We start from the raw sequence: 57172 nt of genomic DNA on the forward strand, positions 1-57172 counted from the left end.
GCGCAAAGAAGTAGACACAGGGAACTAGTGCGGCGAAGTAATACCTGCTAGCAAAGGTCTATTAAAATTAATGGCTCGTTAATTTAGACCACCGTTTCGCTGAACTATAATCGAATGTCCACGCGGATATTCTTGGAGTAGATTTCCTGGGCGTAAACAAGGGTGTCCTGTGGAGCTTGCTTGACTTCAATGGCCAAGTAGCAAAGCAGCGGGAACGTGGCCGTAAAGCGTCCCTCCGCATCCGTCGTCAGCGTATCGTGCCGGTACCCGTTGTAGCTGTCGTTGTCCCCGCCCCGGTAATAGGCTGTTTCCAAATACAGCACGGCACCCTTCACCGGCTGCTGGGTTCGCCGGTCGGTCACGGTGCCGACGAGTCGGGCGTTTTCCACATCGTGGGGCCGGCACCCGACCAACGCAAGCAGAAACAAGGTCCATTTTAGGCGCATACGGGTGGAAGTCAAAGGCAGCAGCTGGGCACAAGCTAAAATCACCCTCCCTTTACTAAACAAAGCAGTTTTACTTTCGGACCGTTTAAATGAACTGGGCCGACGAGCAGTTAAGTGGTGGGCCAACTCGTCAGTAAGAATGAGGCGTCCGCTCCTATTCGGATAAAGTGGTCGTCATCCAGTCGAAATAGCATATGGACCGGGCCAAGGCCAAGTTCCAGCATCCACGAGTCGTTATCAAAGTCGTCCGGCTCTTTGAACCCTATTTCTTGAATGCTGGTGGGTAGCGGCATCCCTTCGCTGACCTGAAAATGAGTCACGTGTTCAAACACCACGGCCAGATGGGAAGGGTCGGCCTTTTTCATCCACGCAGCCGTCCGTTTTGCAAAGTGGAGGTAGCCGCGGGCTCCGTCGCGCAGGGCGCTCACGAGTTCGTAGTTATTATGCAAATCGAAATAGCCGCCACCACTTTGTAGCGCAATCATCTGGTCAAGGGTGTAGGCTAACGTCATCGTGCGCAAAGAAACCCTCGGTTTCCTAAACTACTAGCCGGGGCGCAGAATAAGCGGCTAACAAGCGACTGCAGCACCTGGTGAGTTTAAAAAACTCGTCGAGCAATCAACGTTCACGAAACGCAAAAAGTAGATGCGTTTCGTAAACGCGGTAGCCTCCCAGAAATACCCGTTTTTAGCGGGTAATTTCGGGCATGCGAGTTGCCCTCTACGCCCGTGTATCAACGGCCGACAAAGACCAGAACCCCGAGAACCAGCTGGTGCTGCTGCGCCGCGAGGCGGAGCGGGCTGGTGATACGATTATAAAGGAGTACGTCGACGAGAAGTCGGGGGGCAGCTCGAACCGCAAGGCCTTCCAGGAACTGATGCGCGATGCTGGCAAGCGGCGCTTCGACCTGGTGCGCGTGTTTGCGCTGGACCGCTTCAGCAGCGAGGGCATCGAGAAGGTGTTTGAGCACACGGCCGCACTGGAGCAGGCCGGGGTCCAATTCTGGAGCTACTGCGAGCCGCAGCTCAACACGACCGGCCCTGTGGCCAGCCTCTTCAAAGCCATCATCTCCTGGGCTGCCGACTACCGCAACCAGCGCCACTCGGAGAACGTGCGGTTGGGCCAGGCCCGCAAGCGCGCGGAGGTTGCCGCGGCGGGGGAGGAGTACCAGCACGGCTGCCGGCCCACCGATGTCGACATTGTGGCGAAAGTAAAGCGTCTCGGTGCCGAGGCCCTCAGCCAGCGGAAGATTTCGGAGGCCACGGCGTATCGGTCGGCACGGTCAACCGCTACCTGAGGGCGTAGTTTTTTTATGAACGAATGTCCTTAGCGATAATTTTGGTGTAAAACCCTTTGAAGTGATTCATCATCATTTCAATAAAGCGTCCATTCAGGACACCATAAGTTCCTGGCTCAAGAGTAGAGCCCTTTACTACTTTATAGTAAAGGATTAGCTCATTGGGGTTTTTGGACGGTTGAACTTCAAGGTAGCCACCTTTATTCCACCGGCCTTTTGCTGTAGCGTGGAGAAAGCCCGTTCCTGTGTTGAACTGCCAAGTTTTTATGTTTTTGGCATTGATTTCGTTCTTTATCATCGCCATAAGGCGAACACTTGTTATGCCGTCGGTTGTAATGTAAACTGCCATAGCGATGGGCTTGGAAAGTGTAGACTGACACGGAAACTGACACGGAAAAATAAAAAAGGCCCTCAGCGTGCTGCCGAGGGCCTTTTATGTGGTCGCATAAGGAGTCGAACCTTAAACCTTCTGATTCGTAGTCAGATGCTCTATCCAATTGAGCTATGCAACCCTTTTCCCGTGTTGGGAGCACAAAGGTAAGAGCAAAAAAAGCTGCTACACAAGTTGAGCGTGCTTTTTTAGTGAAGAAAAATGCGCTCTCGGCAGCAAGTGGCTAATAATCAGTCGGAGATTTTTTGAGGCTTTCGGCAGCACCTTTGCTTAGGGCACGTTTCAGAGCTTGATTGAATAGGTAATAGATGCCGAAAAACGAGGCGACTACCAATAGCAGCAGTAGCAGTTTGCCAGTGGTGCCAGTACCAGGGTCTTTCAGTAGCGTGAACACATCTTTGGCTTTGGTACCGAGCCAGTAGAAAAAGAGGCTTCGGGGCAGCATGCCGGCGATGGAAGCCAGCAGGAAGGGCCAGCGACGCACCCGCATGATGGCCAGCACAAAGGTCATGAGCGCGAAGGGCGTGACGGGCGATACACGGGTGAGGAAAATCAGTTGCCAGCTGTCCGTTTTCAGCTCTTTCATTACGGCATCGGCTTTGGGGAAGTGGCTGAGGAAGGCCAGCATCTTGCCATGGTCGAGGGTGGTGGCAATCTGGTAGCCGACCAGCGCGGCGAGTGCATAGGCCACCACCATGCCCGGAAAACCGCTCCAGCCGAGGTAAAAGCCAGTTATGAGCACCACGGCTGTCGTATTTACCAGAGAGAAGGCCATTGCCACGCCCACAATGACGAAGTAGAGCAGGCTTTGGGCAGTGGTGAGGTTTTCGAGAAACTCTTGGTTGCGGTAGAGCACGAACGTGAGCGATGAGCTGCCCAGCAACGGCACCGCCACCAACAACACCATAGACAGCAGGGTGGAGAGATTCTTTCGGAAAAGCTCACGCAAAACTTGCAGCATACAATTAGAACGAAGCCCAACCATAAGGCAGCAGCGCTTCGCCCTGCAAGTACGGTGAAAAGTGCGGTCAGGCCGAAAATGCAGGTACTCGGGCTTCTTGGTGAGGGGGATTGGGTATTTGATGTTGAGCGTGGGGTAGGTAACAGCAACCGCAGGGGTTTCGCTAAAACCCAACCCCGTCGATGCTATGGGTAGTTAGTTGTCTTCAACCGCCCATTTCCGATTAAAAGCCGACCTTTGCTCTCGGCCCGCGCGGCCCTCAACTCTTACAGCCCACCCATGAAATTCGCCACCAAAGCCATTCACGCCGGCGTGCACCCGGACCCCGCCACGGGGGCCATTATGACGCCCATTTACCAGACCTCAACCTACGTGCAAACCTCGCCCGGTAAGAACCAGGGCTTTGAGTACTCGCGCACGCACAACCCTACCCGCTCGCAGCTGCAAGCCGCCGTGGCCGCCCTCGATAATGGCAAGCACGGCATCGCCTTTGCGTCCGGCATGGCCGCCATCGACTGCGTGATGAAGCTGCTGAAACCCGGCGACGAGGTGATTTCGACCAATGACCTCTACGGTGGCAGCTACCGCCTGTTTACGAAAGTATACGAGCCGTTTGGCATCAAATTCCACTTTGTGCCCATGCACGACATGGAAGCCGTGCGTGCCGTGGTAAGTGAGAAAACAAAGCTGATTTGGGTGGAAACGCCGACCAACCCGCTGCTCAACATCATCGACATCGCGGCCGCCGCCGCCGTGGCCAAGGAAGCTGGGGCCTTGCTGGCCGTCGACAACACGTTCAGCACGCCTTACCTGCAAACGCCGATGGACCTGGGGGCCGACATCGTGATGTATTCGCTTACGAAGTACATGGCTGGCCATTCTGATACCGTGATGGGCGCCCTTGTGGTGAACGATGACAGCCTGCACGAGCGCCTGAGCTTCTATCAGAACGCCTGCGGCGGCACCCCAGGTCCCCAGGACTGCTTCCTGGTGCTGCGCGGTCTCAAAACGCTGCACATCCGCATGCAGCGCCATTGTGAAAACGGCCGCGCCGTGGCTGAATACCTGCGCCACCATCCCAAAGTGGAGAAGGTGTACTGGCCCGGCTTTGAAAACCACCCCAACCACAGCGTGGCGGCTAAGCAGATGCGCGACTTTGGCGGCATGATTTCCTTCGTGCTCAAAGGCGACCGCCAGGAAGATGCCATTGCTGTGTTGGAGAAGTTCCAGTACTTCACCCTGGCCGAAAGCCTAGGCGGCGTGGAAAGCCTTTCGGGCCACCCGGCTACCATGACGCACGCCAGCATCCCGGCCGAGCAGCGCCGCAAGTCTGGCCTTAGCGACTCGCTCATCCGCCTGAGTGTGGGTATTGAGGATGCCGAAGACTTGATTGCAGATTTGGCGCAGGCCATCGGCTAGCTTTCGGAAGTAGAATATAGAACGTCATGCGATGCTTGGTAAGCTCCGCATGACGTTCTTTTTTAACCCTTTCCAGAAATATGCCACCGTTTTCCGTTCCCATCGAAACCCTGCCGCTCTTCTCGGTGCTGGACAAAAAGCTGTTGGAGCTGCTCCGTTCTCTCACGCCCGCCGACTGGGCGCGTCCCACCCTGGCCCGCCAATGGACGGTGAAGGACATTGCCGCACATCTGCTCGACGGCAACCTGCGCACGCTTTCGATGCTGCGCGACGGGTATTTTGGTGAAGAGCCCAACGACTTCAGCTACGCTGGCATGGTGGCCTACCTCAACGGCCTGAATGCCGACTGGGTGCGGGCCGCGCGTCGCCTCAGCCCGGCCGTGCTGGTGGAGTTGCTGGCAGCATCGGGGGCTGAGTACACGGCCTATCTGAATACGCTCGACCCGTGGGCAACGGCTGCGTTTTCAGTGGCATGGGCCGGCGAAAGCGAGTCGCTGAACTGGTTCCACATTGCCCGCGACTACACCGAGAAGTGGCACCATCAGCAACAAATCCGTGAAGCCGTGGACCAGACCGAAGCGCTAATGACGCCCGAGCTATTCCGGCCCCTTATTGAAACTTTCATGCGCGGCCTGCCGCACGCTTACCGGGAGGTAGCAGCGCCCGCTGGTACCCGTGTGCAAGTCACCATCGGGCCGGAACTGGGTGGCACCTGGCAGCTGGAACGTAGCAGCAAAGGCTGGCAACTGGCCGAGAGCTTGCAGGCGGTGGCCGCAGCCACGGTCACGCTAGCACCGGACCATGCCTGGAAGCTGTTCACCAAAGCGCTGAGTGCAGCCGAAACCCGGCAGCTGGCACAGGTGGGTGGTAATGAACAACTCATCGCGCCATTCTTCGGCCTGGTGGCGGTGATGGCGTAAGGCTGCGGCAGCACCATGCCTGAAAAATCCGGCAAGAATTGCCTGGCGTACCTACGGCAGTTTTTCGCCGAATTATTGCCGCCATGCGCTTGCTTTCATTGTTGTTTTCGTTCCTGCTCATGTTGGGTGGGGGCTGTGCCGGGCCGCTGCCAATCGGCACTACGGCTGCTTCCGCTCGTTCGACTGGCTCAATGCCAATGGGCAATGAAACAGCGTATTTGGCGCTGGGTGATTCCTACACCATTGGGGAGGGCGTGAGCGAGGCGGAACGCTGGCCAGTGCAGCTGGCGGCCCTGGCACGACAGCAGGGGATAGGGGTGAAAGCGCCTGATATCATTGCCCGCACTGGCTGGACTACTTCTGAGCTGCAAACCGCCATTGCAGCCGCCAATAAGCCTGCTACCTACGGCCTGGTTTCGCTGCTGATTGGTGTGAACAATCAGTACCGGGGCCAATCGGTGGTGCGGTACCGCACCGAGTTTCGGGAACTGCTGCGTACGGCGGTGGGCTTGGCCAATGGACGCGCCAACCGGGTTTTCGTACTCTCAATTCCGGATTGGGGGCAGTCGCCGTTTGCCCGGAAGCAGCGACAGGACCCGGCCCAAATCGGGCTGGAAATTGATGGGTTTAATACCGTGGCGCAGGATGAGTGCCAGCGGGCAGGTGTGGCCTACGTCAACATCACGCCCCAGACCCGGGCAACTGCCGGCGGCGCCAATCAGTTTGCGCACGATGGCTTGCATTATTCTGGCCCGCAAATGCACCAATGGGCCCAATTGGCATTGCCCGTGATACGCGGATTGCTCAACTGATACTTGCTCACAGTAGCGCCTTAGAGAAGCGCTGGGCACCATCCGATTCGGTTTATGCTGCTCGATGGAGATAGAAGGTATCTGCCAGTATGTAACCGGCAGAAAATGAGCGGGAATTGCGTTGATGATGTATAAAAAAAGAATTAATTATTAACCCTGCTTTCTAAAACGCGGTTAAAGGACCGATTCTGTTTTAATTCTGTTTTTTACGAGCCGTCTTTGAGTCGGTGTATGAGGTATGACGAGTAGTACTGTTTTCCGGCCGTGGAAAAGGCTGGCACCATTAGCCGCATTAGCGGGCTTGGTGGGTTGTGAAATGATTGAGTTCAGTCCAAACGACCACCGCGTTCCGGAAGAATTCACCAACCTCACCGAGAAAAACCTAGCCAAGCTGGCGGCCCGGCCCCTGCCCGCTGGCGATACCCTACGCTTCATTTTTACCGGCGACTCGCAGCAGTTTTACGACGAGGCCGAAGACCTGGTGACCAGTGTGAACAAGCTGCCAGGTATCTCCCTATTAGTGCTGGCCGGCGACATTGCCGACTTCGGCCTGGCCCGCGAAATGAAATGGGTGGATGAAAAGCTGCGCCGCCTGACGGTGCCCTACGTCACCGTTATCGGCAACCACGACCTAGTGGGCAATGGCCAGCCGACGTATCAACACATTTTTGGGGCCCTCAACTACTCCTTTGTGTACGGCGACACCAAATTCATAATGGTAGACACCAACGGCCGCGAATACAACTTCAACGGCACGGCTCCCGATATGCCCTGGCTGCGTTCGCAGCTTACCAGCCTCAACGGCGCGCGTCGCCAGGTGGTGGTTTGCCACGTGCCGCCGACCAATGAAGACTTCGACCCTGCGCTGCGCGCGCCCTATGTGCAGGCCCTACGCGAAGCGCCCAACCTGGTGTTTGAAATGAATGGCCACAACCATTCCTACACCATCGGCCAGCCTTACAATGATGGCGTTACCTACGTCAATTCCGATGCGTTTTCGGAGCGCCACTACATGATAGTCACCGTGTGGGGCGATAAACAGTTCCGTATCAAACGCGTCGCTTTCTAATGAAAAAGCTATTACTCCCCGTTCTGCTGCTGGCTTCGTTGGCCTCACAAGCTGCCACCCCGCCCGATACTTCTGCCGCCAAACCAGCGGCTGGCACCCAGCCTGAGCGCCCCTGGTACCGGCCCAAGCACTTGGCCCTGCAAACCGGCGGCGGCTTGGGTATGGTAGCTGCTGGTGCTGGCTACGAATTTTCAAAAGACCGGCTTGAAACCGACATCCTTATCGGCTACGTGCCCAAGCACTATGCTGGCTCCACGCTCAGTCTGGCCTCGCTGAAGTTTATGTATTCGCCTTTCCGGCTGCCGGTGGGCGAGAAGTTTCAGGTGGTGCCTATCACGGTAGGCGCGTATTTTAGCTATACCCACGGCACCATCAACGACGAGTTGAAGGGGCAATATTCGAGTGACTATTACTGGTTCTCGACTGATACGCGCTATGGTCCGCTACTGGGCAGCCGCGTCACGTTTCTGGCCCCGCCCGTTGCGGCTACTGGTCAGCCGCGCAAAATATCGGTATACTACGAATTGGGTAGCAACGATTTGTACCTGGCCAGCTACCTCAACAACCGCAACGGTGGCCTGGGCTTCGGCCAATTGCTGACGTTGGCGCTGGGCGTGAAAGCTGATTTTTAATCAATAGGTCAGTCGTCGGTAAGAAATCTGATGGAATAACGGAAAACCGACAGCTTCTATGAGCTGTCGGTTTTTTTGTGTTACAAAGTCGCTGACTGCGGCGAGACAAGTTTGATAGTATGGAGCGGTAATAAGCAAAATATCCGGACCGCCCGTGCGTCTTGCGCTAACGCAGATGCTATCCAAGGTGTCGCTCAACCAGATTCCATGCAAGTTCAGGCCCGCTACGACGGCAAAGTCTATCACAACACCCTGCCCACATCGGTCAGCCCGCCCTCGGGCTACGGCGCACTGCTGAAACGCTACTTGTTCGACAGAGCCGAACGCGAGCCCAAAGCGCCGCTTGGCCCTTTCCGGGCTGATGCCGCTGCACTGGCCGCTCCCGTACCCGCCGATGCGTTGCGGGTTACCTGGCTAGGCCACAGCACCACCCTTATTGAAATAGATGGCCGACGCTTCCTCACCGACCCGGTTTGGAGTGAGCGGGCCTCGCCCTCTCAACTGGTGGGCCCGAAGCGGTTTTTCGCCCCGCCATTGCCCCTGGACAAACTGCCTAAACTGGATGCTGTCATCCTCTCGCACGACCATTACGACCACCTCGACTCAGCGGCCATTCGCTGGCTGGGCAAAACCGGCGTACCGTTTTTCTGCCCGCTGGGCGTGGGCGCTCACCTGCGCCGCTGGGGTGTGCCCGCCGCCAATATTACCGAGCGCAACTGGTGGCAAACCGTTGAATTAGCGCCTGATTTCACGTTGGTTGCCACACCCGCCCGTCACTTCTCCGGCCGCGGCCTCACCCGTAACGACACCTTGTGGGCCTCGTGGTGCCTGCTGGGACCGCAACACAAAGTTTTCTTCGGTGGCGATTCCGGCCCCTTTGATGAAGGCTTCCGACAAATTGGAGCCGCCTACGGCCCTTTCGATTTGGTGATGCTGGAGATTGGTGCTTCCGACCCGGAGTGGGCCAACATCCACCTCGGCCCCGACAATGCCCTGGCCGCGCACCAGTTACTGGGTGGCGGCCCATTGCTACCGTTGCATTGGGGCACGTTCAACCTGGCGTTTCATGCCTGGCGGCAGCCCGTGCAACGCCTTCTGGAAGCGGCTGCGCCCGACGTGCAATTGCTGCTGCCCGCGCCCGGCCAGCGCGTAGATGTGGCAAACGGCCCACTCAATTCGCAGTGGTGGGAGCGCTAGGGCTGGCTCATACCGGCATTATCAAAAGAGGCCGCCCCGATTATGGGGCGGCCTCTTTTGATTAAATAACAATGCAAACTACTAGCGGCCGCTGTACGACAAACGAGCCACCTGACTACCATTCTGATTGCGAGCGAAGTAAAGCCCTGCCACCACGCCCGACGCCGGCTGCCACACCACGCTGCCATCGGCTGCTGTGGTGAGTTGGGCCACCGTGCGGCCCAATGCATCCACAATGGTCACCGGCTGGCGGCCAGGTTCCGTAAGTTGAAATCGAACGTCATGTTGGAAGGGGGCCGGATGCGGTGCCTGCGCCAGCAACTGCCGCACCCGCGTAGCCAGCACCTGCTGCGTAACCACAATAGGCAGCGTAATAACAGCGACCCCAGCGGCCGGGCATGCATCATCAAAAGCTGTGACGGTGAGGGGGTAGCGCCCCAACGGAAAAGCAGCGGGCACCTGCCACGTCAATTGGCCCTGCCCGCCGCCCATGTCCTGGAAGACGGCCCTGGATACTACGCCCGCCGTGCTGCTGGTGAGCGTAAGGGTCTGACCCGCATCGGCGTCGGTGGCCGTGAGGGCGAGTGAGAGCATTTGGCCAGGATTGACAGAAATCGGCTGGCCCATCAGTTGGGTGCCAGGACTGCCCGTGCGGACCACGCGGGTAAATGTTGGTGTCTGATTGGTGCCCGTCGAAACGATGTAGTTCATGTCGCGGGCGATGCTGCCGATTAGCTGCCAGGTGCCGTTTAGTCGTCGGTATTCGCTCACCCGCACCGCCATGGCATAAAGTCCTTGTTGGACGGGCCCGGCTATGGTAAGTAGTTCGCCAGAAGCAGCATTTATCTGGAAATGAGGAGCAATAGCACCCATAGTTGAGAAGCCGCAGGAAGCTGCTGCTGTGGGTTGAGCAAGTGGCTGCACCAATTGATAAACCAGCGAGTCGCCTTCGATATCAAATGCACTGGCGCTGTAGCGCTGGGGCTGGGTGCTGGTAAGCTGAATGATGCGGGCGGTGGTGAAACGCGGCGAGGAATTGATGATGCCGTTGGTATTATCGAGTTCTGCCTTTAAGAATACTGTCAGCATATCTGACTGTGCAACGTTTATAATTCCCCTTTGCCGGTTAGATAGATTGATGCTGAGAGTCCAGTGAGCTGGTGATAGAGATACCTGACCTTCCAAGACATCTACTGCATACCTTAGGCCGGTAGTAGCACAGCCGGTGGAAACGGGCGTGGTGCTAGTGCGCATCAGGGTAGTAGTAAAGCTGCCAAACAATGTATTACCACACTCTTCTTTACCACAGGTTAATACGGTGGAAGGTTCATCAATTGCAGAGCTGAGGTCCCGAAACAGGCGCGCCACTACGTGGTACCGATTAGGATTGGCTGGTGTGCCGATATACTCGTACGTTAGCTCGCTTCCCAAATTATGAGAGGCGCTGGCGGTGAGCACACTACCCCACCAACAAGCGAGGATTATAAGATTGCGAATCAGGAAAGGTGAACGCATAAATCGGGTTGAAAAATGATAAAACAAAGCGCGGCTGCCGGTAGAGCAGCCGCGCTTGGCGAAGTTATTCTAAATCAGCTGAAAACCGACAACATAACGGCCCTTATTTGCCAGCTGCTGGTGCTGCGGCCGGCGCGGCCGAGTTACTGCCCAGAATCTGAAACAGCTCATCCAATTTAGGCGTTAGGATGATTTCGGTGCGGCGATTCATGGCCTTGTTCTGGGGGGTGTCGTTGGCTGCTACGGGCACGTACTGGCTGCGGCCCGAGGCCGTGACGCGTTCCGGCGAAACACCAGCCGTGGTGAGCAAGCGGGCAATTTCGGTGGCGCGCAACGCGCTCAAGTCCCAGTTGTCGGTGAGGCCGGCGGTGCCGCGCAGAATGGGCACGTTATCGGTGTGGCCTTCCACTACTACGTTCACGTCTTTTTGCTCCTGAAGCACGGTGGCCAGCTTTTTCAAAGCTTCCTGGCCTTTGGGGTCTACTTTGGTGGAGCCTGATTTGAAGAGGAGCTGCTCGGAAAGCGATACGTACACTTTGCCATCCTTCAGCTTCACTTGCAGGTCGCTGCTGTTGAAGCTGAGGAGGGCCTTGCTCACGCGGGCCTTCAGGTCGTCTACGGCCTTGTCCTTATCAGCTAAGGCTTTGGTGAGTTCAGTCAGGCGGGCTTCGCGGGTTTTGAGGTCGGCGGCAAGGCGGTCATTGTCGGCTTTGCTCTTCTGGAGGTTGGTTTCCAGCTCACCCAGTTCGGCTTCGCGGCGAGCCAGGTCTTTGGCCACCTTGTTATAGTCAGATGATTTATTGGCCAGCTCCCGGTCACTGTTCTTAAGCAGCTTGTCGTAGCTGTTGTTCAGCTCGTTGTAGAGGCTGCGGGTTTTGCGGTAGGCTGAGCCGGTTTCAGCCGAGTCATTCACGAGGCGCTTCTGGGTGAGCCGCAGCTGGGCCAACTCGTCGGTGGCTTTTTGCAGCTCGGCGGTGGCGCCCCGGTACTGGCGCTCAGCGGCGGCTTTGCCCTCGGCATCGGCCTTTTGGCGGGCGCTGAGGTCGTCGTATTTTTTGGCTGTTACGCAGCTATTGAGCGCAGGGGCGGCCAGCAGCGAAAGGGCCAGTAGGGCAGGAGAGAAGGCTTTTACAGAAGATTTCACAGGAGCAGAAAGGCGCAACGCCGGGCCTTCGGCGGCCGGACTGTCCGGCCGCGTTGGCGTAGCAAGGTAGCGCTTAACCCTTGCTTGATTCGCTAAAAACGGCTTTCACCCTGCATTTTCGGTCTATATTTGTTTACCTCCCACCCCGACTGCCGCCGTTCTGGCCGGCTGCGCTTCATCCTCCGCCAATGCCTTCGTCCCTTGTCCTGAGTCCCGAAAATGAAGCCCTGCTCACCCACACCGCCCGCGTGAGCAAAGACCTGCTGCAACTCCCCGGCCCCGATTTTCTGGACCGCTGCTTTGTGCCTGGCAGCCGCACGCCGCAAGTGCTGCGCAGCCTCGGCGCCATTTACAGCCACGGCCGGCTGGGCGGCACCGGCTACCTCAGCATCCTGCCCGTCGACCAAGGCATTGAGCACACCGCCGGCTCCGCTTTCGGACCCAACCCGATGTATTTTGACCCCGAAAATATCCTGCGCCTAGCCGTGGAAGGCGGGTGCAACGCCGTGACGACTACGTTCGGCACTTTCGGCGCGGTGGCACGGAAATACGCCCACAAAATCCCGTTTATCGTCAAAATCAACCACAACGAGCTCCTGACTTATCCCAATAAGTTCGACCAAGTGCTGTTTGGCTCGGTGCGACAGGCTTGGGACCTGGGCGCGACGGCTGTGGGTGCCACCGTTTATTTCGGCTCGGCCGAAAGCAACCGCCAGATTAAGGAAATCACTGCCGCTTTTGAGGAAGCCCACGCCTTGGGCATGGCCACCGTGCTGTGGTGCTACACGCGCAACAATTCCTTTAAGACAGCTGAGAAAGACTACCACGTTGCGGCCGACCTTACCGGCCAAGCCAACCACTTGGGTGTGACCATGGGAGCCGACATCATCAAGCAGAAATCGCCGGAAACCAATGGCGGGTTCACGGCCCTGAAATTCGGCAAAACATTTCCAGCGATGTACGAACAGCTCAGCTCCGACCACCCCATCGACCTGACGCGTTACCAGGTGTTGAACTGCTACGCGGGCCGCATTGGTCTTGTCAATTCCGGCGGTGAGAGCCACGGGGCTGGCGACCTAGAAGCGGCGCTGAAATCGGCTATCATCAACAAGCGGGCGGGCGGCCAAGGGCTGATTTCGGGCCGTAAGGCATTCCAGCGGCCTTTTGCCGAAGGAGTGGATGTATTGCATGCCATTCAGGACATATACCTTAACCCCGCCATTACGCTGGCATAAGTTGGCGGTTAACGGACTGTCGCACGATTTTGCCGTGCCGCAGCCGGAGCCGATGCCTTATCTTTGACGAATCTTTGACGACCAGTTTAATTCGGTTTTAATTGACTCGCCGCTGGCCTCGGCTCGCGGTTCTTCCTAAAAAAAACAGCTAATAGCCATTCGCTAACAGCTTACAGCTACAGAAATATGGCCTGGTTCAAGCGCGTAGAAAAGGGCATTGTGACCCCTACCGAGCAGAAAAAAGAGACCCCCGACGGCCTCTGGTACAAGTGTCCGGAGTGTAAGACCGTAGCTACCATGGCCGAGCACAAGCGCTTGCTGTACGTGTGCGGCAACTGCGGCCACCACGACCGCATCGACGCCGCCGATTACTTCGAAATTCTCTTCGACAAAGGCGAGTTCACCGAGCTTGACGCCGACCTCACGTCGGGCGACCCACTGCATTTTGTGGATACCAAGGCTTATCCGCAGCGCGTGGCGGCCACCGAGCGCAATACCGGCCTGAAGGATGCCGTGCGCACCGCCCACGGCCAAAGCGCCGGCCAGCCGTTGGTAGTAGCTGCCATGGATTTCAAGTTCATTGGTGGCTCAATGGGCTCGGTGGTGGGTGAGAAAATTGCCCGTGCCATTGATTATGCCCGCCAAACCCGCACGCCGTTCCTCATGATTTCGCGCTCCGGCGGGGCCCGCATGATGGAAGCCGGCTATTCGCTGATGCAGATGGCCAAAACCTCGGCCAAGCTGGCCCTGCTATCCGAAGCCGGCGTGCCCTACGTGAGCCTACTCACCGACCCGACTACCGGCGGCGTCACGGCCTCGTTTGCCATGCTCGGCGATTTCAATATTGCCGAGCCGGGAGCACTCATTGGTTTTGCTGGCCCGCGGGTTATCAAGGAAACCATTGGTAAAGACTTGCCCAAAGGCTTTCAGAGCGCCGAGTTTGTACTGGAGCATGGCTTTCTAGATTTCATTGTGGACCGACGCGACCTGAAGCAGAAACTGGCTGATTTGCTGGGGATGCTTCAGCCTACGCCGGTAGCTGCGGCCACTCCAGCACCAGCCCGCCGCGCTACAAAAGTGCAGTAGAACGCTTGTAGAGGCTGTTTTTTATTTTCGGCACACTTCTTGAAAAACCCGTTTCCGATACCGGAGCGGGTTTTTCCCGTATACGGCTCGAAGTAACTTCACCAATCTCTTTTTTCACATGAATACCTCCAAATCGATTCTTTCTGTTCTGATGGCCTTTGTGCTGCTATTCAGTTCCTGCGCCACTTCACAGCAAGCCACTACCCAGCCTGACCTATCCTCGAATAACGGCACCGGCGTACGTAAGACCGGCATGAGCAAAACTGCCAAAGGTGGCCTACTTGGCGCTGGTGGTGGCGCCGTACTTGGTGGCGTAGTAGGCGGCCTATTAGGCGGCGGCAAGGGCACAGCCATTGGTGCTATTGTGGGTGCGGCTGCAGGCGGCACTACCGGCGCAATCATTGGGCGTAAGATGGACAAACAAGCAGCCGACCTGCAGAAAGATATGCAGAACGCTAGAGTTGAACGCGTAGGCGAGGGCATCAAAATTACCTTCGATTCGGGCATTCTCTTCGATACCAATTCGGCTACACTGCGCCCGGCTTCAGAATCGGACATCACTAAGATGGCGGCCATTCTGCAGAAATACCCCGATACCAACGTCCTGGTTGAAGGCCACACTGATAACAGCGGCAGCGATGCCATCAACCAGCCCCTGTCGGAGCGTCGTGCTCAAGCTGTGGCCAACTCAACCATTGCCAAAGGGGTAGCTTCGAGCCGCATCACGACCCAGGGCTACGGTTCGACCCAACCCGTAGGCGACAACTCGACGCCCGAAGGCAAACAAGCCAACCGTCGCGTGGAAATTGCCATCTATGCCAACGAAAAAATGAAAAAAGCTGCCGAGAACGGTTCGCTCTAATGCCTCTGTCAGTTGTTTCGACCAGTTGGAAAAAGGCTGCCTGTCTAGGCAGCCTTTTTTGCTTTTGTAGCCAAGGGCAGAAACCTGCTTGTTGCCATACCAACAACCCTGTTTTGCCTGCATGCGTTAAAACCAGGTGTTCCCTCCCTATTCATTCTAATTCCTTTGAACCATGAAATTCCCTCGTTTAATACTTGCCTTTCTATTGATGTTCTTCATGATGGCCGCTTCGGCTGTGCAGGCACAGACGCCCAAAAAAGGCTGGAGCAATAAGGCCAAAGGTGCGGCTATTGGCGGCGGTGCGGGTGCAGTAACTGGAGCCGTAATTGGCGGCGGCAAAGGGGCCATTATTGGTGGTGCGGCTGGTGTTGTTGGCGGTGGCCTGATTGGCCGCAACAAGGACAAGAAGAAAGACCCCGCCCGCTACGAAGCCTACCGAAACAAGAAATAAGTCGGCTTTATTGTCGCTTGATTTGGAAAGCCCTGCGGCACAGCGGGGCTTTTTTTGTGATTCATCGGGCAGACAGGCGAACTAAACGAGTTCGGTTTATACTTGGCAGCGTGAGTTTGGCAAGGTGGTTGCAAATAGCGTACTTGCCGGCCCATTGCACTCGTTGTAGTTCTACACGGGCTTTTTTATCCAAACCCTTTTTTAAACATGAAATTTCTTCGTTCGTCCCTCGCATTCCTGTTTGCGCTGCTGCTGTTGGTAAATAACTTCGCGCAGGCCCAAACCACTACCGTTTCGACGGATAAGCCGAAAGGTATGAGCAAAACCCTCAAAGGCGGCCTCATTGGCGGCTTGGGTGGCGCAGTAGCCGGTGGTGTAGCCGGCCGCCTGATTGGTGGTAAGTCGGGTACTGCTACCGGGGCCATTATTGGTGCTGCCGTAGGCGGTACGGCTGGTGCTCTTATCGGCCGCAAAATGGACAAGCAGGCTGCTGAACTGCGCCGTGACTTGGAAGGTGCCAAAGTAGAGCGTGTAGGTGAAGGTATCAAAATCACCTTCGCTTCGGGTATCCTCTTCGGCTCGAACTCTTCGAGCCTGACCCCAGAAGCTGCCGGCAACATTGACCAGCTGGCTGCCACGCTGAAAAAATATGCTGATACCAACGTAACCATCGAAGGCCACACCGATAGCTCTGGCTCGGATGCCATCAACCAGCCCCTATCGGAGCGCCGTGCTCAGGCTGTTTCGAATGAAATCCAGGCGCAGGGCGTTGATGCAGCCCGCATCACGGCCACAGGCTACGGCTCGACCCAACCCGTGGCCGACAACACCACTGCTACCGGCAAAGCAGCCAACCGCCGCGTAGAAGTGGCTATCTTCGCCAACGAGAAGATGCAGAAAGCCGCTAAGAAAGGCCAGCTGTAAGGTCTGAACCACGGATTTGTCGGATTAGCAAGTTGGTCGGATTTTGTGAGCGACTGACTTTATAAACCCGAGTAGTAAGATTGAATAGAAAAAGCCGCCTTCTGGGTGGCTTTTTCCGTTTATATCTCATCCACAAAATCCAACCAATCCGCTAAAACGACAAATCCGTGGTTCAGACAAGCTACACCTCATCCGCCGCCGAAAAGGCCGGGGCCGACCACCAGATTCTTGACCAGTTCTACGGCCACTTGCCGCCTGAGCCGCGCCGCACGCCCATGCGCGAGTTGATTTCGACTGTCCTCTCGCACCGCACCACCCACGCCGACGAAGAACTGGCCTACGACCGTATGCTGGAGGCCTTTGGCGACTGGGCCGGGGTGGAGGCTGCCCCCACAGCTGAGCTGGCCCACGCCATCCGAACCACACGTTGGCCCGACACGCAAGCTCCGCGCATTCAGGAAATCCTGCGCCGCATTCGGGCCGAAACGGGTGGGCCATTAGACTTGGATTTTCTGGCCGATTGGCCGACGGAAAAGGGCATGCAGTGGCTGACGGATATGCCCGGCATCGGCCTGAAAACGGCTTCGTTGCTATTACTTTTCAACTACCACAAGCCAGTGCTGCCCGTCGATACGCATGTGCACCGGGTGGCGCAGCGAGTAGGCTTTCTGGGACCAAAGGTGTCGGTGGAAAAAGCTCACAACGTGCTGCTGGCCCTGCTGCCGGCTGATGCAGAAACGCTGTTTAATTTCCACAAACACAATTACTGGCACGGCCAGCAAATCTGCTTTTTCCTAAAGCCAAATTGCCCCCGCTGCCCCCTAAAAGGCTTCTGTAACTACTACGAGGAGCACTACGGCCCGGCCACGGCCGAGGTACTGGTCGCTACCCCTGCCAAGTGGGACGCGGCCGCCTGGGGCAAGCTGCCGCATTAGGCCTGAGCAGTCAGCCGTTAGCTATTAGCTATTAGCTTCGTTATAGCGGCTGAATAGCCCGGAATATAAAAAACTGATAGCTAAGAGCTAACGGCTGACCGCTCAGAATATGCGTCTTGTTAAGCACCCCGTCCTTTGCAACTACTACGTCACGTATCGCTGCAATGCGAAATGCGCGTTTTGCGATATCTGGGAGAAGCCTTCGCCCTACATCACGCTCGAAGACGTAACCCAAAACCTGCGCGACCTCAAGCGACTGGGGGTGTCGGTGATTGATTTTACCGGCGGCGAGCCGCTGCTGCACCGGCAGCTGCCCGAGTTCCTGGGGCTGGCGCGCGCAATGGGTTTCATCACCACCGTTACGACCAACGGCCTGCTCTACCCCAAAAACGCGGAAAAGCTGCGGGGCAAGGTCGACATGCTGCACTTCTCGCTCGACTCGGCCGACCGTGACACCCACGACCTGGGCCGCGGCGTGGCCTGCTACGATTTCGTGCTCGAAAGCATTCGTGTGGCCAAAGAGCTGGGCGAGCGGCCGGATATTCTCTTCACCGTCTTCCGCAAGAACCTGGCAGACCTGGAGGCCGTGTACCGCGACATCACCCAGCCCAATGGCCTCGTCCTCATCCTAAACCCCGCTTTTGAATACGGCGACGTGGAAACCGGCGAGCAGCTGACTCCCGAGGAGCTGGACTACCTTTCCGCGTTTGGCCGGCGCAAAGGCGTGTATCTGAACGAAGCCTTTATTCAACTGCGGCGCGACGGCGGCAACCACGTGGCTGCGCCCGTGTGCCGGGCCGCTAGCACCACGCTGGTTATCTCGCCCAGCAACGAATTGGTGCTGCCCTGTTACCACCTCGGCGAGCAGAAATTTCCCATCGATGGCAAGCTGTTTGAACTGTATAATGCGCCTGAAACCCAGCGCTTAGCTGCGCTGGAAGGCCGCTTGCCGCAGTGCGAGGGCTGCACTATCAATTGCTACATGCAGCCCAGCTTCGCAGTGGAAACGAGCAAGTATTTCTGGCAGGCCCTACCCAGCACGTTGAAGTATAACTGGGAAAAAGGCACCTGGAAGCGGCTGGTCGGAGTAGCATAGTATGCCAAGAAAAGAATATCATGCTTCCCTACGCATTGCTCACTGCATAATTTAAAAAATGCCTGCTCTCATCCTCCCCGTTCACGGCATCTCGCCCACCATTCCTGCCGACTGCTTTGTTGCTGAAAACGCTACCATTATTGGCGATGTTCACCTTGGTTCGAAATGCACCGTTTGGTTCACGGCCGTGATTCGCGGGGATGTGCACAGCATCCGCATCGGCGACGAAACCAACATTCAGGACGGCGCTGTCTTGCATTGCACTTACCAAAAGGCCCCGTTGAGCATCGGGAGCCGCGTCAGCATCGGGCACCGGGCGCTGGTACACGGCTGCACCGTGGCAAACGATGTACTCATCGGTATGGGGGCCATCGTAATGGACCACGCGGTGGTCGGCACAGGCTGCATCATCGCGGCTGGGGCTGTGGTATTGGAAAATTTCGTGTGCGAACCGGGCTTTCTCTATGCCGGGGTGCCCGCTAAAAAAATTAAACCCGTGACGGATGAGCAGCGGGAAGGCCTGCGGCGCACTGCCGCTAATTACCAGACATATGCGAGCTGGCTAGCTGTATAAAAGCATAAGAATGCTTATGCATGCTGTAATTTTCGCTAATATTTTTGGCTTATTTGTCTATTAAAATAGTGCCATCCTTAAACGTAGCTGTACCTTTGTGCGGATTGGCAGTAGCTCAACAAAATCAGATTTGAGCGATTGTAGTCACCTTTCCCAAACCCTTTCACAGTTTACGTTTATGAAAAAAGTTCTCCTCCTTGCCTTAGCAGGGGCTTCGTTCGCACTGTCTTCGTGCTCCATCACCCTGCCCGTAGCAGTGTCCAGCAACCCAATCGGTAGCAAAGTGGGCAGCTCTACTGCAACGGTATTTCTAGGCGTTCTGTCGTTTGGTGGCGATGCCTCCATCCAGGCGGCAGCTAAAAAAGGTGGCATTACGCGTGTGTCGACGGTGGATATGAAACAGTCGAACATTCTGTTCATCTACCAGCAGTTCACCACGATGGTAACGGGCGAATAGTTTTTGATTTGGTTGCGGCTAAGTCCTGTTTGGGGCCGTTTCAACTACGAGAAAGCCGGGGCGATGCTCCGGCTTTTTTATTGTAAAACAGTTTCTAATTCTCTCAATGACCTTTCGTTTTAATGGCTGGGCCGTGTTGCTTACACTGGCACTCCTGGCTGGCTGCCAACAAGCCCACAAGCAAAGCGGGACTGTATACTTTGGACCTACGGCTGTGTACCGGCTGCCAAAAGGTACCCACGAAGCAATGCCAGATACGGCGTCGACGGCTTTCTACGAGCGGCGCTTCAACTTTCATCCCCGCTTCAACCAGCCCTTGCACCGCATTGTGGCCGGCAGCCCAACCGAGACCGTGTACCTGGGCATTGCCATGCCGCCGGTGCCCGCCAACTTGCAGGTGCTGGTCGAGCCTGATGCGGTATGGCAGGTGGTGGGGCGTAAGGCCCTCCCAAGTGCCGCACAGCTGGCCCTGCTGCGTGGTCGCAACAGCGAATTCAACGTGCGCTATGTAGGAAAAGCCAAGTCCGGCAACGTTCACGTCGTGAACTTGCTCACCCGCGATTCGGTGGTGGCGCGCAGCTATTACGACGCACCTAAGCCCTATAAGGGCAACCTACTGCTATGAGCTGGCTGCTTATGAGACTCGTGGGCTTCGGTGTAGCAGCCATCGGCTTGGGCGCATGCGTGACGATGGCAGGACGCGGGTTACCAGCCAGCAGTGGCAGTGTACCTGCCGGGCCTGCCAACCGGGCTATCCGGGAACTGTATGTTGGGCCGGGGGTGACGCAGTATTTTCTTCAGCCTCAACAGTTCATGGGGCCAAACGAGCAGCAGACAGCTGAGGTGGATATTGTGGCTCGTGATTCAGCCCAGATTCCCCGATATGGACTGCTGCACCTTTCCGTGGTGGCACCAGCAGCCGTAAAATTCCCAATTGACACCCTGTTGCTATCTACCGCTGGCCGACCAGTGTCCTTGCTGGCCGCACGGGTTTTATATGCCGAGCCAAAGGGCCAGGGTACTCTCTCCCGCCTGGAGGCTTATCTGACGCCTGCCCAACTGCGGGAATACCTCAACAGCCCAATGCAAACCCTATTGATAGGCGGTCCAACGGGGCGGCGGACATTTCTGCCTAGCAAAAAAGCTCAGGTAGCGCTGCGTGCTTTTGCTGCGCGCGTGGTTGGCCCAACCAAACAGTAACAGCCCGCTCCACTCGCTGCGGCTACAACAAGCCCGTATGTTCTTTACGGGCTTGTTGGAAGCCCGCTAGAGTAGGAGGGAGCCCTTTGGGGTAGGTTCACACTGCTTGATGACGGCAGGAATGTACTACAGTTCGTCGTCGAGCTCGCCGCGTGGTGCTTCGCGCTCCAGAGGGGTGGTTACCCGAAGCTGCACCAGTTCCACGGCGCGGCGTGAGCGCTGGAGCACCCGGAACTCGTAAGGGTCGAGCACGGCTACATCGCCCACTTCCGGAATGCTGCCGTAGATGACATTAAGCAAGCCACCCACGGTTTCGTAGTCTTCGCCTTCGGGCAGGGGGAAGGGGAGGTACTCGTTGGCGTCGGATATGGGCGTGGCAGGGTTCACGCGGTATTCGTCCTCGGTCACCTTCTCCACCACGGGCACCTCGTTGTCGTACTCGTCCTGGATTTCGCCCACCAGTTCTTCCATAATGTCCTCAATGGTGACGATGCCCGACACGCCGCCGAACTCGTCGCTCACAATGGCCATCACAATGTGCTTGCGCTGAAACTGGCGCAGCAGGCGGTTAATTTTCTTGGTTTCAGGCACGAAGAAGGGCGGGCGCATGATGCGGGCCAGCTCTACCGGCTCGCCGCGACGAATGATGGGTAGCAGGTCCTTCACGTTGAGCACGCCCACGATGTTGTCGATGTTGCCCTCGTACACCGGCATCCGCGAAAAACCTTCGGCAAATACCAAGTCCAGAATGGTCTCAGCCGGCGCGTTCACGTCTAGGGCCGAAAGCTTGGTGCGGGGCACCATAATCTGCTTCACCATCCGGTCGTTGAACTGGAACACGTTCTCAATCAGCTCGTGCTCCGAATCCTGAATTTCACCGCTCTCCTTGCTTTGGTCAATGAGGAGGCGCAACTCGTCGGAAGTGTGAGCCTCGGTGCCATGTACGTTCTGAATGCCTACCGCGCCCAGCAGCAGGTTGCTGGCTTTCGAGAGAAACCACGTTAGGGGCCGGGTAATGTAGTAGAAGCCGCGCAAGGGCAGTACCAGTGCTAGGCTCACCGCTTCGGGCCGCTGAATGGCCAGCGCTTTCGGAAATAGCTCCCCAAACAACACGTGCAGGAACGTGAGCACAATCAGGCCCAGTGCGATGGCAATGCTGTGGGCCGTGCCCGCCGAGATGCTCAGCCCCAACTTGGGCAGCACGCCCAGGAAAAATTCGGTAAACAGTTCTTCACCCACTGCACCCAGTAGCAGCGAGGCAATGGTGACGCCCAACTGCGTGGCTGATAGGTAGTCGTAAAGCTTGCGCAATACGCCCAGGGCAAGGCCAGCGAGGCGGCTGCCTTCCTTGGCTTTTATCTCCAGCTGCGAAAGCCGTACGCGAATCAGCGAGAATTCGGCAGCCACGAAAAATCCGTTTACCAGAACAAGTAAAACGGTCAATAGTAATTGTAAACCCATGTCGGCGGCCCCCGCGACGCGGTCGGTCTGGGGGCCATTGTTGCCCAAAAGTACGCAGTTTGGCGCAGGTGGTTGGTCTAATGTGTAATCAACTCACCAGTTTGTCACGAAGTGGGGTTTATTTTGTGGGCCGTTGAGCCCGTAAGGACTCGTCAATGGCGACGACTAGTAGGCTGCGGAAGTGATGGTAATTATAAACGAGAACGGTCGTCTGACTGTTAGCGATGCCTAACTGAAGCAACAAGCCTGCGACATAAACTATCGTGATGAAGAATATTTGGATACTTAACGCGCTGATGCTGTGGATTGGGCTGACTGGTTCGGCCGCCGCACAGATTCTCGTGCCCACCCACCTGAGCACGGCCCTGAGTAAGCCCACCGCCAAAGTAGGCGAGGAGGTCGAGCTCATCATCACGGCCCGCATCGACGATAAGTGGCACCTTTACTCCTCCGATTTCAGTGAGGATACCGGCCCGGTAGTCTTCACCATGAAGTTTAAGCCCAGCCCAGCCTACGCGCTGGTGGGCAAGCTGCAATCCATCAAGTCGCACCATGAGCACGACGACGTATTTAACGGCGAAGTGGCTTTTTGGGAAAAAACCGGTGAGCTGCGCCAGAAAATTAAAGTACTCCAGCCCGGCCCGCTCACCATCTCCGGCGATGCCGACTACCAGACCTGCACCGACGTGGACGGCCGCTGCGTGCCCGGCAACGAAACCCTGAAATTCGGCCCGCTCACCGTGACCGGTGCCGCTGCTCCGGCCAAAGCTACCGGTGCCGTACCCCCAGCCGCTGATGCGCCCGCCAAACCAGCCACCGCAGCCGTTGCCGTCGCTGCTCCTACCAAGCCAGCGGAAGCGGCGACTACTGCTCCTGATTCGGCGTCTGCAGTTGAAGCAACTGCCGTTGCTCCAGCACCTGATGCTCCGGCCGAAGTAGCGCCCGCACCAGCCGGCACCGCCGTCGCAACGGCCCCCGACCCGGTGAAGGAAGCCGGCGGCCTGTGGGGCTTCGCACTGTTGGCTTTCACGCTGGGGCTGGCCGCGCTGGTCACCCCCTGCGTGTTCCCCATGGTGCCCATGACGGTTTCGCTCTTCACCAGCGGCAACGACAGTCGGCAGCGTGGCATCTTCAAAGCGCTGGTGTACGGAGCCAGCATCATCGGCATCTACGTGCTGATGGGAGTACTTGTATCGGTGCTACTGGGTGAAGACGGCCCGAACCTGATTGCTACGCACTGGCTGCCCAACCTGATTTTCTTTATCGTATTCGTGGTTTTTGGCCTGTCGTTTCTGGGCTTGTTTGAAATCACTCTGCCTCACCAGATTGTAAACCAGGTAGATGCCCAGGCGGATAAAGGCGGCTGGGCCGGTATCTTCTTCATGGCCCTCACCCTGGTGGTGGTATCGTTTTCTTGCACCGCGCCCATTGTGGCCAGTATTCTGGGCATGGCGGCCCGGGGCGAGCGGATTCAGCCCATTGTGGGCATGTTGGGTTTCTCGATGGCCTTTGCGCTGCCGTTCACGCTATTTGCCATCTTCCCTTCCTGGCTGAAAAGCCTGCCCCGCTCCGGTGGCTGGCTGAACACCGTGAAAGTGGTGCTGGGCTTTGTGGAACTGATGTTGGCTCTCAAATTCCTGAGCACCGCTGACCTGGCCTACCACTGGCAGTTGCTGAACCGCGACGTGTATATCGTGCTCTGGATTGTGCTGTCGGCCTTGCTCGGTTTCTACTTGCTGGGCAAGTTCCGCCTCTCCCACGACTCGCCGCTCGACCACCTCAGCGTGGGACGTCTGCTGATGGCTGTGCTGGCCTTCGCCTTCACCGTGTACCTCGTGCCGGGCCTGTTTGGCGCGCCACTGCCCTTACTGGCCGGCTACCTGCCTCCCCAGAGCAAGCATGATTTTTCGCTGGCCAGTGCCGGAAATGGTAGTGCTCCGGCCGTGGCTACGGCGGGCAATAGCGCCGGCCGCGAAGTGCCGCGCTTCGGTGAATTCCTTGAGTTGCCCCACAACCTCGAAGGCTATTTCGACCTAGAACAGGCCAAGCGGGTTGCACGCCAGCAGCACAAGCCCATTTTTATCGACTTCACCGGCCACGCTTGCGTGAATTGCCGCAAGATGGAAGCCACCGTGTGGAGCGACCCACAGGTGCTGGAGCAATTGCGCAACGATTATGTGGTAGTGGCGCTGTACGTGGATGATAAAACCGAACTGCCCCAGAAGGAGTGGTACACCTCTGCCCATGATAACCAAGTTAAAACCACGCTGGGCAAGCAAAATGCCGACCTCCAAATAACCAATTTTGGCTTCAATGCCCAGCCTTACTACGTGCTGCTCGACCCGGACGGCGCCACCAACAAGCCCCTCGTAGCCCCAATGGCTTACCAGCCCGATGTGGCTCAGTTTAGTGCCTTTTTACAGGCGGGAGCCAAGCAGTTTCGCAACCAGCGTGGGCCAGTAGCAGCGCGTTAATTAACTTGCTGTCCAGTTGTTGATTTAGCGTAGTGAGCGTCTTCCCCAAACGATTGAAAGCACGAAGAGGCGACCCCCACCCAGAGGCCGCCTCTTACAAGTGTGAGACGCGCACCCACCCAGATGCGCTGCCTCGTTTTCCCCTCTTCTCCTCCGTATCCAACCACGGCCGTAGAGAAAGGAAGATTCCTTTCATAAGGAAGTTGGGGAATGAAAAAGCCGAATAATTCGACATTTATGCATTGGCCATCTTCCTGCTACGTTGGCGCCGCGGCCTTCTGCCTTGGATTATGACAAATGTAATATGACAACTTGCGCGATGCAAATAATTCCCTGGTTTAACGTAAAATTTACAATAAATTTAATTTACACACCTTAATTTAACATTCTCTTTAACTTCTTTCCGCAAAAAATGGCCAGAAATTACGAACTTGATGACACTGACCGCAACATTCTAAACCTGCTTATCCAGGATGCGAAAATGCCGTACACGGAAATTGCCCGCAAGGTTAATGTTTCGGGTGGCACTGTGCACGTCCGTATGGCGCGTCTTGAGGAGTTGGGAATCGTGCAGGGTGCAACGCTACGTATTGATTATCAGAAGCTTGGATATGGCGTGAGTGCCTTCCTGGGCATCTACCTGCTGAAAAGCTCGGTGTATACCAGTGTGGTGACCCAACTGCGCGAAATTCCGGAGGTAGTGAGTATTCACTTCACCACTGGGGCTTATGGAGTTTTTGCTCGTTTGGTGTGCCGCGACACCCAGCATCTGCGTGATGTGCTCCATGACCGGATTCAGCCCATCGATGGCATCGAACGCACCGAAACACTAATTTCGCTGGAAGAAGTAGTGAACCGCCCCACGCAGCTCACATAGCTGCACCAGACGGGTACTGACTGAATTTGCAGACCGTCCTGCCATGCTGCTCCTGCCTCTCCAACCGAGCAGCGCGGTCAGCATGGCAGGGCGGTCTTCGTTTCCTCTCTTCAACCGGCCGGACGGCTCCGCCGTCGGGCCGCTCCTACACTAGCTTAAGTGTTGCTCTATGGAGGAAGGAGAGGCTTTGAATCGTCAATTAATAGATGTCCGACGCCAGTTGGTTTCCAAACAAGCCGATGCTGCCAGTCTGCTAAGTGTATGGCTGTAATTTTGTGTTGTGCTCACAACTCCCGCCCCGCCCGCCACGCTGCTTATTCAAACCGCTTTCATCGGCGACGTGATTCTGATGACGGCGCTCCTTGAATACCTCCACCAGACCGAGCCTGCTACGCCTGTAGATGTGCTAGTGCGGCGCGGCAACGAAGGCCTCCTAGCCGGCCATCCCCACGTGCGCAGCATCCTGATTTGGGACAAAAAGTACCGCAAATACGCCGCTCTTTGGGATTTGCTGGGCCAGATTCGAGCCGCGAAGTACGGCCGGGTGGTGACCTTGCAGCGCTTTGCCAGCACGGGTTTCCTTACGGCTTTTTCAAAAGCCAAAGAGCGCATCGGCTTCGCTAAAAATCCTCTAAGCCGGTTCTTTACCCGCCGAGTGCCGCACCAAATTGGCAATGGCGTGCACGAGGTGACCCGCAACCTGCGGCTGCTCAACGAGGAGTTGGGAATGAGGAATGAGCAATTGCGCACGGATAATAATTCTTCATTCCTGATTCCTGATTCTTCGTCGAATAAGGCGCCATTATACTTGCCCCGGCTGTACCCTTCGGCTGCTGATGAGGCAGCTGTGGCGCCCTACGCCGAGAGTGGGCCGTACATCTGCATTGCGCCTACATCGGTCTGGTTTACCAAGCAATATCCGGAAGCGAAGTGGCTGGAATTGCTGGCGGCGCTGCCTCAGCACGTGGCGGTATACCTGTTGGGCGGCCCACCCGATGTGGCTGCCTGCGAGCGATTGGCCGCTGCCAGTGGCCGAACCAATGTGGTGAGCATTGCCGGCAAAATAGGCTTGTTGGCCTCTGCTGCCCTCATGCGCGGGGCGATAATGAATTACGTGAACGACTCGGCCCCCATGCATCTGTGCTCGGCCGTAGGGGCACCCGTGACGGCTATTTTCTGTAGCACGGTGCCGGCGTTTGGGTTCGGGCCGCTGGCGCCGGTTTCCTTCGTGGTCGAAACTCGGGAGCCGTTGGCGTGCAAGCCTTGCGGGCTGCACGGGCACGGAGCTTGTCCATTGGGGCACTTTCGCTGTGCATACGGCATTGAGCTGGGACAATTACTGGAATCAGTGAGCAGTTAGCAGCGAGTAGTTACCAGTGCAAGAAGTTATGCCTTGCCAACTGTTCACTGCTAATTGCTCACTGCCTTCTGTACCTTTGTAGACTTATGCTTGATTATCACATTCACGAATATCCTAATGGTATCCGCCTCTTACACAAGCAGGTACTCCACACTAAAATAGCGCATTGCGGATTTTTGCTCGACATTGGCTCGCGCGATGAGGCTCCGCACCAACAAGGGCTGGCGCACTTCTGGGAGCACATGGCTTTCAAAGGGACCGAAAAGCGCAAGTCGTTCCACATTCTCAACCGCCTCGAAACGGTAGGCGGTGAGCTGAACGCCTACACCACCAAGGAAAAAATCTGTTTCTACGCCGCATTGCTCAGCACCCACTTCGAGCGGGCGTTTGAGCTGCTGACTGACTTGACGTTCAACTCCGTGTTTCCCGGCCGCGAGGTAGAGAAGGAGCGGGGCGTGATTCTGGAGGAAATGAGCATGTACCAGGATGCGCCGGAAGACGCCATCATCGACGATTTCGATACCGTCGTGTTTGGTGAGCATCCATTGGGCGTTAACATTCTGGGTACCCGCGAAAGCGTGAGCCGCTTCCAAACAGCCGATTTTCACGCCTTTTTGCAGGAGCAGATGCGAACCGACCGGCTAGTATTCAGCTCGGTGAGCAACCTGCCTTTTGAGGCGGTGAAGAAGCTGGCGGATAAATTCCTGGCCCCGCTGCCGGCGAAATTGGGCCCGCGCACACGCCGACCGGTGGGCAGTTACCAGCGCAAAATGCAGGTCGAGACCCGGCCCATTACCCAGGCGCACTGCTTGGTAGGCGGCCCGGCCTACTCGCTGAACGACCCACGGCGCATCCCATTCTTCATGCTGAATAACATCCTCGGTGGTCCCGGCATGAACTCTCGGCTCAACCTGGCAGTACGTGAAAAATATGGCCTCGTGTACACCATCGATAGCACGTACTCGCCCTACACCGACACCGGGTTGTTCGGCATCTACTTTGGCACCGAGGGCAAGCAGCTCAACCGCACGGTGGGCCTGGTTCAGAAGGAGCTTAAGCTGCTGCGCGAAAAAGAGCTAACCACCAACCAGCTGCATATCGCTAAGCACCAGCTAATGGGCCAATTGGCCATGAGCGAGGAAAGCAACGGCGGCTTGATGCAGCTACTGGGCAAAAGCACGCTGGACTTGGGCCGTGTAGAACCGTTGAGCGAGATTTTCTCGAAAATCGAAAAGGTTTCGGCTACCGAATTGCGCGAGATGGCCAATGAAGTGCTGACCGAGGAGCACCTGAGCGTGCTACAATACGTGCCGGAAGGAAAGTAATGAGCCAACCGGTGTTCGGGCACGTCGGGACTTACCGGCCGGGCGACACATTTCGGAACCGCATCGATTTGGCCCTAAGTGGTGTGCACCGGCCACGCCGGGCGGGCGTGTGCGGCACCCAGTACCTTGGGGCCGAGAGCGTTGTGCTGGCCGGCCAGTACGAAGACGATGAGTTTGGGGAAGAGGAAATCCATTATTCCGGCAACGGTGGGCGCGACCCGAAATCTGGTCGACAAGTCACTGACCAAGTGGCGACTGGTACCAACCTTGCCCTGTTGCGAAGTGCAGAAACCAAGCAGCCGGTGCGGGTGCTGCGCAAAGTACCAGCCGAGGACGGTGGGCCAGATGTGTACCGCTACGAGGGATTATATTCCGTAGTCGGCTCCAGCTTTGGACCTGGGAAATCGGGTTTTCAGGTGTATGTATTTCGACTCCGGCCTATCGGATTTTAGCCCGCAGAGGGCGTAAAGGGGCCCGCAGGAGGTTGCGCAGAACGGTCTGCGCAACCTCCTGCGGGCTAAATCTATGTAGAATAATGAACGACCCCATCGAAACCTACGCGGCGCTGCACACCGCTCCCGAGCCGCCGCTGCTGGCCCAGCTAACCCGCGAAACACACTTGCAACTGCTGATGCCACGCATGAGCAGCGGCCACGCCCAAGGCCGACTGTTGAGCATGCTGAGCCATCTGATACGACCCCGACGCATCCTGGAAATCGGTACGTTTTGCGGATACGCCACGCTGTGCATGGCCGAGGGACTCGCCGATAACGGGCTGATTCATACTATTGAAATAGACCCGGAAAAGGAGTCGCGCATTCGGCGCTACGTGGCGGCAGCGGGCCTGACGGAACGGGTGCAGCTATATATCGGTGCGGCGCTCGATGTTTTGCCCGGCCTGGTCGATGAAGTGTGGGATTTGGTCTTTATTGATGCCGACAAGCGGAGCAACGACGCGTACTTTGAAGCTGTCATTGAACAGGTGCGGCCAGGCGGGTTGCTTATCGTCGACAACGTGCTGTGGGGCAATAAGGTACTGCCGGCCCACGAGGTGAAAGCCAGCGATAAGGATACGCCGTTGGTACGCGCCTTCAACGACAAAATAGCCCGGGATTCGCGCGTGGAGCCTGTTTTCTTGCCCTTACGGGATGGGCTGTTGCTCCTGCGCAAGAAAATATAGACTGCACAATCGATTGTCCTCCGAAAAAACCTTGCCGGGCCGAATGCCGTCAAATGCCTTCCTGAGAGTTTCCCGTCATATTCTATGCGAAATTTTACCCTGCTCTTTTTTCTGCTTCTGGGGCTGACTGCGGCCCATGCCCAGGCACCAACCACGGTAAGTGGCCGCGTGACCGACGGCAAGGACCAGTCGGCGCTGATTGGGGCCAACGTGCTGCTCATTCACCTGCCCGACTCGGTGAAGCGCGGCACGGCCGTGGACACCGATGGCAAATTTCAGTTCGATAACGTGGCGGCGGGGCGCTACGTGCTTGATGCTTCTTTCGTGGGCTACCAAAAGCTGAGCCAGCCCGTAACTGTGGCCAGTACACCCGTACAGGTGGGCACACTGGCGCTGCAAACGGGTGGCGTGCAGTTAAAAGGAGTAGTGGTGACCGGCCAGGCTGCCCAAAGTGTGCAGAAAGGTGATACCACGCAGTATAACGCCCGTGCCTTTAAAACCAACCCCGACGCCACTACCGGCGACCTCATTGAAAAGATGCCCGGCGTGAGTCGCGGAGCCGATGGCAAAGTGCAGGCCCAAGGCGAAAACGTGGCCCAGGTGCTGGTGGACGGCAAACCTTTCTTCGGCACCGACCCCGACGCTGTGCTCAAAAACCTGCCCGCCGAAATGGTGGACAAAGTGGAGGTATTTGACCAGCGCAGTGAGCAGAGCCGCTTTTCGGGGTTCGATGATGGCAACACGACGAAGACCATCAACATCGTGACCAAGATTGAATTCCGCAACGGCACCTTTGGGCGCGTGCTGGCCGGAGCGGGCCCGGAGCGCTACAAAGCCAGTGCCAACGTGAATAAGTTTCGGGGAGCAGAGCGCATGTCGGTATTGGCGCAGAGCAACAACGTGAACGAGCAGAACTTTGGTACCGAGGACCTGCTGGGCGTGGTGGGCAATTCCAACCAGGGTGGTGGGGGCCGTGGCGGGCAGCGTGGCGGTGGGGGAGGCGGCAACGGCGGCAATGCCGGCGACTTTCTGGTGAACCAGAGCGGCGGCATTTCTAAAACCAACGCGGTGGGCCTGAACTACTCCAATACCTGGAACAAGAAAACGGAAATGTCGGGCAGCTACTTCTTCAATCGCGCCGATAACACCATCAACAGCAGCGTGCAGCGCTACTATGTGGACACAGCCAATACGCGCTTCAACCAGACCGGCAACACCAGCAGCCTCAACACCAACCACCGCTTCAACATGCGGCTGGAGCACAAGATTGACACGGCCAATTCCATCTTGTTTCGGCCCCGTTTCAGCTACCAGCTGAACGATGCAGCAAGCAATGTATTTGGGGTAACAAGCCGCGGCGGCCTGGAGCAGAGCAACATTACGAGTAAGTACGGCTCGGGCAACAACGGCCTGAACACGGGCGGCGACGTGCTATTGCGTCACCGCTTCGTGAAGCCCGGCCGCACGGCCAGCCTGAGCATTGGCGGCACCTACAGCCAGCGCAAGAGCAACACGACGCTTCGCACTGTTGATACAGGCTCGGCCCTTAACAACCTCGACCAGGCCAGCAACCTGAACCAGAACGGCGGCAACATCAACGCCAACCTAGCCCTCACCGAGGCCATCAGCAAGCAGGACCAACTGCAGGGCAACTATGCCATCAGCTACGCACCCAACAACTCAAACAAGTACACCTACGACGTGCTCACGGGCGATACCCGCGAGCTGAACGAAGGCCTCAGCAACGTGTTCGACAATTACTACTTTAACCAGTCGGGCGGGATTACCTACCGGCACGTCACGCAGAAGTTTCAGGGCAGCGTGGGGGTGGCTGGTCAGTATTCGGAGCTGTACAGCGACGCGCAGTACCCGCGGCCCCAGATTGGGCGCTACTACTTCGTAAACGTGCTGCCCAATGCCAACGCCAGTTACCGCTTCACGCGCCAGAAAAACCTGCGCCTGAACTACCGCACCAATACCAACGCGCCCAGCGTGAGCCAGCTGCAGGCCGTGGTGAATAATTCTAACCCCCTGCAGCTCACCATTGGTAATCCCACGCTACGGCAGGAATTCCAGCATTCGCTCAACATCCGCTACTCCGCCTCCAATCCCGAAGTGTCGAGCAATTTCTTCGCCCTGTTGTCGGGCTCTTTCACCCAGAACCCCATTTCTAACCGCACCATTGTAGCCGCGCGCGAGACCACTGTGACGCCCGAAGGAGCCCCCGATGTGGTGGTACCAGCCGGGGGCCAGCTCACTCAGCCGACTAACCTGAGCCAGCAATACTCGGTGCGCTCGCTGGCCAGCTACGGCCAGCCCATCAAGGCCATCAAAACCAACGTGAACCTGAGCGCCAACGCCAACTTCACCCAGACCCCCGGCCTAGTAAACGGCGGCCTGAACTACGCCCGGGTGCCCTCGTTCGGGGCCGGCCTCACGCTGAGCTCCAACATCAGCGCCAACCTGGATTTCACGGCTTCGACCACCTCGAATAAGAACTTCGTTATCAATACCCTGCAAACAAAGCTAAACACCGACTACTTCTCGCAGGTAACCCGGGTACGACTGAACTGGATTGTGGGCCCTGGTATCAATATTGCTACCGACCTCGTGCACCAGGCCTACTCGGGGCTCTCGGCCGGCTACAACCAGCAATACGCCCTGTGGAATGCCAGCATCGGCAAGAAGCTGTTTCCCGGCCAGCGTGGCGAAGTCAAAGTCTACGCATTCGACTTGCTGGGCCAAAACCGCAGTATCTCGCGCAACGTGACTGATGCCTATTACGAGGACGTGCAAACGACTATTCTGCAACGCTACTTCATGCTGATGTTTACTTATAACATTCGCAGCGGCAATGTGATAGCGCCCACGCAAGGCGAAGGTGGCGGTGGTGGCCGTGAAGGCCGTGGTGGCTTCAACCGGCCCGATGGCGGCGGTCCTGGTGGTCCGCCCCCCAGCGGTGGGGGAGGCGGCGGCCCGCGGTAAGGCTGCATTAAACAGCAGATTAACATGCAGCACGCAGCAAGCTGAAGGCCGGCATAGCGAGGTAGTCCACGCATTTTGTCATGCTCCGTCTCCTTAGGCTTTGCGCTTTGGGAGAACGGTGTCGGGGGTGAGTTTTTGCCATCAGGTGGAGTAAACGAGTTGCTTCGCGGCACTCTGCTTGAAGGCTTGGCAACGCTCCGGCGCGGTTTTTTTGCGCAAAAATCAGGTTCTTTGTAGCTTCCGGGTCAAAAGCAGGCCCTTGTGTAGCTTATGCGAAATCCCGTTGCCTCGATAATATTGCTCGTAGCCCTGGCTAGTCCGCTGGCTGCTCAGACGTCGGTATCGCGCCCGCACCCCGATGTGCCCGCTGCGATGGATGTAGCTGGAATTCATTTAGTATTGAGCGAAGGAGCCCAGCGCCTGGTGCAGCAAAAAGCCGATGGCCTATGCCGCCACCAGCCGTCCTTCCAAGCCCGAGTCGATTTGGCTGATGCCTCATTCCCCATCATCGACCGGGTATTGAAGGAAGAAGGCGTACCGCTTGATTTTCGCTACTTGGCCCTCCAGGAAAGCGCCTTGCTAGGCAATGCACGCAGCAACCACGAGGCGGTAGGCTACTGGCAGCTCAAAGAGGAAACCGCTACTGGCCTGGGGCTTAGCGTGAATGATGCCGTGGACGAGCGCCAGCACCTCACTTCCAGCACCCGGGCCGCTGCTCGCTACCTTACCCGTAGCAACAACAGCCTGCACAACTGGATGAATGCATTGCTAAGCTACTACACCGGCTTGGGTGGGGTAAAGCCCTACACGCTCCCAACGGATTTCGACGCCACCGAAATGGCCATCACCGAGGCTACCTCGCCTTACGTGCTGATGTTTCTGGCCCAGAAAGTGGCTTTCGAGCCCTCGTGCGGCCTTAACCCCAGGCCGCCGCTGCTGCTCCGCGAGTTTCCCGCCACACCCGGCCAGACGCTGCAAGCTCAGGCCCTCACCCTGCATACCGACCCTGCTGCACTGGCCAAGCACAACTATTGGCTGCTGACTGCCGCTGTGCCCGCCGACAAGCCCTATACGCTCATCGTGCCCGTGGGCGACGTAACCCAGGCTGCGGGCATCCTTGCCAACCAGCGCTTGCAAAGCAGCAAGGAGTTGCTCAATGCGCCCACCGTGGCCCGTAATACGGCCGAGGTCCGCATTAATAAGCTTCGTGCCCTCATCGCCTTACCCGGCGAAACCATGGTGGACCTGGCCCGCCGGGCGCACCAGCGACTGGGAGAATTTCTGCGCCACAACGAGATGACGGGGTTCGATAAGCTGGTAGTCGGTCGGCCATATTACCTGGAAAAGAAGCGCGACGCGGCGGCCGTGGAATACCACGTCCTTCAGCCCGGCGAAACAATTTTCGACGTGGCCCAGAAGTACGGCATGCGCCAAAAAGCCGTGTACGCCAAAAACCGCATGGCCCGCGTGGAAGAGTTGCGTCCCGGCCGTGTGCTGTGGCTGCAACACACACGCCCCCGCGAAACCGCCATCGAATACCGCACCCAGCCCGAAGGCGTGGCCCTGGAGCGCCCCAGTGCCGCTGATATCGCAGCCGAAAAGGAAACGGACGCTTTGGTGAGCACTGCTAATGATGTGGTAGCCATGCGCCGCGAGGTAGCAACCGAAAGCGGCCAGGTTAAGGTGAAAGTCAAAGTGAAAGGCCAGGACGGCAAAACCAAAAGCAAGCGCGTTGTAGAAGATGCCGACGGCTGGGGCGAAACCCTGGCTACAGCTGCTTCTACGGCTTCCAGTACCCCGGCGGCGGCTCCGGCTCCGGTAGCTGCCGCGCCCTTACCCACTCAGCCGGCCCCAGTGCCTGCGCCCGTGCGGCCCACGCCAATGTCGGCCCCAGTGCGGCCTTCTTCCGCTAAAGTCACGTACCTGCCGCCGCCCGCTGCCGCACCGGCGCCAGCACCCCTGGCAGATGAGCCCAGCGAGGCTGATTCTGCGGCCATTGCACCCGATGTTAGTCGCCTGGAACCAGTGTTCAAGCCGGCCGCGCCAATCCCCAAGCCCGCCCCAACGAAGGCTCTCGAGCCTGTGGCTACGTATCCGGCGGCCGTGGCTGCCAAGCCAGCAGCGGCGCCTGCGCCGGTCGTAGCGCCAGTGGCCATGGGTAAGCCGGCAGGGACGGCTCCGAGAGCCATCCCCAGCGATGCCACCCATCGGGTAGAGGCTCGGGAAACGGTGTACTCCGTGAGCCGACTATACGGCATTGCACCAGCTACCCTGATAGCCATCAACCACCTGGAGCCGCCGTACGGCTTAGTGCTGGGCCAGGTGCTGAGCTTGAAAGCGGCGGAACCAGCGCTTGCTCCCGTTGTGCCAGTGGCGAAGGCTGCCCCCGCTGCCAAAGCGGCTCCCGTGTTCAAAGTTGCTCAGGCCCCAGCCCCGGCGCCTACGCAAACCCCCGCATCGCACAGCCAGCACACCGGGCGAATCAACCCAGCCACACTGTACGTACCGAAGAAAGCCACGTCCGCTGCAACCACGTCTGCTGTTACCCCCGCTGCTCCCGCGACTTCAGCCGCTGCAGTGGGCACGGTTACGCAGCACACTGTGGCCAAAGGAGAGACTTTATACAGCATTGCCCGCCTCTATAATGTAAAGGTGGCCGACCTGCAAGCCTGGAACAACAAGGCGGCCTCAGATGCTTCGGCCAAGATAGGGGAGGTGCTGCGCGTGCAGGCACCGGCTAAATAATGCGCGCCGCGGAGTAGCAAATGGCAACGACCGAAGCGTGAAACTTCTACATGTAGCTGTGTGATAAATTTCTGGTTAAGTGATGATTACTTGCCAGGGCCGGCCAAGGCACCTGAGTATTTTACCACGTAATAGTTAGCCGTAACATTGTCCTTCGTCAGCTCGGCTATCTGATAAATGGGGCCGGTATAAGCTTTCTCAATTTCGAACGTAATGGCGGGCGGGTCTTCGTTGCCCATTACTTCCAGCAGGCCGCTGTTTTTGGTGGTATACAGGGCGGCTTTCTCCTGCAGCTTGCCGTAGTCTTCCAGCAGCATGTAGGCCGAGCAGAGGTTGCCGAGCAGCGCGTTGGCCACCTTGCGGTTGATTTCGGCTTTCTTATTGGTCCAATCGGCTTTAGCCAGCTGTGCTTCCCAGGTTGCTACCAGGGGCAGTAGCTTGTTTTTGTCGAGCGTTGGCTCGGTAATCGCTTTTTCAAACTCGGTCGCGGCTTTGCTTATTTCCTGGTATGCGGGCATTTCGCCTTCCACGGCGTTCACTCCCAGTCGCACCGTCCAGTTATGGTCGACCATGGTATAGTTGATGCGGTCTCGGAGCGCTTGTAGCCGCTTTTTCGATAACTCCTCGGTGCAGGCATTTCTCAGGTACAAGTCCAGGTCCCAGCGGTAGTTAAACTCCGGGGAGCGCTCGGTGCCCTGGTTTTGCTCGAAATGCTGGAGTACGTGGTTGTTTTGCTTGTCGAGAAGCTCATAGCTGCTTGTGCCCGAATAGGCAATTGGGCAATAAAACTGCTCGTGCGTATCGCCACCAATAATATTGCGCTTTTCTACTTGTTCTGGCTGCGTAGCAAAGCCTTTGTGCCGGATAACGAGGGTGAGGTCGCCACCGGTTTTCTTGTATTCCAATCCCTGTAAGGCCGGCGGGGCGGGCAAATACAAGAGTGGCCGGCCCAGGTCGTACTCCACCGAATACGATTTATACTTAGCATCAATGGGCGCCGAAGCGGCTTTGTGAAAAGTGGACCAGATTTTATGTTCGGCTATTTTTTGGGAAGAAGCTGGGTGTGCTGCCAGCAGCGTCAGGGCAAAGGCAGCCGGCAGCCACTGGGCACGGACAAAGGAAAAAGTACGCATCGATAACATCATGAAATAGCGAAGTGGCGGCTTTTAAAGAAATAAGAGTCTGGCAGCAGTGGGCGCTTATTGAGGCACAGCGGCGTTGGCAAAGTCCAGAAACTCTTCCTTCGAATAGTAAATGGGCTGGCCATTCTTCATGCCTTTTAGCACCTGCGAGGTACTGGGGCCGGTATAGGTTTCATCGCCCCGGAAGGAAGGCGCCGCCTTTCCGAACACGCCTGTGTTTTTGCTGTCGAAGAGGCGCCCCAGGGTAACGATTTTGGGGTAGTCTTCCACCAGTAAGTAGGCTACGCACAAGTTGTTAAGCAGCGCGTTGGCCACCGTTTTGTTGATTTCGCTTTTCTTGTCGTCCCAGTTCACCTTGGCCAGGTGTTTCTCCCAAACCGCAATCAGGGGCTGGAGCTTCACCTTATCGGCCGATGAACTGGTGAGCAGCGTCGTCAGCGCGTTGGCCGAAGTGCTGATTTCGGTGTACGCCGGAGCCGCACCCTCAACGGTGTTGACCACCATCTCAACGTGAAAATCATGTGGGGCCAGGTCATAGGCAACGTTAGCCAATACCTCGTCCAGCAGCAGCTTCGCCTTGGCCGGAATATAAGGGCCCTGCACGTAGGCATTGAGTGCTTCCCGATTGGGAAAGTCCGGCGTATCCTGTATAAAACCATCCTTGTGGAATGCTGCCAGCAGGTTTTGGCCCCGCACATCAATCAGCTCGTAGCCATAATCAGCCTTACCGCTCAGGGTAAAGTGACAGGCGCTGGACGTTTTGCCATCGTTCTGAAGATAATTCCGGTAAGCAATGTGGAGGCCCTTAACCGTGACCTTCAGGAGCAAGTCGCCATCGGCTGCTTTGTATTCCAGTCCCTTGATAACCGGCTGTGCCCCGGCGGACATGTCCATGCCCCCAAAGTCGTATACCACCGAGTACGTCTTAAAGCGCGAAGCCAAATCAACTTTGGGGGACTTGTGAAAGGTAGTCCAAACCTTGTTGTCCGCAATCTTCTGAGCAGAAGCGTGCTGTCTGCCTAATAAACAGAATAGGAAAGCCAAACCCAGAAAGCGGGCAGAGTGCCAGAAAGCCGTTGCTAGCATTGCAATAATTAAACAAAAAATTAAATGATGAAGCTGCTACCCTCAAAGGTCCGGCTGGTAAACGCACGCCGCAATACCTAATAGTAGGTATTTTTAATGTTTGCGATTTGACAATAACGCATCAGCAGAAGAGCAGTGCAGAGGGGCAATAGAAGCGCCGGAGCACTTTGGCCGGTGCAACCAGCACGCGGCAATCTGGCGGCCAGACCAGCCCGCCGCCCGCCACAAAATGCAGCTCACAGGGAATCAGGCAGCAGGCTTTTTGGGTTTGGCAAAGCTCCCCCGTCGGGGGTATCTTTGAAAGTGTTGAGGGTTGAATTTTAAGTGTTGAGTTGAAGGCACGATAAAAATTCAACCCTCAATCCTGCGCACTCAATCCTTCCATTATGCCCGTTTTCTCGCACCTCCACAGCCACACGCAATACTCGCTTCTTGACGGCCAGGCCAGCATTGGCGCCCTGATGAAGAAGGCCCAGAAGGACGGCATGCCCGCCGTGGCCCTCACCGACCACGGCAACATGTTCGGCGCGTTCAACTTCGTGGCCGAGGCCAACAAGTACAACGTGAAGCCCATTGTGGGCTGCGAATTTTACCTCGTGGAAGACCGCCACAAGAAGGCCTTCAGCCGCGAAAAGGGCGAGCGCGACACCCGCCACCACCAGTTGTTGCTGGCCAAAGACCAGGCCGGGTACCACAACCTGGCCAAGCTCTGCTCGCTGAGCTTCATCGAGGGCGTGTACTCAAAGTTTCCACGCATTGATAAGGAACTGCTGCTGCAGTACCACGAGGGCCTTATTGCTACCTCGTGCTGCATCGGTGCCGAGATTCCGCAAACCATCCTTTTCGGCACCGAGGCCGAGGCCGAGGAGAAGCTGAAGTGGTGGCTCGATTTATTTGGCGACGACTACTACATCGAAATCCAGCGCCACGGGCTGATGAACTTCGACGGCACCGGCAAGAGCCAGGAAGACGTGAACCAGATACTGCTGGGCTTTGCGAAGAAATACAACGTCAAGGTCATCTGCACCAACGACTCGCACTACGTTGACCAGACCGACTACGCCGCTCACGACCTGCTACTGTGCGTGAATACCGGTGAGGAGCACAGCATCCCTGTCGGCGACATGCGCACCAACTACTACACCCTGATGACCAGCCAGGGTGAGGTGAAATACGACCTGCTCGACAACCTGCGCCGCGACCACTCGCGCGATGAGCGCGCCCAGCGCCAGCTCCGCCGCATCGACGAGGAACTGCAGAAGCCCAAGCCGCACACCCGCTTTGGTTTCGCCAACGACCAGTTCTTCTTCAAGACCCAGGCGCAGATGAACAAGCTGTTCGAAGACGTGCCGGAAAGCGTGGACAATACCAATGAGATTGTCGACAAAATCACGCCCCCAAAGCTGGCGCGCGACATCCTGTTGCCCAACTTCCCCATTCCCGCGCCTTTCGCCAACGCCGACGAATTCCTGCGTGAGCTGACCTACGTGGGCGCTTTCGGCCCCAGTGCGGGCAAGGGCGTCGTGACGATGAGCAAGCCGCCGCGCTACTCCGAACGCACGCCCGAAATCGAGGAACGGCTTGATTATGAGCTGCGCATCATCCAGACGATGGGTTTCGCGGGCTACTTTCTCATTACCCAGGACTTCATCAACCACGGCCGCAACATCGGCGTGGCCGTGGGCCCGGGCCGGGGCTCAGCCGCCGGTTCAGCCGTGGCCTACTGCGTAGGCATCACCAACATCGACCCCATCAAGTACTCACTGCTGTTCGAGCGTTTCCTGAACCCCGAGCGCGTGTCGATGCCCGATATCGATATTGACTTTGACGACGTAAATCGCCAGAAAGTCATTGACTACGTGGTGAATAAATACGGCAAAACCCAGGTTGCCCAGATTATCACCTTCGGTACCATGGCCGCCAAATCATCTATCAAGGATGTGGCGCGGGCGATGGAATTGCCGCTGCCGCAAACCAACGACCTGACCAAGATGGTGCCCGAAAAGCCAGGCACGACATTGGCCGGCGCCTTTGCCGAAAACCAGGAACTGGACATGATTCGGCGCGACGAGTCGCCGGACAACCTGAAGGGACAGATTCTGCGCCTCGCCACGCAGCTCGAAGGCTCGGTGCGCAACACCGGCATCCACGCCGCCGGCGTCATCATCGCGCCGGATGACATTACCAAGTACATCCCGGTTTCGACCTCGAAGGATTCGGACCTGCTCATCACCCAGTTTGATGGCAAGGTGATTGAGAGCGCCGGCATGTTGAAGATGGACTTTCTGGGACTTAAAACCCTGACCGTCATTGTGGATGCTATGAACCTGATTGAGCGCAACCACGGCGTCAAAATCGACATCGACAACATTCCGCTCGACGACGAGAAGACCTATGCGCTTTACCAGCGCGGCGATACCATCGGTACGTTCCAGTTTGAATCCGAAGGCATGCGTCAGTACCTCAAGGACTTGAAGCCAACCAATATTGAGGATTTGATTGCGATGAACGCCCTTTACCGGCCGGGCCCGATGCAGTTCATCCCGAACTTCATCAATCGCAAGCACGGCCGCGAGGAAGTGGAATACCCCCACGAGCTGCTGAAACCCATCCTGGAATACAGCCAGGGGATTATGGTGTATCAGGAGCAAATCATGCAGACTGCCCAGATTCTGGCCGGCTACTCGCTCGGCGGCGCCGACTTGCTGCGCCGCGCCATGGGCAAGAAGGACATGAAAAAGATGGCTCTCGAACGCGAGAAGTTCATCGAAGGCGCCAAAACCATCCACGGCATCCCTGCAAAAAAGGCCAACGACGTCTTCGACGTAATGGAGAAATTTGCGGAGTACGGCTTCAACCGCTCGCACTCCGCCGCTTACTCGGTGGTAGCCTACCAGACTGGTTATTTAAAAGCGAACTATCCAGCTGAGTACATGGCCGCCGTGCTTACCAACAACATGGGCGACATCAAGAAGGTAACCTTCTTCATTGAGGAAGCCCGTAAGCAGGGCGTGCCTGTACTGGGGCCTGATGTGAACGAAAGCCTCTTGAAATTCAACGTAAACCAGGAAGGTGCCATCCGTTTCGGTATGGGCGCAGTGAAAGGCGCGGGCGAACTGGCGGTAGAAAGTATGGTGCAGGAGCGCGAAAAAGCCGGTGAATATTCCGACGTTTTCGATTTTGCTAAACGCGTGAACCTGCGCACCGTGAACAAGAAAACCTTCGAAAGCCTGGCCCAGGCCGGAGCCTTTGATGGCTTCGGCAAGCACCGTCGCCTCTACCTCGACGCCCCCCAAGGCGACCAGAACCTCATTGAAAAGGCCATGCGCGTGGGCCAGCAGCACGCCGCCGCCAAGGAATCGGCCCAGCACAGCCTGTTTGGTGCGGGTGCTTTCGGAGCGGTGGCCGCACCGATGCCCAAAATCCACGAGATGGAGCCCTGGAGCAAAACCGAGCAGCTGCGCCGCGAAAAAGAGGTAGTGGGTTTCTATCTCTCGGGGCACCCGCTCGACAGCTTTAAGCTGGAACTAGACGCCTACTGCACCTGTGGCCTGGAAAAGGTGGATGAGATTAAGAATAAGGAATTGGCGGTAGCCGGCCTGATTACCAACGTCTTGTTCAAGACCACAAAGACTGGTCAGCCCTTCTGCACTTTCACCCTCGAAGACTACGAGACCAGCATCAGCCCGGCGCTGTTCCGGGACGACTACACCAAATTTGCGCCCCTTATCAACCCGCGCAACTACCCTAATGAGCAGGTGCCACCCATGTACGTGCGCCTCAAGCAGGAGCTGCGCCGCCACACCCAGGACCAGTGGGACCTGCGCATTCTCAGCATTCAGCCCTTGGCTGACATCGCCGAAAAGATGAGCAAAGGCGTGCGCGTGCGCCTCGACTTGCGCACCGTGACTGCCCTCATGCTCGACCGCCTGGAGGAAGCCATCGAGCACGCACCCGGCGGCAAGCGCCTCGAAATCCAGTTTGTGGAGCCGCACGAACACCTCGCGGTGGATATGTTCTCGCGCCGCTTCCAGATTGAGCCCAAAGCCTTCATTGAGAAGATGAAAGAGCTGGAAATGGAAGTGTGCACATTGATTTAGCGCAACAAAAAAGCTGGGTGGTTTTCTGAGGAATCACCCAGCCGTCCGGTCTAAAATTGGGGTCGAATAACACGTTGCATTCGCGTAATAGGGACTTTGCGTACTGCCATTCCAGACGCCTTATTTGCTGATAGACTACCTATTGGCCGGATTGTGGCTATGCTATATGTACAACCAGTTAGGCCTAGAAATAGGAGCTTCATATTCAGCAATCCATTCCCCTGGTCCACCTATGTCGAGTAGTCGCAGGGTTAGATTCCCTCTCGGTCTTGACAGGTACTCAGCAGCAATAAGCCATGAATAGGTGCGTTTCAGCTGTATAGAACCAGCGGTAGCGAAAGATGCTTCGTTGCGCCCTGCCCGGCGTTCAGATGGAATTTTCTTCCATTCGCCGGGCAAAACCAGCGGTTCTGAACTTTCCACCGCCCACTCTGTTTTACCATCCAATCTGCTACCTTGCGACCCTGTTGGCCGTATACGCCAGACTATTTTTAACCCCAACCCCAATTGAAATGGGACACAAAGCAATTGAAATAACCGACGCCAACTTTGAGGAAATCATCGGCGGCGACAAGCCTGTACTGGTTGACTTCTGGGCCGAATGGTGCGGTCCCTGCCGCATGGTAGGCCCCGTAGTGGAAGAGCTGGCCGGCGAATACGAAGGCAAAGTCGTAGTGGGCAAAGTTGACGTAGATGCCAACCCCCAGACCTCGATGAAGTTCGGTATCCGCAGCATCCCCACGCTGCTGGTTTTCAAGAACGGCCAAATCGTTGACAAGCAAGTAGGCGCTGTGCCCAAGCACGTGCTCGCCCAAAAACTCGAAGCCCAGGTAGCTGTATAAGCAGCCACCAACCGTTTTTAGATAGAAAAGCCCCGCACCAATCTGGTGCGGGGCTTTTTGCTATAGTAGGAGTAGGGAGAGCCAGCTTGCAGGCGCAGCTAGCGCGTTTGGGCGTCGTGCTTCTGGCGGTGGATGGCGCGACTGGCGTGGGCTTCTTCCTTGCGGATGTCCTGGCGCTCGTCGCGGGTTACTACGCCGTCGGCTTTGGCCATGCGCTTATCCTGGCGAATGTCAGCTTCGCGAGCCTTGAGGCGGGCGGCCTCGGGGCGGGTGAGTCCGCCGCTGGCAACACCTTGGCGGATGCGGGCGCGCTCGTTGCGCTGGGCGGCGTTGATGCCGGGCGTAGCGGTTTGAGCGGAGGCGGCTTGGGAGAGCAGCAGCAGGCCGAAAGCAGCCATGAGCGAAAGCAGGTTTTTGTTCACTGGAAAGGAAGTAAAAGGGTGAAACGATGTCGGTTGGAGTGCTTCTTTATGCCAGGGTTTAATGGCGCAGATGCGGAAAGAGCAACTTCAATACTCCCGCTGTAAAAATTAACTACATTGGCAGCCAACTGCGGAGCTAGTTGCCCCGTAGGAGGCCCATCTCTCACCCTTCAATTCTAAATCTTATGAAACGCATTTTCGGTTTCCTGCTTTCTCTGAGCATGCTGGGCGGTTCCGTAGCTCAAGCCCAAGCCCCCGCTGCTACCGTAAACAGCAGCACGAAGACAACCACTACGAAAATGACTCAGCCGGGCACGAAAGTGACCACGAAGTCGAGCACCATGACCAATCCGGCCGGGATGTCGAAATCATCGACTATGACCAAAGGCACGGGCACAGCGAGCAAGTCGAGCACCATGACCACGCCCTCGGGCATGACCAAGTCATCGACCTCTTCGACTTCGAGCAGCACTAAAATGAAGGCCGATGGCACGGCCGACATGCGCTACAAGGAAAACAAGATGAGCACCCAAACCACCACAGGTCCTATGAAAGCCGACGGGTCGCCCGATATGCGCTACAAAGCCAACAAAACCAGTGTGAAAACCACCAAGACCAAGATGTAACGGGTAGTTTTCTCGTATAAAAAAAGCCCTTGTCTGATTCAGGCAAGGGCTTTTTTTATGGGCGATGGACCAGGGTCGTGCGTGCTGCCGAAAGCTGCCATAGCAGCACCCACCGCGCTGGTCCGACGGTGGACCCGTCCTACTGGTTGTCGTTGTTTCCATCACCTGTTCTTCTTGCAACCGGCCGTCGTTTCACCAGGGTTCTTGCTTCAACTGTTCCGACAGTGCAGCCATTCAACCGGAGCGTCGGGCTACTCTGGCGGAGTTCCAACGGTCGGCTTCCTAACTTGCAGCCCATACTTCCAACCCCGTTTTCCCATGCGCTACGCCCCCCTCGCTCCCGAGCTTTTTATTGAGAACCGCCGCCGCTTCCGTGAGCTGCTGCCGCCGGCCTCATTGGCTATTTTCCAGAGCAACGACATTATGCCGACCAATGCCGACGGCACCATGGCCTTTCGGCAGAGCAACGACCTGTTCTACCTCTCCGGTGTCGACCAAGAGGAAAGCATCCTCGTCATCTTCCCGGATGCACGGCTGCCGCAGCACCGCGAAATCCTGTTCCTGAAAGAAACGTCCGAGCACATTCTCATCTGGGAGGGCTATAAGCTGACCAAGGACGAAGCACGCCAGAACTCGGGCATCCAGACCATTATGTGGCTGGAAAACTTTAAATCGGTGCTGCCGGCGCTGATGAACGAGGCCGAAAACGTATACCTGAACTCGAACGAGCACATCCGGGCCGTGGTGGAGGTCGAAACGCGTGATGCCCGCTTCATCAAGATGCTGCAAAGCCAGTACCCCCTGCACAACTACCGCCGTGCCTCACGCCTGTTGCACCAGTTGCGCGCCATTAAGAGCCCCGAGGAAATCCGGGTGATGCGCCAGGCCTGCGATATCACGGGCAAGGCGTTTCGGCGGCTGCTGGGCTTTGTGAAGCCGGGCGTGTGGGAATTTGAGATTGAAGCCGAAATCGTGCACGAGTTCATGCGCAACCGCAGCCGCGGGCCGGCCTATGGCAGCATCGTGGCCAGCGGCAAAAATGCCAACGTGCTCCACTACACCACCAATGACAACCAGTGCCAGGACGGCGACGTGATTCTGCTAGACTTCGGCGCCGAATATGCCAACTACGCCGCCGACCTCTCGCGCTCGATTCCCGTCAATGGCAAGTTCACTACCCGCCAGCGCCAGGTGTACGACTCGGTGCTGGCCGTGATGGCCTTTGCCAAAACCCGCCTTGTGGCCGGCAACGAGATTGAGGAGTACCACAAGCAGGTGGGCGAGTGCATGGAGCAGGAACTCATCAAACTCGACCTGCTGAATGCCGCCGATGTGAAAAATCAGGACCCTGCGGCGCCACTCTATAAGAAGTATTTCATGCACGGCACCAGCCATTACCTTGGCCTCGACGTACACGATGTGGGCTATAAGTACCGCACCTTCGAGGCCGGCATGGTGTACACCGTCGAGCCCGGCATCTACATTCCCGAAGAGGGCCTGGGCATTCGGTTGGAGAACGATATCCTCATCACTGCCACCGGCAACGAAGACCTGATGGCCGACATTCCGCTGCAAGCCGATACAATTGAGGACTTGATGGCGCAGGGACGATAGGTGTTGCTATAAGCTAACCTACGTTGCGGGTCATGGGCCCCGATGGGAGAGCTTCCGCACCAACTTTTATACATCTGCCCCTGGTTCCTGAAATCAAGATAACAACGCATCAGCAACGAGGCGGTCTTCTTGATTTCAGGAACCAGGGGCAGATTAGGTATCAGGTGCGTCCCGCCGATAAAGTTACATATGATTTCGACGTCGGCTTTGTTGTAGCAGTAAATCCGCGGTGCTCCTTCCTGTCGGAAGCCATTTTTTGGCCAACCCTTGCAACTACCCGTTCAGCGACCCGGAGCCTAACTGGAGGGAGCCGTTCAGACTGGCGTAGTTGAGGGCAAAATCGTCCTCATCAGTCCACTTAATAGGGTCGGTGGCATTCAGGATGAAGTCGTTGACTGATGGGGCGTCGTCGGTGCCCAGGGTTTCGATGAGCTCGGGCGTGACCATCACCACGCCCACCAGCAAGCCGATGACGATGCCGGCGGCCAACAAATCGGTGCCCCCGCTCATCACCGTGACCACGATGCCAACCACAACGACCACCACAGCGGCAACGGCCTCGGTTATGATGGAGCCAGTGGTCTGCTCCGTCCAGTTTTCGGTCACGGGGGTGCCCACGGGCTGGAAGTTGAGCGACGGTGCCCCGCCGCCTGTAGTGGTCAGCACTAGCTCGTACACATACGTGCTCTGGGCGTAGGCATCAATGCCCAGCACAATGGTGGTTTTGGTGGTGGCATCCATGGTAATCTGCTGGCCCAGCAGCGACAGCGTGAAGCCGGTGAGCAAGGGCGAGTAGGTGCTGCCGTCGCTTTCCACTTCCTGCAATTTCACCGGGTTGAGGAGTGAAATGGATTGGTCATCGGCAGCTACCGCGAAATCGGCCACGGTAGCGCCCGGGAAAATAGTGGGCAGCAGCGGCAGAATCAGCTGGGTCAGGAAACGCTCCGACGAGATGAGGAAGCCGGCCTCCGAACCCAGCGGGATGGCATTGGGCGAGAGCTGTTCCACCAGGCCCGTGGGGCTGCGGGCCGTGCCGTTGTCGGAGGTCATGCACAGGATGCCCAGCACGCTGGTATCGTCGGTGGGGCCGTCGAGGTAGGCGTAGTCGGTATAAGTAGGCATTAGCCACTGAAACTGGCCCTGGTCGGCCTCCCGATTCAGGTTGACCTCGGCGAAGATGTAGGCAAAATCGGCGATGTGGGCCTCAAACCAGGATTGCAGCACCCCGCTCACCAGTGCATTCGTCACAAAGTCCATCCCGGCAAACGTCATTGTGACAATGCTGACGGCGGGGTTGTTGGGCGCGCTGGTATCGGGCAGGTACTTCACCATCAACTGATGAAACGTCCCCATCGAGGCCTTGGCATCGGCCACGGTATGCGGCACGTATTGCAGGTGCAGTTCAATCACGCAGCTGCCGTTGGTGTAGTCCAGGGTGGTGGTGCCCGACACGGCCGTGAGCGTGGGCATCGGGATGAGCATGTGCAGCAGCTTGCCGTCGCCGCCTCGGCATACCTGCCAGGCCCCGAAGGTGCCACTGATACTCACACCGCCCTGCGAGTAGGCAAACGTCGTGGGCGAGCTGCCCTGCTTCACAATGGCCGCGTTGAGCTGCGGAATGGTGAGGGCATATGCCGTGTCCCAGCCGTAGGTATCGGCGAGCTGGGCGGCCGGGGGCGGGTTGGTGGTTGTGCTCATGGCTAATTAGCTGGGCGTGCCCGCAGTGAAGTTGATGCCAATTTGCATGGACTGATTCAGCCCGGCCGAGACCATTTCGTAGCCCGAGGTATTGGGCCAGGTAATGGGGCTGATGGCCTGTTCGGCAAACTCGTCGAGCGAAGGAATGTCCGTCGGGTCGGCCCCGATGTTGGTAAGGATGAGCGGAATGCTGCCGATGCCCGCGCCAATGGCCCCGCCAATCATCGAGCCCAGCATTTTGGGCCCCATGCGCCGCAGGAAGCCTTTGGCGGCGGTTTTTCCTCCATCACCAGCCAGCTCATTCGCTACTTCGGGAGCCGCTACGGCGGCGTCTTCGGCCAGTACTTCCGGAGCGTTAAGGGCCGCAACCTGCACAACCTCATCTAGGCTGGCGTCGGCCGCAACTTCTGTACCGCCATCGGCCAGGGCGTCGCCGGCGCCGTCGACAATGGCTGTTGTCATAGTGTCCGTCGCCGCTTCGGCACCAGCCGTTACGGCCGCATCCACGATGCCGCCGAGCACGGCACCAATCACCGCCCCGGCGATGGAAGCGGCAATGGTGATGCCGATATCGGCCCAGGAGCGACCTTCCGACAGCGTGATGGAGGTGCGCAGTGTGGGCGTGTAGAGCAGGTCCATTTGCAGCTGGTGGCTGCTGTTGGACGACAGCACGTAGATGCCTTTGTAGTCGATGTGGGTGTACACGCCCAGGCCGCTTTCGTACACGATGTTGGTGAAGCTGATGGACAGTTGCTGGCCCAGGATGGAGATGGAGAAGTTCTGCGCGTCGACCTTGGCGTTGTAGTTATTGTCGTCGTCGTCGGTGAGGTTGAAGAACAGCGGGGCCGTGTTCACAATCGACGTGTTATCGTTGCCCACCGTAAAGTCGGCCGGGCTGGCGTTGTAGAACAGCAGGTATACGCCGGGCAGCAGCATCTCGGTCAGGAACCGCTCTTCCGACACCAGGAAGCCGCCGTTGCAACCGCTCGGAATGGCATCGGGCGATATCTGGTGCGAGGTGGGGGCGGGGTACTGCGCAATATTGCGCGTCATGGCCAATACGCCGAATATACTGGTTTTCAGTGAGGCGTTGTCTACCACGGCATAGCTCACGTAGGTAGGCTTCAGCCACTGGAAACCCGCTTCGTCATCCGAAAGCACCACGTTGAGGTCGGCTACGGCAAAGACGTGGTTGAACACCTGAAGATTATCCTGGAGCCATTCCAGCAGCGCCCCCTGGATGGTGGCCACCACCGTCGAATCCATGTGTTTTTGGTCGAGAGTCAGCTCCTCAATCGAAACTATCGGAACGTTGTTATCGGTGCTCTGCGTCAGGATTTGCAGCAGCTTGCTGTCGCCGGTCCCGGTGCCGGTGGGGCTGCCTGGCTGCGGAATGTAATTCATCTTGACCTCGATGATGGCCGTGCCGCTGAAGTGGTAGGTGTTATCTGACGAGGGAAAAGTGGCCACGCCGTTGTTTAGTGGCAGGCTCATCCACACGTTCTGGCCGTCGCCGCCTTCCGTCACCTGCCAGTCGCCGAAGTTCGCGCTTACGGTGTAGGGCCCGGCCAGCGAATGCTCGGAGCCGCCGCTGATGCTAAAGGAGGGGGGCGACGACTTCAGGGCCACAATGGCCTGGTTCACGGCTTCGTAGGTCAGTGCCGAAACACTATCCCAGCCATTGGTCGAAATGGGGTTGCTGGTGGTGCTGGTGGTACTCATAGGGTTAAAAAATGAAGGTGAAAAGTGAAAAATGAATGGGGGTTGAATGAGTATTATTCAGCCTGTCAGGCCGGCAAGCAGGAGGGGCACGCCGAGCGCAGCCAAGGCAGCTCGCATGGAGGAGTAAGCCAATCGCAATGAAGTAGTAATGACACGCGAGCTGCCTCAGCTCCGTTCAGCACGACTGTTATCCGACTTTCGCTGCTTGGACCGGCTACATGGTGCCCTGCATGTAGAAGCTGTCGCTGAGGCCACCGGCCTTCACGGTCAGGTGGTTCATGCCGGTCCACTTCACCACGTCGGGCGACATGCCGGCGAAGCTGCGGGTGCCCGTCATGGTGTTGAGCTGGTCGGCGATGTCGTCGGCGACGAAATGCACCACGGCCATCGTAATGACGTCGACCAGGCCCAGAAACAGCACTTCTTCCCAGGTCGGAATATTGTCGTCGTGGGTTTCGGTCGGGTTGGGGTCGTCGTTGAAAGTGAACGTCTGCTGGCTGGCATTGAAGACCATCGCATTGTTCGAGGTGACGGTGAACGTCATCGAAATTCCCACGCCCAGGTCGCAGTTGCCGCTCGTAACCGAGTGCAGGGCATTGCCGGACACGGTCATATTCAGAGATGTAATCTTGGGGTTATACTCAATCAAGCCCGATTTCACCTCATCCGTATCGAACGACTGGGTATTAAGAATGGCGTTCTGGCCGGAGTCGTAGTGGAAGGTGCTGGCCGTGGTGCCGTGCCCAAACACGCCGGGCAGCGTAGGCAGAATGACCCCACGTAGAAACTGGCTCGACGAAATGGCCATCGACCAGTCGTCGGCCGGGTTGAGCAGCGAGGGGTCTACGTTGCGGCTCAGTTTGCTTACATCCTGCGCCGTGGTCATGCTCAGGATGGAGAGGTACTGGGTGCTGCTCCCCACCGGCACCTGGTAGCTGAACACCGACTCGACGGGCGTGAGCCAGCTGTTGGCGCTAGGCGTGAGGTCGATGGTGGCAAAGATGTAGGTGATGGCCGCCTTATTGGCCAACAGGCACTGAATGAGGGCGTCGCCGAGCAGCGTGTCGTAGCTGGTAGGCACCCGTTGGTTGGGGTCGTCGGTCCGGATGTAGACAATGCCGCTGCTGTCGTTGGTAGCCGTACCGCTGAAATCGAAGGCCAGTTCCTGCGTTTGGGGCGTCACGGTACTGGGCAGAATGGCAAGCGGAATCTGCACTTCCACAGCCACACCATCGAGTTGGTAGGTGCCAAGGCCCGATACGTTCATGGTCCCGCTCTGAATCGGGAGTTTCAGCTGAATAATGCTGTTGGAGCCACCCGGCACAATCTGCCAGGGCGAGAACGTACCCTGAATCTGGGTGGGGGCCAAGCCGCCTGTATAGTTGAAGTTGAAGGTTTCGAGCAGCTTGCTCATGTTGGCCGCTAGCTGCTTATTGGCAGCCGGCACCGACAGCGCGAAAACGCTGTCCCATCCGTAGGTGTTCATTGTCAGAAAGGGGAAAAGGTGAGGAGCCACTGCCTGGCCCAGATGGCGATTGCCGGACAAGCTAACTGCCCGTAGCAGACCGGGTAAGCAGCGCCGTAATCGATGGCAAAGGTGGGCGGCCCCTACAGCTGACAACGGGGCAAAAAGGCCCGTTTTGCTAAACCAGGCGCTTTACTGGGGTAGGCCGGGTATATTTACCCAGTTGGCTAAAACGGGTATTTCTACGGGGTGCCATCTGCAGCAAAAGGCGTCATTTTGCAGCTCAACTTTTCACAAATCTTTCATGCAAGCCACGCAAAAAGAGTCGGACTGGACTCCGCTCTCCATTCCCCTCGACCTCGCCCAAAAATGGGTCACCAGTTGGATTGATGCCGATGCCCAGGGAGCGGCCATCGACCCCACCGAAATGCGGGCCTTCGTTGTGCGCCGGGCCGATTTTATGGAACTGCTGGCGCAGCAGGACACTGAATTCATTCGGATGTACGTGGGCCGCAAAGAGGACCCCGAAATCGACCACCTCCGCCCTTGCTTGGTGCTGGTATCGGCGGCCAAGCAGAAGAACGTTCAGCCCGATGCCCCGCAGCCGGAGCTTATCGTTGACCTCATCGGCCCCACGATTATCAACCAGGATGGCATCGTTACCGACGTGGATTACAAAGTTTTCGACTTCTCACACTGTTGCCCGCCGGAGTGCTATACCGAAAGCCCCCTCTTCATCGGCGCACCCGACGAGCGGTGCGCTTAGCTGATTGTTGGTGCTTGCTTATTAGTGCCTGGTGCATGGCTGTAAGGCATAAAAGGTCGTTTGTTGCCCTGAACATTTTGTGCAACAAGCACTAACGACCACATACCAAGCACTAATAAGCAAGCATCAATAACCAACCCCCGCTACTATGCAGCCCTTCTTTCTGTGGATGCTCAGCAATGGGTCGTACTTCCTGCTGATTTCGGTTGGTATTGCCTTGGTGCGGCTGCGCTACCTGACGGGCTACCTGGGTTTCGTCGGGTTGTTTGTGGGGCTGGCTGCCGTGGGCGAGCTTTTCTCCTTTCTCACGGCGCGCGTGCTGCACATTCCCAATCTATACATTCTGCACACGTACACTATTCTGGAATTCAACGTCATTGCTCTGTTCTACCACCATTTTTTTGCCCGTTTCTATCCCCGCTGGCTAGTGCCGGGGCTGATGGCCGGGTTTACGGTATTGGCCGTGCTGAACAGCATTTTTCTGCAGGACCTTACCCATTCCAATACCTACGCCCGCAGCCTGGAAAGCCTGCTGGTCATTGCCCTGGCGCTGCTTTGCTACTACAAAGTGCTGACCGAGCTACCAGCCAAGCGGCTTAACCACTACCCTGTATTCTGGATAAATACCGGCCTGCTGCTCTATTTTGCCAGCAACATCTTCTTCTTTATGCTGAGCAATGCCCTACTAAAACAGCCTAAACAAGTTAGCTTTATGGCCTGGGGGCTGCACGCGCTACTCATGGCCCTGATGCACTTGTTTATTGGTATCGGCTTATGGTTCAGTCCGCGTCCGCGATAGATTTATACATGCTCGTTTTTGGTGGGGCCCTGGCCCTGGCGCTGCTGGTAGCCGGGGTAGTCGGCTTTCTCTTTCTGTACCAAAAGCGGGTTTCAGAGCAGGAATTGGTGGTCCGGGAGATGCAGTTGGGGTTGCAGCAGCAGGTGGTGTACCGGACCCTGGATGCGGTGGAAGACGAGCGCAAGCGCGTGGCCCGCGACCTACACGACGAAATAGGCGCTGCTCTTTCGGCCATGCGCCTGCTTGTGACGCAACTTGCCCAGCATACTCCGCCCACCCCGGAGGCCGCCAATCTGACCACCCGCTTCAAGGACGTTATCGACAACACTATTGACAGTATCCGGCGGATTTCCAACGACTTGCTCCCGCAAGGGCTGGAGGAACTGGGCCTGACCTATGCCCTCGAAGGCCTTTGTGAAGCTGCCATGGCACTGTCCGATGTCGACATTGAGCTGCGCGTCGATACCGAGCCGGCCCTTTCCAACCGGCGCGGCCTGCTAGTGTACCGCCTGGTGCAGGAATTGCTCAACAACGCCCTTAAGCACGCTGCGGCCTCCGAAATCAAGCTGAGCTTGCACCACGAAGCCCAGCAGGTCCGGCTGCACTACGCCGACAACGGCCAGGGCTTCGACTTCGAACAGGCCTACCAGCGCCGCAGCTTCGGCCTGAAAAACATCGAAACCCGCGCCCAGATGCTTGAGGGCACGGTTGCCTTCGATACCCAGCCTGCCCAGGGCCTGCGCGTAACCTTGTCTATTCCACTAACTGCCTGATTTCCATGTCTACCATTCGCGTCGCGATTGCCGACGACCAAAGCCTTTTCCGCAAAGGCATGATGGCCATCATTAATGAGTTTGAAGGCGTTGAGACCACCATCGAAGCCGACAATGGCCAGCGCCTGCTCGATGCCCTCGCCACGGCCGCGCCCCTGCCCGATGTGGCCTTGCTCGACCTCTCAATGCCCGACCTGAACGGTGTTGAAACGACTAAGCTGATTCGCCGGCATTACCCTCAACTGAAAGTCATCATCTTATCGGTTTACGGCGAAGACCGGTTTGTGACGCACCTCATGGACCTGGGCGTAAATGCCTATCTTTTCAAGAACGTGGAGCCGCTGGAAGTGGAGCGGGCCATTCGGGCCGTGGTCGAAAAGGAATTCTATTTCAACGAGGCTTTCCTCACGGCGATGAAGAACCGAATGCTCGTGAAAAAGCCCCGCCGCCTGCTCACCGAAAACGTGGTAGCCATCCTCACGGCCCGCGAAAAAGACGTCCTGGACCTCATCTGCAAGCAGATGACAGCAACTGAAATTGCCGAGCGGCTTTGCGTGAGCGTACGCACCGTAGACGGCCACCGTACCAATCTCCTTGAGAAAACCGGTGCCCGCAACACGGCCGGCCTCGTGCTCTTCGCCATCAAGCACGGCCTCCTGGACCCCGCCGATTTGCTGTAAATTAGGCTACTTACTGGTTGCCTGCACCAGCTGCGGCAGGTACTTGCCCAGCGCTTCCACCTGCGAGCGGGTGAAATTGCCCTGCACCGATACCAGCACGAACGAATCGGCTACATCGGGCAGGCTGCCCAAGGCGGCGAATTCCGATACACTGTTGCCCGAGCCGCGGGTGGAAATGGCGTAGTTGCTGCCACCAAAGCCAGCGGTGGAAAGTGGGTCGTATTTATTATTCTGTAAAATGCCGCTGGCCTCGGCCCGCAAGCCTTGCGCAGCCAGCTCTTTGGCCGAAGAAGTGGTGGGCGTGAAGCTGATAACCTTGGCCGAACGGATGCCGGTGATGCCATTGGTGAGGTCGGAGCCACCGAGGAGCTTGGCGGCCTTCACTAGGGCCAGGCGCTGGAGCAGGTCGGCTGACCATTCGGTGGTTTTGAAGCCTTCGCGGCCGTCGTATTTGGAGAAGAATGAGGCTACGGTTTTGGCTGGCGTACCAGGACCACCGGCGCGGCACCCAGCCAGCAACAGAATTAGAAAGAGAAAGGGGAGGCGGAGTTTGTTGAGCATGCAATGAAGGGAGGGTGAAAGAGGAATAAGCAGCAGTACGAAACCAGTGCGGAAATGATGCCAGGAACGTCAGGCTTCGACTCCGCTCAGCATGACCGTTCTTTATGCTGGTTTAAAAAACCACTGAATTCAGGAAGAATACCTCCCGGTCGGGGCCGTGTTCCATGCGCACGCGCTGGTAGCCGGTGGCCACGAAGCGGCTGCCGAACCAAGGGAGCAGGTCGGCTTGGGAAGTGTCGGCGGTGCGCTCGGGGCTGGTAGTGCCGCTGGCCACACTGCCGGTCTGGATGGGCACCTGCTGGTCGTTGGGGCCCGCTTCGGCCCGGTTTATCAATTTGTAGCGCAGCTTGTCTTCGTCGAGATAGGCCAGCACGAGGCGGCCGTCGGGCAGGCCGCGCAGGCGCACGGCTTCTTCCAACTCGGCCCGGCGCAGGTTTTCTACCACAAAAATATTGTCCCACTGCAGCGTCCCGGTACGGTCGAAACCACAGACCAGCGCATGGGTGGTCTGGTAACCATCGAAAATGCGGGAGCTGGAATAGGGGGAAGTATAATACTGGTTGCCAATGTTATTGCCGGGACCCATGTAGCTGCCGTAGCTGTTGTAGCGGTAGTGTGGGTAGTACACTTCGGCTACCAGCACATAGCCGCCGTCGGGCTGGGGCAGCAGCTCGTGCAGCAGCAGGCGGTAGTGCCACCGCAGCGGCGGCACGGCGCGGGCAATGCGCCGCTCGGTACGCAGCCGCAGCCGGGCCTGGCGGCTGGGCTTGAGGTAGTCAAAAAAGTGCTTGAGGTGTAGGAAGTCGTAGAAGCGCAGCGGTTGTTTCACGCCAGCTGCCGCCCCGGCCGAGGGCCGCAGGTCGGTAGCAAAAAGCCCCTGGGCATAGTCGGCTGGTCCGCGGAGCGAGTAAGTGCCCATCAGCAGGCGGGCGGTGGTGTCCTGTGGCGGCGTTACCTGGGCCGTGATGAGGCTGCGGTCGCTCTCGGCCTGCACAAATTCGGAACTGACGAGCTGGCCTTTGTCGGTGAGTTGCTTGAGCAGCAGGCGGCTCTTGCGGCCGTTGGTCTGGCTTAGCACGTACTCGGCGCGGCGGGTGGCAGCATCGGCCACGAAGGTGAGCTGGGTGGGCAGCGGTTCGTAGACCGATGGCAGGTACTGCATCTGCCCGGTGGCCACGTCGAGCAGCATGGCCGTAACGTGCTGTTGGTCATTGAGCAGCACGGTGGCAAACAGGCGCCCGTCAAGTGCTTTCAGCTCCACTATCTCGCGGGTCAGCTTGGTGTCAAACTGCTGGGTGCGGGTCTGCGCGAAGCGGCCATTATAGGCGGCTACCCATATGCGGCCAGGGGTGCTGTGCGACGAAAACAAGGCGTATACCGTGTTGCTCTCAGCGCACATGCGCGTGAAGTCGAACTCATCGGGCACTTCCAGCGGCGACTCCTGCCGCAGGTGCAGCACCTGGTCGTACTGCTGAAACGCGAACGTGCTTTTGCTGGATAAGGGCTTGTTGCGGCCTATCAGCAGCACCACGGTGCTGTCGGCAGCCAAAGCCTGTACGTGCACTTCGCTTTCGGAAGGCACCAGGGGCAGCTCGGTGCGGGCCGTCTGGACGGGGGCACCGGGCAGTGGCGGCGTAGCCTGAGCCGCGCGCCGTTGGGCCTGCAGCGCTGGCACGCCCGTCAGGCTGCCCATCAACATCAGCAGTAGAAAGTAGCGGAGTTTCATGCCCGTATGCCGTGAAAAGCAACTGAAAATACCAAAGCTCGGATGAGCAGGTAACATACTAAAGTTACGGCCAAGTTCGATGTTTGGTGCTGCGACCTTAATGCGCGCCCAGCGCCAGAATCGTGTCGAATTCTTCGGGCCGCACCGGCAGCACCGACAGGCGCGACTGCCGCAGCAGGGCCAGCTCGTTCAGCCGGGCATCGGCCTTAAGCTGGGCCAGGCTCACGGGCTGGGGGAGGGGCTGCACGGGGCGCAGCTGCACCGCCACCCAGGGCGAGCCGGCTTCGGCGGTAGCATCAGGTGCGGCCAGGGCGGCCACTTCGGCAATGCCCACCACGGCCTTCTCGCTCACGCTATGGTAGAAGAGCACAAGGTCGCCGGGCTGCATGAGGTTGAGGTTGTTGCGGGCCTGGTAGTTGCGCACGCCGGTCCAGGCGGTGCCGTCTTCCTGCACAAACGTAGTCCAGGAGTAGGCTTCGGGTTCAGATTTAACGAGCCAGTGTTTCAAAAGAGGAACTGAATAAGTGGGCGGCTGAGTGGACACGCAAACGGCCGACACTGGCATAGATGCCGGCCGGCCGCTGGTTTGCACACCACAAAGGAAATAAACCGGAAGGCTTTATTCGTAGGGCACTATAAGGCAAAACCCAGGTCGAAGCTTATGATGTTGGCAATGAGGTCGGCCCGGTCCTGCGCGGCGTAGCTGGACGAGCCCGTTTGCTGATAGTGGGCATAGCGCAGGTCCAGGGATTTGAAACGCATGACGCGGGGCAGGCCCTGCGCATTTCTGCCCGGCACATGGAAGCGCCCGATGCCGTACACCGGCGAGTAGCGCAGGCCCAGTCCCACTTTGTTGGCCGAGAAAGCCGACAAGTCGTAATCGGAGGTATAGTATTGGTCGCTGATGGAATGCTGCGCGAACGGCGCGAAGTAGGTGGCAGCCGTCTGCGTATGGTAGCGGTAGAAGGGGTAAAGTACGAAAAATGGGGTCACCTTCACCGGCAGCTCAAGCTCCAGCGTATGGGCCACAACGCCAAAATTGTCGTTATAAAACCGGTAGAAACCCCGAACCTGGACCAGGTCGGTAGCATAATAATTCACGCGCAAACTCACCGGGTATTTGAAGCGCGAGCGGGGCAGCACCTCAGCACGGGCCGCCGTAGCAGCACGGGCCGAAAAGTCGTCGCCCACAGCAGGCGCGAGGTTTCGGTCGGGGTTATCCCGGAAATACACCCGGTGAAACGGCGTGCTCAGTAAGCCATTCTGCGACACCAGCTCGGTGCTGATGGCCGCTTGCAAGCGCTTGGTGAGCACCTGCGAATAAGTAGCGGTAAAGTTGTAGGTCTGGCGCTTGTCTGAGCCGTAATTGCCCTTGCCTGTGCTGTTGCCCGCGTAGCCTTCCCTCAGCTCCAGCGGCTGAATCAGCGTCACCTGGTCAAAGAAAACCTGGCCCGCGAGGCTGAGCTGTCGGTTGCCATCCTGCGAGGTTTTGGCAAACGAGCCGGCCACGTTGAAGGATGAGTAGTCATATTCTTTTGACACACCGGCTCCCACGCCCCAAATGGTACCCTTGGCCTTCTGCTCGCGGCTGTAGCCAACGTCGCCGTGGTAGCGCACGTCGTGCGCCGAGGGTGTGCTGAGCGCAAAATCAATTCGGTCGGTTGAGGCCGAGGAGTAGAAATCCGCCCCCACGTTCACTGAAAGCCGGCTCACGGTATCGAGCGGCACGTTCACGATGATGGCCGGCGGCACATCGGTAAGTTGCTGGGTGCCGCGCCCGCCCTCCACTGCGCCGTGGCTGCCATCCTGCTGGTAATAGCCGCCGATGATGTCGATAGTTGCCTCATCGGCCGCCCGGTTTATGGGCACTGACGGGCTCACGGGGGCCCCGTACCCGTCGATGCGGTTAGGGTTCTGCGTGGTGCCAGTCTGGGCCAGGGCCGGAGTGGCCATGGTGCCCAAGACGAATAAGGGGAGGAATAGCTGCTTCAAGAGAGAAATCTAAAACGTCATGCTGAGCCTAATCAAAGCATTCACTCGAATTGTTCAGCTTATTTAACCAATGTTGCACGTGAGATGCTTCGACTACGCTCAGCATAGCGTTCTGCTGCTGACGGCCT

General features: G+C 57.5%; 52 protein-coding genes and 1 tRNA gene (1 of these 53 cut by a window edge). 34 read left to right on the forward strand and 19 right to left on the reverse strand.

The window, feature by feature from the left end; translation table 11 throughout:
* Positions 1 to 104 precede the first annotated feature (104 nt).
* Positions 105 to 446, reverse strand: coding sequence for a hypothetical protein (locus J4E00_RS19940; protein WP_208177034.1), 342 nt, complete (start codon positions 444 to 446; stop codon positions 105 to 107).
* A 110-nt stretch (positions 447 to 556) separates the two neighbouring features.
* On the reverse strand, positions 557 to 958 hold the full coding sequence (locus J4E00_RS19945; protein ID WP_208177035.1) for a hypothetical protein: 402 nt from the start codon (positions 956 to 958) through the stop codon (positions 557 to 559).
* A 194-nt stretch (positions 959 to 1152) separates the two neighbouring features.
* Here J4E00_RS19945 and J4E00_RS19950 point away from each other — a divergent pair, with 194 nt between their 5' ends.
* Positions 1153 to 1743 carry a recombinase family protein gene (locus J4E00_RS19950; protein WP_208177036.1) on the forward strand — a complete coding sequence of 197 codons (591 nt, stop codon included), beginning with the start codon at positions 1153 to 1155 and terminating at the stop codon, positions 1741 to 1743.
* 13 nt (positions 1744 to 1756) lie between these two features.
* Here J4E00_RS19950 and J4E00_RS19955 read toward each other — a convergent pair whose 3' ends face one another.
* The 3 genes from J4E00_RS19955 to J4E00_RS19965 form a co-directional block, all read right to left on the reverse strand.
* Positions 1757 to 2092, reverse strand: a complete 336-nt coding sequence (locus J4E00_RS19955) for a hypothetical protein (protein ID WP_208177037.1) — start codon at positions 2090 to 2092, stop codon at positions 1757 to 1759.
* Positions 2093 to 2181: 89 nt separating this feature from the next.
* Positions 2182 to 2255, reverse strand: a tRNA-Arg gene (locus tag J4E00_RS19960).
* A 102-nt stretch (positions 2256 to 2357) separates the two neighbouring features.
* Positions 2358 to 3095 (reverse strand): TVP38/TMEM64 family protein, encoded by a 738-nt coding sequence (locus J4E00_RS19965; protein WP_208177038.1) that lies wholly within the window; start codon positions 3093 to 3095, stop codon positions 2358 to 2360.
* 279 nt (positions 3096 to 3374) lie between these two features.
* On the opposite strand from J4E00_RS19965, the gene J4E00_RS19970 reads away from it, so the two are divergent.
* The 6 genes from J4E00_RS19970 (at position 3375) to J4E00_RS19995 (ending at position 9144) form a co-directional block, all read left to right on the forward strand.
* A complete protein-coding gene (locus J4E00_RS19970) occupies positions 3375 to 4514 on the forward strand; it encodes a cystathionine gamma-synthase (protein ID WP_208177039.1) in 1140 nt (379 codons plus the stop codon).
* Positions 4515 to 4594: 80 nt separating this feature from the next.
* Positions 4595 to 5434, forward strand: a complete 840-nt coding sequence (locus tag J4E00_RS19975; RefSeq protein WP_208177040.1) for a maleylpyruvate isomerase N-terminal domain-containing protein — start codon at positions 4595 to 4597, stop codon at positions 5432 to 5434.
* 83 nt (positions 5435 to 5517) lie between these two features.
* Complete coding sequence (locus tag J4E00_RS19980; RefSeq protein ID WP_208177041.1) at positions 5518 to 6246, forward strand: GDSL-type esterase/lipase family protein; 729 nt, start codon at positions 5518 to 5520, stop codon at positions 6244 to 6246.
* A gap of 316 nt (positions 6247 to 6562) precedes the next feature.
* A complete protein-coding gene (locus tag J4E00_RS19985) occupies positions 6563 to 7315 on the forward strand; it encodes a metallophosphoesterase family protein (protein WP_208177042.1) in 753 nt (250 codons plus the stop codon).
* Positions 7315 to 7947 carry a hypothetical protein gene (locus J4E00_RS19990; protein ID WP_208177043.1) on the forward strand — a complete coding sequence of 211 codons (633 nt, stop codon included), beginning with the start codon at positions 7315 to 7317 and terminating at the stop codon, positions 7945 to 7947. The genes J4E00_RS19985 and J4E00_RS19990 overlap by 1 nt, the downstream gene beginning before the upstream one ends.
* Before the next feature lie 207 nt (positions 7948 to 8154).
* The gene (locus J4E00_RS19995) at positions 8155 to 9144 is read left to right on the forward strand and encodes an MBL fold metallo-hydrolase (protein WP_208177044.1); all 990 of its coding nucleotides are present in this window, start codon (positions 8155 to 8157) and stop codon (positions 9142 to 9144) included.
* A gap of 81 nt (positions 9145 to 9225) precedes the next feature.
* On the opposite strand, the gene J4E00_RS20000 is transcribed toward J4E00_RS19995, so the two are convergent.
* A complete protein-coding gene (locus J4E00_RS20000) occupies positions 9226 to 10233 on the reverse strand; it encodes a hypothetical protein (RefSeq protein ID WP_208177045.1) in 1008 nt (335 codons plus the stop codon).
* 529 nt (positions 10234 to 10762) lie between these two features.
* Positions 10763 to 11803 (reverse strand): OmpA family protein, encoded by a 1041-nt coding sequence (locus J4E00_RS20005; RefSeq protein ID WP_317196651.1) that lies wholly within the window; start codon positions 11801 to 11803, stop codon positions 10763 to 10765.
* A 188-nt stretch (positions 11804 to 11991) separates the two neighbouring features.
* Between J4E00_RS20005 and J4E00_RS20010 the strand changes: the two genes are divergently transcribed.
* From J4E00_RS20010 to J4E00_RS20060, 11 genes are all read left to right on the forward strand, one after another.
* Complete coding sequence (locus tag J4E00_RS20010) at positions 11992 to 13038, forward strand: class I fructose-bisphosphate aldolase (RefSeq protein ID WP_208177046.1); 1047 nt, start codon at positions 11992 to 11994, stop codon at positions 13036 to 13038.
* A gap of 186 nt (positions 13039 to 13224) precedes the next feature.
* Positions 13225 to 14124, forward strand: a complete 900-nt coding sequence (gene accD, locus J4E00_RS20015; protein WP_208177047.1) for an acetyl-CoA carboxylase, carboxyltransferase subunit beta — start codon at positions 13225 to 13227, stop codon at positions 14122 to 14124.
* Positions 14125 to 14242: 118 nt separating this feature from the next.
* The gene (locus J4E00_RS20020; RefSeq protein ID WP_208177048.1) at positions 14243 to 14986 is read left to right on the forward strand and encodes an OmpA family protein; all 744 of its coding nucleotides are present in this window, start codon (positions 14243 to 14245) and stop codon (positions 14984 to 14986) included.
* A 172-nt stretch (positions 14987 to 15158) separates the two neighbouring features.
* Positions 15159 to 15437 carry a YMGG-like glycine zipper-containing protein gene (locus J4E00_RS20025; protein ID WP_208177049.1) on the forward strand — a complete coding sequence of 93 codons (279 nt, stop codon included), beginning with the start codon at positions 15159 to 15161 and terminating at the stop codon, positions 15435 to 15437.
* Positions 15438 to 15644: 207 nt separating this feature from the next.
* The gene (locus J4E00_RS20030; RefSeq protein ID WP_208177050.1) at positions 15645 to 16361 is read left to right on the forward strand and encodes an OmpA family protein; all 717 of its coding nucleotides are present in this window, start codon (positions 15645 to 15647) and stop codon (positions 16359 to 16361) included.
* A gap of 167 nt (positions 16362 to 16528) precedes the next feature.
* Positions 16529 to 17296, forward strand: coding sequence for an endonuclease III domain-containing protein (locus tag J4E00_RS20035; protein WP_208177051.1), 768 nt, complete (start codon positions 16529 to 16531; stop codon positions 17294 to 17296).
* A gap of 109 nt (positions 17297 to 17405) precedes the next feature.
* Entirely contained in the window at positions 17406 to 18392 is a 987-nt protein-coding gene (locus J4E00_RS20040) for a radical SAM protein (protein ID WP_208177052.1), read from the forward strand.
* Positions 18393 to 18450: 58 nt separating this feature from the next.
* Positions 18451 to 18966, forward strand: coding sequence for a gamma carbonic anhydrase family protein (locus J4E00_RS20045; RefSeq protein WP_208177053.1), 516 nt, complete (start codon positions 18451 to 18453; stop codon positions 18964 to 18966).
* A gap of 178 nt (positions 18967 to 19144) precedes the next feature.
* Positions 19145 to 19423 carry a TRL-like family protein gene (locus J4E00_RS20050; protein ID WP_208177054.1) on the forward strand — a complete coding sequence of 93 codons (279 nt, stop codon included), beginning with the start codon at positions 19145 to 19147 and terminating at the stop codon, positions 19421 to 19423.
* A gap of 106 nt (positions 19424 to 19529) precedes the next feature.
* The gene (locus J4E00_RS20055) at positions 19530 to 20048 is read left to right on the forward strand and encodes a hypothetical protein (RefSeq protein ID WP_208177055.1); all 519 of its coding nucleotides are present in this window, start codon (positions 19530 to 19532) and stop codon (positions 20046 to 20048) included.
* Positions 20045 to 20623: a hypothetical protein gene (locus J4E00_RS20060; RefSeq protein ID WP_208177056.1), complete on the forward strand. Its 579-nt coding sequence runs from the start codon at positions 20045 to 20047 to the stop codon at positions 20621 to 20623. The genes J4E00_RS20055 and J4E00_RS20060 overlap by 4 nt, the downstream gene beginning before the upstream one ends.
* A gap of 126 nt (positions 20624 to 20749) precedes the next feature.
* Here the strand turns inward: J4E00_RS20060 and J4E00_RS20065 are convergent, their stop codons facing one another.
* A complete protein-coding gene (locus J4E00_RS20065; RefSeq protein WP_236049986.1) occupies positions 20750 to 22084 on the reverse strand; it encodes a hemolysin family protein in 1335 nt (444 codons plus the stop codon).
* 266 nt (positions 22085 to 22350) lie between these two features.
* Here J4E00_RS20065 and J4E00_RS20070 point away from each other — a divergent pair, with 266 nt between their 5' ends.
* From J4E00_RS20070 to J4E00_RS20105, 8 genes are all read left to right on the forward strand, one after another.
* Positions 22351 to 24558, forward strand: coding sequence for a protein-disulfide reductase DsbD family protein (locus tag J4E00_RS20070; RefSeq protein WP_208177237.1), 2208 nt, complete (start codon positions 22351 to 22353; stop codon positions 24556 to 24558).
* 412 nt (positions 24559 to 24970) lie between these two features.
* Entirely contained in the window at positions 24971 to 25435 is a 465-nt protein-coding gene (locus J4E00_RS20075) for an Lrp/AsnC ligand binding domain-containing protein (RefSeq protein WP_208177058.1), read from the forward strand.
* A gap of 280 nt (positions 25436 to 25715) precedes the next feature.
* Positions 25716 to 26795 (forward strand): glycosyltransferase family 9 protein, encoded by a 1080-nt coding sequence (locus tag J4E00_RS20080; RefSeq protein WP_317196652.1) that lies wholly within the window; start codon positions 25716 to 25718, stop codon positions 26793 to 26795.
* A gap of 86 nt (positions 26796 to 26881) precedes the next feature.
* Entirely contained in the window at positions 26882 to 28120 is a 1239-nt protein-coding gene (locus tag J4E00_RS20085; RefSeq protein WP_208177059.1) for a M16 family metallopeptidase, read from the forward strand.
* Positions 28120 to 28572 (forward strand): YDG/SRA domain-containing protein, encoded by a 453-nt coding sequence (locus J4E00_RS20090; protein WP_208177060.1) that lies wholly within the window; start codon positions 28120 to 28122, stop codon positions 28570 to 28572. Before J4E00_RS20085 ends, J4E00_RS20090 begins: the two co-directional genes overlap by 1 nt.
* An 83-nt stretch (positions 28573 to 28655) precedes the next feature.
* Positions 28656 to 29300, forward strand: a complete 645-nt coding sequence (locus J4E00_RS20095) for an O-methyltransferase (RefSeq protein WP_208177061.1) — start codon at positions 28656 to 28658, stop codon at positions 29298 to 29300.
* An 84-nt stretch (positions 29301 to 29384) separates the two neighbouring features.
* The gene (locus tag J4E00_RS20100; RefSeq protein ID WP_208177062.1) at positions 29385 to 32285 is read left to right on the forward strand and encodes a TonB-dependent receptor; all 2901 of its coding nucleotides are present in this window, start codon (positions 29385 to 29387) and stop codon (positions 32283 to 32285) included.
* A 270-nt stretch (positions 32286 to 32555) separates the two neighbouring features.
* The gene (locus J4E00_RS20105) at positions 32556 to 35030 is read left to right on the forward strand and encodes a LysM peptidoglycan-binding domain-containing protein (protein ID WP_208177063.1); all 2475 of its coding nucleotides are present in this window, start codon (positions 32556 to 32558) and stop codon (positions 35028 to 35030) included.
* An 86-nt stretch (positions 35031 to 35116) separates the two neighbouring features.
* On the opposite strand, the gene J4E00_RS20110 is transcribed toward J4E00_RS20105, so the two are convergent.
* Together J4E00_RS20110 and J4E00_RS20115 are read right to left on the reverse strand one after the other, a co-directional pair.
* Positions 35117 to 36163 (reverse strand): hypothetical protein, encoded by a 1047-nt coding sequence (locus J4E00_RS20110; RefSeq protein WP_208177064.1) that lies wholly within the window; start codon positions 36161 to 36163, stop codon positions 35117 to 35119.
* A gap of 66 nt (positions 36164 to 36229) precedes the next feature.
* Entirely contained in the window at positions 36230 to 37114 is an 885-nt protein-coding gene (locus tag J4E00_RS20115; RefSeq protein ID WP_208177065.1) for a hypothetical protein, read from the reverse strand.
* Positions 37115 to 37644: 530 nt separating this feature from the next.
* Between J4E00_RS20115 and dnaE the strand changes: the two genes are divergently transcribed.
* Both dnaE and trxA read left to right on the forward strand, forming a co-directional pair.
* Complete coding sequence (gene dnaE, locus J4E00_RS20120) at positions 37645 to 41358, forward strand: DNA polymerase III subunit alpha (RefSeq protein ID WP_208177066.1); 3714 nt, start codon at positions 37645 to 37647, stop codon at positions 41356 to 41358.
* A 512-nt stretch (positions 41359 to 41870) separates the two neighbouring features.
* Entirely contained in the window at positions 41871 to 42200 is a 330-nt protein-coding gene (gene trxA / locus J4E00_RS20125) for a thioredoxin (RefSeq protein WP_208177067.1), read from the forward strand.
* A gap of 98 nt (positions 42201 to 42298) precedes the next feature.
* Here trxA and J4E00_RS20130 read toward each other — a convergent pair whose 3' ends face one another.
* Positions 42299 to 42622 carry a hypothetical protein gene (locus J4E00_RS20130; protein WP_208177068.1) on the reverse strand — a complete coding sequence of 108 codons (324 nt, stop codon included), beginning with the start codon at positions 42620 to 42622 and terminating at the stop codon, positions 42299 to 42301.
* A 185-nt stretch (positions 42623 to 42807) separates the two neighbouring features.
* On the opposite strand from J4E00_RS20130, the gene J4E00_RS20135 reads away from it, so the two are divergent.
* Positions 42808 to 43248: a hypothetical protein gene (locus J4E00_RS20135; RefSeq protein ID WP_208177069.1), complete on the forward strand. Its 441-nt coding sequence runs from the start codon at positions 42808 to 42810 to the stop codon at positions 43246 to 43248.
* 318 nt (positions 43249 to 43566) lie between these two features.
* Positions 43567 to 44862 carry an aminopeptidase P N-terminal domain-containing protein gene (locus J4E00_RS20140; RefSeq protein ID WP_208177070.1) on the forward strand — a complete coding sequence of 432 codons (1296 nt, stop codon included), beginning with the start codon at positions 43567 to 43569 and terminating at the stop codon, positions 44860 to 44862.
* Positions 44863 to 45135: 273 nt separating this feature from the next.
* Here J4E00_RS20140 and J4E00_RS20145 read toward each other — a convergent pair whose 3' ends face one another.
* From J4E00_RS20145 to J4E00_RS20155, 3 genes are all read right to left on the reverse strand, one after another.
* Positions 45136 to 46560, reverse strand: coding sequence for a TULIP family P47-like protein (locus J4E00_RS20145; protein WP_208177071.1), 1425 nt, complete (start codon positions 46558 to 46560; stop codon positions 45136 to 45138).
* A 6-nt stretch (positions 46561 to 46566) separates the two neighbouring features.
* The gene (locus J4E00_RS20150) at positions 46567 to 48282 is read right to left on the reverse strand and encodes a TULIP family P47-like protein (RefSeq protein ID WP_208177072.1); all 1716 of its coding nucleotides are present in this window, start codon (positions 48280 to 48282) and stop codon (positions 46567 to 46569) included.
* Positions 48283 to 48496: 214 nt separating this feature from the next.
* Positions 48497 to 49768: a TULIP family P47-like protein gene (locus J4E00_RS20155; protein ID WP_208177073.1), complete on the reverse strand. Its 1272-nt coding sequence runs from the start codon at positions 49766 to 49768 to the stop codon at positions 48497 to 48499.
* 283 nt (positions 49769 to 50051) lie between these two features.
* Between J4E00_RS20155 and J4E00_RS20160 the strand changes: the two genes are divergently transcribed.
* The 4 genes from J4E00_RS20160 to J4E00_RS20175 all read left to right on the forward strand — a co-directional run bounded on the left by J4E00_RS20160 (position 50052) and on the right by J4E00_RS20175 (position 52765).
* Positions 50052 to 50513 (forward strand): hypothetical protein, encoded by a 462-nt coding sequence (locus tag J4E00_RS20160; protein WP_208177074.1) that lies wholly within the window; start codon positions 50052 to 50054, stop codon positions 50511 to 50513.
* A gap of 148 nt (positions 50514 to 50661) precedes the next feature.
* The gene (locus J4E00_RS20165; protein WP_208177075.1) at positions 50662 to 51312 is read left to right on the forward strand and encodes a hypothetical protein; all 651 of its coding nucleotides are present in this window, start codon (positions 50662 to 50664) and stop codon (positions 51310 to 51312) included.
* 8 nt (positions 51313 to 51320) lie between these two features.
* Positions 51321 to 52085, forward strand: coding sequence for a sensor histidine kinase (locus J4E00_RS20170; protein ID WP_236049977.1), 765 nt, complete (start codon positions 51321 to 51323; stop codon positions 52083 to 52085).
* 5 nt (positions 52086 to 52090) lie between these two features.
* Complete coding sequence (locus tag J4E00_RS20175; RefSeq protein WP_208177077.1) at positions 52091 to 52765, forward strand: response regulator transcription factor; 675 nt, start codon at positions 52091 to 52093, stop codon at positions 52763 to 52765.
* A 6-nt stretch (positions 52766 to 52771) separates the two neighbouring features.
* Here J4E00_RS20175 and J4E00_RS20180 read toward each other — a convergent pair whose 3' ends face one another.
* The 5 genes from J4E00_RS20180 to J4E00_RS20200 form a co-directional block, all read right to left on the reverse strand.
* Positions 52772 to 53326, reverse strand: coding sequence for a DUF4252 domain-containing protein (locus J4E00_RS20180; protein WP_208177078.1), 555 nt, complete (start codon positions 53324 to 53326; stop codon positions 52772 to 52774).
* A gap of 112 nt (positions 53327 to 53438) precedes the next feature.
* The gene (locus tag J4E00_RS20185; protein WP_208177079.1) at positions 53439 to 55052 is read right to left on the reverse strand and encodes a hypothetical protein; all 1614 of its coding nucleotides are present in this window, start codon (positions 55050 to 55052) and stop codon (positions 53439 to 53441) included.
* Between the two features lie 97 nt (positions 55053 to 55149).
* Positions 55150 to 55560, reverse strand: coding sequence for an EVE domain-containing protein (locus J4E00_RS20190; protein ID WP_208177080.1), 411 nt, complete (start codon positions 55558 to 55560; stop codon positions 55150 to 55152).
* Between the two features lie 125 nt (positions 55561 to 55685).
* Positions 55686 to 57044, reverse strand: coding sequence for a DUF3570 domain-containing protein (locus tag J4E00_RS20195; RefSeq protein ID WP_208177081.1), 1359 nt, complete (start codon positions 57042 to 57044; stop codon positions 55686 to 55688).
* 126 nt (positions 57045 to 57170) lie between these two features.
* Positions 57171 to 57172 carry a 2-nt sliver of a DUF4266 domain-containing protein gene (locus J4E00_RS20200; RefSeq protein ID WP_208177239.1) on the reverse strand. Its footprint extends 181 nt past the window's final position, so only 2 of the gene's 183 nt are visible here; its start codon lies beyond the right edge, outside the window — the gene reads right to left on this strand; the stop codon is cut by the window's right edge — 2 of its three bases fall inside, at positions 57171 to 57172.

Source organism: Hymenobacter negativus, assembly GCF_017571495.1.
Taxonomy (GTDB): domain Bacteria; phylum Bacteroidota; class Bacteroidia; order Cytophagales; family Hymenobacteraceae; genus Hymenobacter; species Hymenobacter negativus.

What these genes read in the sequence shown, in the direction of transcription:
- J4E00_RS20020 (WP_208177048.1), top strand. Translation starts at nt 14,243, where the DNA reads ATGAATACCTCCAAATCGATTCTTTCTGTTCTGATGGCCTTTGTGCTG.
- J4E00_RS20030 (WP_208177050.1), top strand. Translation starts at nt 15,645, where the DNA reads ATGAAATTTCTTCGTTCGTCCCTCGCATTCCTGTTTGCGCTGCTGCTG.
- J4E00_RS20045 (WP_208177053.1), top strand. Translation starts at nt 18,451, where the DNA reads ATGCCTGCTCTCATCCTCCCCGTTCACGGCATCTCGCCCACCATTCCT.
- J4E00_RS20010 (WP_208177046.1), top strand. Translation starts at nt 11,992, where the DNA reads ATGCCTTCGTCCCTTGTCCTGAGTCCCGAAAATGAAGCCCTGCTCACC.
- J4E00_RS20060 (WP_208177056.1), top strand. Translation starts at nt 20,045, where the DNA reads ATGAGCTGGCTGCTTATGAGACTCGTGGGCTTCGGTGTAGCAGCCATC.
- J4E00_RS19950 (WP_208177036.1), top strand. Translation starts at nt 1,153, where the DNA reads ATGCGAGTTGCCCTCTACGCCCGTGTATCAACGGCCGACAAAGACCAG.
- J4E00_RS20105 (WP_208177063.1), top strand. Translation starts at nt 32,556, where the DNA reads ATGCGAAATCCCGTTGCCTCGATAATATTGCTCGTAGCCCTGGCTAGT.
- accD (WP_208177047.1), top strand. Translation starts at nt 13,225, where the DNA reads ATGGCCTGGTTCAAGCGCGTAGAAAAGGGCATTGTGACCCCTACCGAG.
- J4E00_RS20140 (WP_208177070.1), top strand. Translation starts at nt 43,567, where the DNA reads ATGCGCTACGCCCCCCTCGCTCCCGAGCTTTTTATTGAGAACCGCCGC.
- J4E00_RS20085 (WP_208177059.1), top strand. Translation starts at nt 26,882, where the DNA reads ATGCTTGATTATCACATTCACGAATATCCTAATGGTATCCGCCTCTTA.
- J4E00_RS20070 (WP_208177237.1), top strand. Translation starts at nt 22,351, where the DNA reads ATGAAGAATATTTGGATACTTAACGCGCTGATGCTGTGGATTGGGCTG.
- J4E00_RS19945 (WP_208177035.1), bottom strand. Translation starts at nt 958, where the DNA reads ATGACGTTAGCCTACACCCTTGACCAGATGATTGCGCTACAAAGTGGT.
- J4E00_RS19970 (WP_208177039.1), top strand. Translation starts at nt 3,375, where the DNA reads ATGAAATTCGCCACCAAAGCCATTCACGCCGGCGTGCACCCGGACCCC.
- J4E00_RS20025 (WP_208177049.1), top strand. Translation starts at nt 15,159, where the DNA reads ATGAAATTCCCTCGTTTAATACTTGCCTTTCTATTGATGTTCTTCATG.
- J4E00_RS20160 (WP_208177074.1), top strand. Translation starts at nt 50,052, where the DNA reads ATGCAAGCCACGCAAAAAGAGTCGGACTGGACTCCGCTCTCCATTCCC.
- J4E00_RS19940 (WP_208177034.1), bottom strand. Translation starts at nt 446, where the DNA reads ATGCGCCTAAAATGGACCTTGTTTCTGCTTGCGTTGGTCGGGTGCCGG.
- J4E00_RS19995 (WP_208177044.1), top strand. Translation starts at nt 8,155, where the DNA reads ATGCAAGTTCAGGCCCGCTACGACGGCAAAGTCTATCACAACACCCTG.
- J4E00_RS20065 (WP_236049986.1), bottom strand. Translation starts at nt 22,084, where the DNA reads ATGGGTTTACAATTACTATTGACCGTTTTACTTGTTCTGGTAAACGGA.
- J4E00_RS20180 (WP_208177078.1), bottom strand. Translation starts at nt 53,326, where the DNA reads ATGCTCAACAAACTCCGCCTCCCCTTTCTCTTTCTAATTCTGTTGCTG.
- J4E00_RS19975 (WP_208177040.1), top strand. Translation starts at nt 4,595, where the DNA reads ATGCCACCGTTTTCCGTTCCCATCGAAACCCTGCCGCTCTTCTCGGTG.
- J4E00_RS20055 (WP_208177055.1), top strand. Translation starts at nt 19,530, where the DNA reads ATGACCTTTCGTTTTAATGGCTGGGCCGTGTTGCTTACACTGGCACTC.
- J4E00_RS19965 (WP_208177038.1), bottom strand. Translation starts at nt 3,095, where the DNA reads ATGCTGCAAGTTTTGCGTGAGCTTTTCCGAAAGAATCTCTCCACCCTG.
- J4E00_RS20185 (WP_208177079.1), bottom strand. Translation starts at nt 55,052, where the DNA reads ATGAAACTCCGCTACTTTCTACTGCTGATGTTGATGGGCAGCCTGACG.
- J4E00_RS20155 (WP_208177073.1), bottom strand. Translation starts at nt 49,768, where the DNA reads ATGAACACCTACGGATGGGACAGCGTTTTCGCGCTGTCGGTGCCGGCT.
- J4E00_RS20050 (WP_208177054.1), top strand. Translation starts at nt 19,145, where the DNA reads ATGAAAAAAGTTCTCCTCCTTGCCTTAGCAGGGGCTTCGTTCGCACTG.
- J4E00_RS20170 (WP_236049977.1), top strand. Translation starts at nt 51,321, where the DNA reads ATGCTCGTTTTTGGTGGGGCCCTGGCCCTGGCGCTGCTGGTAGCCGGG.
- J4E00_RS20100 (WP_208177062.1), top strand. Translation starts at nt 29,385, where the DNA reads ATGCGAAATTTTACCCTGCTCTTTTTTCTGCTTCTGGGGCTGACTGCG.
- J4E00_RS20090 (WP_208177060.1), top strand. Translation starts at nt 28,120, where the DNA reads ATGAGCCAACCGGTGTTCGGGCACGTCGGGACTTACCGGCCGGGCGAC.
- dnaE (WP_208177066.1), top strand. Translation starts at nt 37,645, where the DNA reads ATGCCCGTTTTCTCGCACCTCCACAGCCACACGCAATACTCGCTTCTT.
- J4E00_RS20110 (WP_208177064.1), bottom strand. Translation starts at nt 36,163, where the DNA reads ATGCGTACTTTTTCCTTTGTCCGTGCCCAGTGGCTGCCGGCTGCCTTT.
- J4E00_RS20145 (WP_208177071.1), bottom strand. Translation starts at nt 46,560, where the DNA reads ATGAGCACAACCACCAACCCGCCCCCGGCCGCCCAGCTCGCCGATACC.
- J4E00_RS20135 (WP_208177069.1), top strand. Translation starts at nt 42,808, where the DNA reads ATGAAACGCATTTTCGGTTTCCTGCTTTCTCTGAGCATGCTGGGCGGT.
- J4E00_RS19990 (WP_208177043.1), top strand. Translation starts at nt 7,315, where the DNA reads ATGAAAAAGCTATTACTCCCCGTTCTGCTGCTGGCTTCGTTGGCCTCA.
- trxA (WP_208177067.1), top strand. Translation starts at nt 41,871, where the DNA reads ATGGGACACAAAGCAATTGAAATAACCGACGCCAACTTTGAGGAAATC.
- J4E00_RS20075 (WP_208177058.1), top strand. Translation starts at nt 24,971, where the DNA reads ATGGCCAGAAATTACGAACTTGATGACACTGACCGCAACATTCTAAAC.
- J4E00_RS19955 (WP_208177037.1), bottom strand. Translation starts at nt 2,092, where the DNA reads ATGGCAGTTTACATTACAACCGACGGCATAACAAGTGTTCGCCTTATG.
- J4E00_RS20150 (WP_208177072.1), bottom strand. Translation starts at nt 48,282, where the DNA reads ATGAGTACCACCAGCACCACCAGCAACCCCATTTCGACCAATGGCTGG.
- J4E00_RS20175 (WP_208177077.1), top strand. Translation starts at nt 52,091, where the DNA reads ATGTCTACCATTCGCGTCGCGATTGCCGACGACCAAAGCCTTTTCCGC.
- J4E00_RS20095 (WP_208177061.1), top strand. Translation starts at nt 28,656, where the DNA reads ATGAACGACCCCATCGAAACCTACGCGGCGCTGCACACCGCTCCCGAG.
- J4E00_RS19980 (WP_208177041.1), top strand. Translation starts at nt 5,518, where the DNA reads ATGCGCTTGCTTTCATTGTTGTTTTCGTTCCTGCTCATGTTGGGTGGG.
- J4E00_RS20165 (WP_208177075.1), top strand. Translation starts at nt 50,662, where the DNA reads ATGCAGCCCTTCTTTCTGTGGATGCTCAGCAATGGGTCGTACTTCCTG.
- J4E00_RS20000 (WP_208177045.1), bottom strand. Translation starts at nt 10,233, where the DNA reads ATGCTGACAGTATTCTTAAAGGCAGAACTCGATAATACCAACGGCATC.
- J4E00_RS19985 (WP_208177042.1), top strand. Translation starts at nt 6,563, where the DNA reads ATGATTGAGTTCAGTCCAAACGACCACCGCGTTCCGGAAGAATTCACC.
- J4E00_RS20040 (WP_208177052.1), top strand. Translation starts at nt 17,406, where the DNA reads ATGCGTCTTGTTAAGCACCCCGTCCTTTGCAACTACTACGTCACGTAT.